Below are 57,671 nucleotides of genomic sequence, written 5' to 3' on the forward strand. Positions count from 1 at the left end.
GACCTTATATTCCTTGATATTAATATAAGAGGGGTGGAAAGGGAAAACATTACCCGGCTGATACAGAAAGACTGTTACTTTATTATAGTTACTGCGTACCCGTTGTCCTTTATTGAGGATATCAGACTAAACACGGAACACGGTTATCTTAGCAAACCTGCCAGTTTCACCCTTTTTCTCAATGAAGTTCAACGGGTTACGAAAGAACGCCAGCGCTGAGCTGCCAGATCCGGAAGTTTGTGATTCCATTCATTTCGTCGTAAGATCAGTCATTTTTGTCGAAAAGAATTTCCCTCCCGGCCGTTTTTGGAAATATTGCAGGTAAATTTCAAAACCAATAAAAACGAACAAGATGTTTACAGGATTATTCAGGCGTAAAGAGATTACGCACAGCAATACGGATCTCCTTTCATCAGAAGAGTTCAAAGCGTATAATGAATATGAGCTGTCTAATGTATTGGGCGGAGGCGAAGAGAACCGCCCCTACGTACCGGCTTACCATTTTATGGACCAGGCGCAGGATGAAACCAATATGGCCGACAATATGTAATTTGTTCACACGCAGTAGCAGGAGTACGGTGAGCGGGATGGTTTCACCTGGAGGCGGTAATGGCAGCCAACAGGCACAGCGGAAAATGACATGAAGGAACTTGATTTGCAAAACTTACCGTACCATGAAGCATTTATTACCATTTGACTTCTACTTATTAAGGATACCGCTTTTACCCTATAGCCAGATCCTGCAGCTTCACCGGCAGTGTAAGGACGAATATGCGCTGATCCGGGAAATAAAGGCCTTGTTTGGGAACCCACTGTTACAGGAAGCCATTTACCTGGCCACACCAGAGCTTTATGCGGAGATGATGAAATGGCTGGCGGACGATGAGCCGCAGTATACGCCCAGGCAGCGCAAGCTGGCGCTCTCGCTCTATAAATACCTGCTCCGGATGAGCACGCGCTGTACTCCCTATGGCCTGTTTGCCGGCTGCGCGGTGGGTTATGTACACAAAGCCGGCACCCAGCTAAGCGCCGCCCATGAGTGGCAAAAAATAGCCCGCCTGGATATGAATTATCTCACCGCCATATCCAACGAGCTCATAAAACGGGCCGATATCAGCGCCCATATAAAATTCTACCCCAATACCAGCCTTTACATGATAGGCGATACCTGGCGCTATTTCGAATACCAGGTAAAGGATACCCGGCGGCATTATTACCTGAGCACTTTCTCCGATAGCCCCTATATCAACAGGATCATTACTGCGGCGGCAGCCGGCGCCGGTATCCATGAATTGGTACATACGCTTACCTCCGCAGACATACCGGAGGATAATGCCATTATCTTTATCCATACCCTTATACAGAACCAGATCCTCATATCTGCCCTGCACCCTACCATCACAGGGCCAGACACGCTGGGCGCCATCATAGACCAACTAGAACAACATCATATTAATAACGACCTGACCGCCGCAATGGCCGGGATCCGTGACCTGCTGGCCATGCAGGACAGCGGCGTTAAAGGCTACATGTCCGTGCAGGACATCATCAAAACACATTTTCCGGAGGTATCCGGAAAAGACCTGATACAGGTAGACCTGTTCTTTAATGCCAGCGCCAACTATATTAGCCGCGACACCATCGAAAAGCTCGCCCGCCAGGTACAACGCCTGGCCGTGCTGGGTATAAAGCCTGAAAATGCAGATCTCCAGGAGTTCAAACGAAGGTTCCATCATAAATACGAAGAACAGGAAATTCCACTAATGGTGGCGCTAGACAGTGAAACCGGCATAGGCTATGGCATTGTTTCCGGTGAGAATACCAGCTTTACCCCGCTGATAGATGACCTGGTCCTGCCTGGCAGTAAAAAGAACGCACAGACAGAATGGACCCCTTATAAAAAACTGGTGCTGGAAAAATTTATTGCCGCACAACAGGACAATACCTATACCATAGCATTAACGGATGCGGACCTGGACAAGCTGAATACGGCCACCGGCGCGCCGGACCTGCCGGCTACCCTGTTCCTCATGGGTAGCTTTATTGCCTCTTCGTCAGAAGCCCTGGATAAAGGCGATTTTAACCTTGCCCTGAAAGCCTGCGGCGGGCCAAGCGCCCTGATCCTGCTGGGAAGGTTTGCCGCCGGTAACCCGCAACTGGAAGCCGCCCTAAAGGATTGCGCCCTGTATGAGCAGGAAATGCATAAGGATAAGATCATCGCAGAAATAGTGCACCTGCCGGAAGGCCGCACAGGCAACGTGCTGTTAAGACCGCAGCTCTATAGTTATGAGATCCCTTTCCTGGGCAATGCTTCCGTACCGGAGATCTTCCAGATACCGGTAAGCGACCTGTATGTAACGGTGACGAATAACCGGGTGGTATTACGTTCTAAACGGCTCAATAAAGAGATAGTGCCCCGCCTTACCAGCGCCCATGATTTTACCCGGGGCCTGCCGGCCTACAAGTTCCTCTGCGATCTGCAAAGCCAATACCATACCTGGGCTATCCAGTGGGAATGGGATTTTCTGCAGGAGCAGCCCTTTCTTCCCCGGATCACCTATCAACAGCTGATACTGATGCGGGCCCGCTGGTTCATTACAAAAGCGGAATTTGATACCATTACAGATACCACTGATGCAAACGCCTGGATAGACGCCCTGCGGCAAAAATACCGCCTGCCTGACAAAGTAGTATTATCCGAAGGGGATAATGAACTACTGGTAGATCTTAGCTGCCAGTTTGCGCACCAGCTGATAACCGATAAACTCCGTAAAGAAGACATCATCCTGTATGAATACCTGTTTGATGATGATAGCCAGCTTATCTCCGGTAACAATGGGTTGTACACCAACGAGGTGATCATCCCTATCCGTAATACGGGCTTTCAGTCCAGGTTACCCGCCGTTCCGGCCCAACGGCGCAGCGGCACGGTTAAAAGGGCCTTCCCACCCGGCAGCGAATGGCTGTATGTAAAGATCTACTGTGGCACCAAATGGGTCGATAAGCTGCTGACCAAAGTACTGCTTCCACTGGTGACCTCCCTGCTGGAAGAACAGGTGATCGAACAATGGTTCTTTATCCGCTACCAGGACCCGGACAATCATATCCGCATCCGTTTTTACAACGGGCATGATCCGCATTTCAGCGAAGAGATCACCACCCGGATAAAAGATCTTTTTGCCTATTACCTGGAACACGGCATTGTTCAAAAAATACAATACGATACCTATATACGCGAAATTGAGCGCTACCAGGAGCCAACTATACTGACCAGCGAAGCGCTTTTTTTCTACGACAGCAACGCCGTTATTCATCTCCTGCAACTGGCCCACACCGGCAATGCGGAATACCAGCGCTGGCTGTTTGCTATAAAAGGGGTAGACTGCCTGCTGGATGATTTTGGTTACACGCTGGCGGAAAAACTGGCCTTCCTTACCCGGGAACAGGCTTTGTATTTCCATGAGTTCAATGGCAATGCCGCCCTTACCGTACAACTGAACAACAAATTCCGCGACAGCAGCAAGATCATCGCCTCTGTGCTGGAAACCTCCCTGGAAACACTGCCGGTATCTGCAGCCGCTACGGATATCTTTAATACAAGATCTGCCGCCAACCGGCAGTTATATCAGCAGATCATGCAGCTTGCCGCACAAGGCGTGGCAGGGCCGGATATAACGGAGCAACTACTGCCCAGTTATATCCATATGTTCCTTAACAGGATCTTCGTGGCTAACCAACGCGTGCATGAACTGGTCATACATCATTACTTAATGAAATACTATGCATCCTGTATTGCCAGGCAAAGAGCCCGTGCAACCGCCGGATCATATCTAAATAAAGACGTTATATGATACAGAAAAGCGCTTATCAACATTCCTTTGAAGTACAGGAGATCATAGGAAAAACGCCCGGCTGGATGGTGAGATGGGGCATCACCGCCTTATTCAGCACCTTATTTATGCTCTTATTAGCCAGCGCATTTATAAGTTACCCTGTGGTGATCACCCCTGATGTACAACTGGTACTGACCCCGCCATTGTTCTATGTACAACGGGAAGCTGGTGAAACGGTCACCCTGCAAAAAACTAATGGCCCGGTAAATGCACAGGCCGTGCTGGCCGTTGTTGCAGACACCAGCGGTAACAGCCGGTCCATTATTGCGCCCTATGCCGGCGTGGTGGAGCCTTTTGGCGCTTTCCAGGGCAATGATACGCTGGCTGTTGTTATCCCGGGACAGGCCCATTACGAGTTCAGGGGAACATTGCCTGCCATGTATGCCAAACAAAACATAAAAGGCGCCAGGGTGAATGTGATCATTGCGAAGAACCGCATTTCCGGTGAACGGGTGGTCTTGCAAGGCACTATCCATGATATATCACCGGTGGCAGTTAGCGGGCATTGTCCTTTCTGGGGCAGTTTGGATCCCGTGTCTGATAAAAAGCTGGGACAAGCGGCGGTGTTGTCTGGTGTTTGTGATGGCGTGATAGAGATCACGATATCTGAAAGATCAGTGTTGAAAAGGATTATATCGGGGGCGATAATTTAACACTCAATCCATATATGGATCCATGATATTTACCGCCTGATGACCTTCCTTTCTCCATAACTGGCCCGGGTTAATGCTCCCCTCAAAAACATTGCTGTATATCACAATGTCATCATCGTCACGCCCTAATTTGTAGGCAAGCGACATGCGGAGCTTCGCCTTTATGCTCCCTATATAAACAGGGCATTGCAGCTGCCAGTATTTTTTGGATCCCAACTCAACTTTATAGTAGCTGTTTCCGCACCAGCTCGACGGTATGTATTCAATATCTTTCCATTCGCTATTAATGCAAGCCTGCATTTTCAAGTACAGCCCGTTATCCTGCGTATCAAACAGGATACTGGTGTCCGTATTATTATAGATGGAAACGCTATACCCACTATACCTGTTTTCGAAAGTATCCCGTGAGCTGGTCTGTACCTGCAGACAAAGACTACCAGCTGGCATGTTCGTTCCAGCGCTGATCTTCCGGGGAAGTGACCATCCTTCATTATAAGTTTTATAGACAGCCGTTTCACCCATTTCCTGTGCAACATAGCCATACGCACGTTGCATGTAGTCAATATCAAGCAAGCGCAGCCCCATATCTGCTTTTTCCTGCCACACGACTTTACCGGTCCGGTCAATATAGGCGATGCTGTTATCTAACACACAGCGCAGCAACCCGTTTCTAAATCCGGCCACATCATAGTTCTCAAGGCAAGGCTGTAATATAACTTTGCCACTGCTGTCCGCAAAGCCAAAAGTGGATTTGCCGGTGCGGGTTGGCAATCCTTTAAAGAAAAAGACACCACCTACAAGCCCCGGCTTCATTATTTCATTAAATTTTGGCTGAATAATATAGTTAGCATTGGTATCGATCACGCCCCATTTAGAGTTCGTCTCAACAAAAGCCCTATTATTTACAAACCCATCATTCAGCAGCCTGTCGAAGCCTGCCGTTAGTATTTTGCCGTCCCCCGTAATAACATAGTGAGCATATCTCCTGCGGATAAATGATCTATTCCCCCGGAATGGTAATATGGATTCAAAGGTGCTGTCAGCATAGATCACGTTACCTGCTTTATCCATTATACCATAGATAGCTTTATGACCAGATATGTACTCCTCGAATGTTAGCTTTCCTGAAGACATTTCCATATTAAAATATGTCTGGCTATCCCCTTTCCGGAATAACTCCCTGCCGGCGGGATCCAGTAAGGCACTTATTTCTTTATGATGGACTGTATCCAGTACAGCGGCCTGCAGATATCCCTCACCAATCTCTTTTATTCCGCGATACTTTCCCACGGGAACAATTACAGCACCTTTTCTATTAACAATGTACGCACTATCATAAGATGGCGAAATGATAAAAGAACCTCCCTTAACCGGGGTAATATCCGTATAGAGGGTATCAATGATAAAATGACCACTGGTGTCAATTACACCGTATTTTTTGTTCCGGGATTCTATCATGGCGTTACCATCCAAAAACGCGCCCGCTTCGGCGCAATCGATCTCTAAAATAACCGTTCCGTCACGGCGGATGTAATTTGCTTTTGCTCCTTTATAGACTACCGCTATGCCTTCAGAAAAAGGCTGTGCATAGTCATATACCGGTTGTATCACCCACTCCCCTTTCGGGTTTATGTATCCATAATAACCACCTTCCCTTACACTCGCTACCCCCTCGGAAAATTCTTCCACAGCATTAAACCGGGCAGGTATGATCACCTTTCCCTGGTTATCAATATATCCAAATTTGTTATTCTCCCAATATGGGAATAGTGGAGCATGCGGCTCTATTCTACAGCCGAAAACCGACAGCAATAATGCCCAGCCGGCCATTAAAAAGTTTTTCATAGTACAGGGATCTATATATTAATCAGCTACTAAAACGTCTCATTCAAATTCAGGAAAAACCCTTTCGTCCCATACCTGCCCCATGCATAATCCAAACACAGGTTAGTACGCGTTGCTTTATTAAACAGCACACGCAAACCTAAACCGGCAGCCGGTTGCCATACCTCAAACAACCTGGTGCCTGATTTATCATTCGCAGATTCAATATTTACAAAAGTCACACCGCTGAAAAGCTTATTCCTGGTTATAGGAAAACGGTATTCCGTTTCTGAATAAAAGAACTGGGTACTTTTAAAATAACCGCCGGTATAACCGCGGCCGCTACGAAAACTGGGATCCCTGGTGGTACCTGGCAGTTCCAGGTAGGGCACTGCGCCGGCTACTACGCCGGAGCCCCAGCTCCAGAATGCGATCACATGTTCCGGTGTACGGGCTGATAAGCTAAAATATTTCCGGAAATCATAGGTAAACTGTAATGAGTTCTTTGAGCTGCCTACCCAGGTTTGATTCACACGGAAACCTCCGTCTATATACACCCCTTTATAGGCACGGTTTGGATTGTCACGCGTTGTATACTGCACATTGAACAGGAAACCGCTGGCCACATAGTGGTCCTGCGGAAACCCATACCGTTCATTGTAGATCTCAAACGGTGTTAGTATAGAGTCATATTTGGGATTGTTGAGATGCCTTCTCATTTCAAATTCTACCCCTGCGCCCAGGAAAAGGTTATGCCCGATCTCTTTATATACCTTTTCGAAGAACTTATAGTATTCTGAATGCCATACATAAGGTTTCCGCTCCGGGTTAGTCAGTATATAATCTTCCGGGCTTTTATTGGAGGCCTGCCCTATGCCCAGCCCAAAATCCGGCGTAACGGATTTGGAGGCAACAATGCTACCCTGCAGGTTCCATTTATTGCCTGGCGTAAAGATGTTATGAAGAAAATAAAAGTAAAGAATGCCTTTGGTGGTAATGGAAGCAGATGTGGCGGCCGTGGACATATAGGTGTGGGGCACATTCCCCAATACCTTACCTGCAACTGCCTTTATGCCTATCTGGAACCCGATGGTGGGGTTGGCGGCTATATTAGGCACTACGGTGATAGCAGACCTTTTTCGCGTAGAGTCAGCTTTCCGTTTTGGCCGGAGGATATCGTTCAACATATCTCCGAAATCGTATTGCTTGCTAAGATCGGCGCGGGTATCCACCGGCTTTTCCTGCTTACGGATCATACCTTCCTGCGAGGTATCGGCAGGCGTTTTTACCTGCGCGTAAGCATGGGCGCCAAATGCTACAGACAGTAACATTAACAAAAGCCTGTATACCGGAAAAGAACGTTGCTTTATATTCTCTGATTGCATGGTAACTGATCTACAAAAACCGGGCGCGAAGATACAACATTTGTCAATTGCGCATGGCTGTGACCGATCTTTCCCGGAGGTAACCAGCTTTTACCGGCTCCCCTAAAACGGGCATATGCCTACGGGTTATTTGCAACAAGGTGTTGAAAATCAGTAAAAAAGCCCGTAAGCACATACCAACGCAGCGCTTACGGGCATTATTATTCTTTAAGCATTAAGGCGCCACTGCTGCTGCGGGCTTTGCCTGCTTTTTGGCCTCCGTTTTGTTTAAAAGATGGGGCAGCATGATCTCTGCCGTCTGGAGGGCGCCTTCCACCCATCCCTGGGCGTCTGAGTAGGCTTCGCCACAAATATACAGGAGACAATCGTCCATTGGATGTACGATCTTATCCCTTACCTCTGCGCTCTTTACCCCAATGTTCCAGCTATTCCATCCGCCACCATAGGGATCTTCGCCCCAATCGCGGAAAGCGGCGTCTTTTACCGCCGGGCAATAATCCAGGTTGTGCATCTGCTGTAACTGACGGGCAACTTCCTCCACCATACGCCTGGGGGCCTCGTACATGTCCCAGGTCTGGTTGAGGCCATCCTTTACCCCATTGCCGGATTTGGCGCCTTGCTCCCCTTCTCCAATGAAAGGATCAGCGAGTTTTGGACGGCCCCCGCCTTTTGACCAGGCCTCACTACGCCTGGGCCTTAAGCCGTCCCAGAAACCAGTATTGTTACCGTCATCATAACTGGCCAGCAACATAGACCTTCCGCCGGTGGCCGGGGTACCATCGCTCTTGGGCCAGTAATAGGTTTGCCGCAACGGCAGATCCGTAACAGAACGGCCGGATTCCAATGGCACAAACTTGCCTTCTGCATTGGTATATCCGGCAATACGCCACCACGGGCTCATATAGGTAGTGAAAAGCTTAAATAAGGGGCGTGGGGTAACGCTGCTGATAAGGGATTTGATCTGCTCCAACCTTGGGCTTTCTGGCATCAGCAGGTCCAGCGCGCGGCGCGGCATAGCCAGGATTAGCTTGCCCGCGTTGATGACCTCTCCGTCACTAAAAGTCAGTTCAAACGGGCCACCTTCAAATTTGAATTTCGCCAACTGCCGGTTCAGGCGTATATCGCCACCGCCGGCCTTGAACAGATCGGCCAGTGTAATAGGCACCTGCTGAAATCCATTCTTAAACCCTTTATATTTTGGGTTAATACCAAAATCAGATAAGTACCAGGGAATAGCGTCTGCCGCATTCCAGTTCACCAACGTGGAATCATACCCGCCGGCATCCATGCTGAACTGGTATGCCTCGCTGCTGATAACGCGGTACAGCAGGTTCCAGAATCCCCATTCATTCAGCGGAATGTCGTCAAACTTGGCATTTTTTGCCATTTCCCGGCGTTCTTCTTCGGTATGGCCGGGATCTGTAATGCCGGGCACTATCTGCTCAATGGCATTTACGATGATGGTACCAGGTCCGTTCCCATTTTCCAGGAAGGAAAGGTTATAAGGCACTTCATCTGGCTTTTTGGTAAAATCCGCCAAACGGAGGTATATGCCCCGCAGGAATGCAATGTTCTGGTCCTTATCAACCGGGAAATCATAGGTGTCTATCGTTGGCTTACCCGCCTCCTTTAATATTACATTCAGGTCTGCAATGAGCTTTACAACCAGGTGCTGGGTGTTCTCCAGTATACGCATACCGCCCAGTTCCGCCACCATATCCGGGATATTGGGTGGTCTTACGGAGAGCAGACGGCCGCCTATATGGTCGCTTCCTTCGAATACGACGATCTTTTGACCGGGAAATTCTTTTTGCAGCTTCCAGGCGCTGTACACCCCGGAAACGCCGCCGCCTACGATGGCGATGTCGATTTGTTCGTTTGACATGATAATGGTTTTTAAAAGATTGAGGGAATATTAGACGGCATTACCCCATTGCCGGATTCCATAAAATAAGCCTTCAAAGCCTTTTTATGAAAGACGTCCAGTACGGGCTGATTAATATAATGCCGGGTTGTTGCTGCTGTTTTTGCCGTGGTGGGCGGCGTTACCGGTGTATTAGCCGCGATGCGCATATCCAGCACATAGGAAGATGCGTTGCTGAGCACATGATCAATCGCTTTTTCTATGGCTGCTTTTACGGCGCCCGGCGTTTCCACCACTTCGCCCTGCACCCCGCCAAAGGCATTGGCCAGGCCCACAAAATCCAGTTTGGGTCTTTCCAGGCGCAGATAGTCAGGGTCCATTGTTTTAGGCCTCCAGTCATAACCAGGGGCATGGCCATAAGCGCCTACCACCTGCTGCAGCCCCAGCTGCAGGGTATGGTATTCCTGGTTATTGGTGATGATATAAAGGATGGGAAGCTGCTCATGCGCGGCAGTCCACCAGGTTTGCGGGTAAAACAGGGAGGAGCCATCCCCTACGGCATTGATCACGAGCCGGGTGCCTATACCCTGCGCGGTCTCCTTTTCCAGCTTAATACCCAGGGAGGCCGGCATTGACCAGCCCAGGGAGCCGCCGGCTACGCAATAATAGCTGATGGGTTTTGCGCCGCCATCGCCAAAGGGCAGATAGTATTGGAAAGGTGCGCCATCAGATACCGCTTCGTGTACATACACAAAATCATCTTCCAGGCCACGTGCTTCAATACCATCTTTTAAGGCTTTGGCGATCACCACGGCCCAGATATCCTCCTGCTGCATGGCTTCTTCCAGGTAGTTATCCCATTCCGCCGCACGCTCTGCCGCCATAGCTTTCATATGATCATTCCGGGCGGGCGCGCCTGCTGGCCGCTGCGGCTTAATGTAGTTATTTAACACAGGTAGGGTGGTCTTAATGTCGCCAAAGATAGCCGCTTCTCCGTAATAATTCTTGGCAATATCCCAGGTGTTATTGGTCAGGTAGATCTGTTTTACGGACGGTGGGAACAAAGGGCCATCGGAGTATTTATACACCGCCAGCTGGGCCTGTGCGCCAAAGCCAACCAGGAACGCTACATCGTGTTGCTGGAACACGGCCTGTACGCCTTCCTGTGAGCCCGGCAGCTCTCCCTGCCAGTGATAGTCATTATTGGGAAAATTAGCCACACTGCTAAAGGTCTGTAACACTACCGGCGCGCCTATCAGTTCTGCCAGCTCCTGCAGTTCCGGCCAGGCGTCTGCATAACCCACCGCATCCCCCGCTACTATCACGGGGCTGTTGGCGGCGGCCAGCATGTCAGCGGCCTGTTTAATGGTGGCGTAATCTCCAATAAAATGCGGTGAGATCCGGGTCACCCCTTTCAGCTTATCCGTGTCTTCGATGGCCACCATGGTAAAATCCCAGGGAATGGAAACAAACACCGGGCCGTTGGGTGGCGCCATAGCCTCCTTAAAGGCCCGTTGTAATACCAGGGGGATCTCATCCGGCGTGCGCACTTCATGCGCCCATTTAGTGTATTGCCGGGCAATATCCACCAGGTTAGAGGCCAGTAAAGGCTCCTGAGTTACCAATTCATTCTGCTGCTGGCAACACAGGATCACCAGCGGCATCTCTGACCGGTAAGCATTAAAGAGATTACCAACACTGTGCGCAATACCGGGTGTTACGTGCACTACCAATACGCCGGGGTTACCCGTCATGCGGGCAGAGCCCATGGCTGCGCCAATGGCAATATTCTCATGGAGGCATTCAATGTACCGTACCCCGTTTTCCGGGTAGGAAGTGCCGTCGATGATCGGGATCTCATTGGTACCGGGCACGCCAAAAATGTAGTGGATGCCAAGGTCCTTTAGCGCGTCAAACACGTAATCACGTGTCCAGCGGGCGGGTGTGGAGGTCGATAGCGGTTTCATAGTAGTGGTTTTCTTTTTCTTTATATGGTTATTTGTGGATCGTGTGGCGATGTTACAATGATCTGATATTAATATGGTCAGTGTATAGAATAACAAAGTTTCCCACCGGTGGTTCTGTCATTAACAAAATTTTCTTGCTATATAAAAAGACCCGGCCGCGCCTGCAATCGATAGCTACGCGGCCGGATCATCATTGAACCAATGTCTCCTCAAAAAATAACGTGTAAACTTAGTGCTTCACTGATACCTGTCCCCTGATCTCACCTCCGGGATAGAGTTTAGTGTGGATGTTAACATAATACCTGCCGGCCAGCAGGTCATCTTCCTGGTCTTCTGTTAATGTGTCCTTTGCAGATAAGGAGCCGGTAGCGTTCATCGGGAACCCGGTGATGGGTATCTCCACGGGCGCATTCTGGCCTGGAGTAGCGGGGCCATGGAAGTGCATGGCAATCGGAGGACCAGTTATCTTTTCCCAGCTAAGATCATAATCGATCACATTGGTCTTGCAATTGTAGGTGCCTTTTAATTTTGCTGTTCCGGGGCTGTTGTTGGGGGGAACTTCCTGTGAGCCGCTTAACGAAGCGCGTACTTTCATTTCTTTTCTGAAATCATCATGCTTCTTACAAGCACTCAGACCGGTAATGCACGCAATAGCAGTGCCTAACGCCAGTACTCGTACATGGCGGATCGAAAGTGTGGAATAGGTAAGCATAACAGTACATTTACTATTATTACGCACAGAAATGTAAAAGGTTTTCAACTTTTAGTAATTTCTTTTTTGCAGCAATCTCTACTATTGGCGGGCCTTTGCACCAAATACACCTTATTTTATCTTAACATTGCACTGTGTATCAATCAGATTATGGCAGCAAGTAACGATCAATTCTATTCCAGGCTACCTGTTAACCGCATAACACTCCGTGATCTGCTGGAGGAGGAACACCTGTTCTACAAGATACCGGATGACTGGCATGTGATCATCACGGACATAAAAGGCTCCACCTCCGCAGTACAGAACGGGCAGCATGAAACCGTAAATTATATTGCCACCGGCAGTATTGTAGCGGTTTTAAATATCACTTTCAAGACCAATACCACTATTCCTTTTTTCTTTGGCGGCGATGGCGCTACCTTTCTTATACCTGCCAGTGTTAAAGAGGTGGCGTTATCCGCCCTCCAGATCCATAGCCAGCAAACACAGGCGCAGTTTGGCCTTACCTTACGGGTGGGCAGCGTAGCCATCAAAGATATTTATGCCGCCGGCCATACCCTTACCGTCAGCAAGTTCTGCAGCGCTGGTAATTTTACCATTCCTATTGTATTGGGTGATGGCCTGTATTATGCGGAGCAACTGATAAAAGGGCCCGATTACCTGCTTACGGCGCCACCAGCCGAAGGAGAAGAGCTGGATCTTAGCGGTATGCAATGCCGCTGGGACCAGGTACCACCTCCCCTGCTGCACTATGAAGTGGTGACCTTAATTGCTGTGGCAACCGCCGGCGCTCAACAAGCGGCCGCCTACGGTAAGGTGATTGCCTATATCGACGATATCTACGGAGCGCCGGAACAGCGGCAACCTATCTCTGTTTCAAAACTTAAACTTACCAGCTCTTTCCAGCAACTGGGTATGGAGATGCGTACCCGCTTTGGCAGCATGAAGCTGTTGCAGCTGTTATATGCCTGGTGTAAGAACAGGTTGGGATACTTTTACTTTAAAACCAAAACCGGCAAGACCTACCTGAGCCGCCTGGTAGAGATGTCTGACACGCTGGTGATAGATGGTAAGATAAACACAGTGATCACCGGCACCGCGGAACAACGGCTGCAATTGCAGCATGCCCTGAGTGCAATGGAGGATGCCGGGGAGATCGTATACGGTTATTGCGTAAGTAAAGCGTCTGTTATGTCATGTTATGTACGCGACCTGAAAGATGACCATATCCATTTCGTGGACGGCGCAGAAGGCGGATATACAAAAGCTGCCGGGGTATTAAAGCTAAAAGCTATTGAGAACAAACAACACTGAATTAATTACCTGCTTTTAACCCCACAATACCGGCTACTATCAATGCCAGGTAAAAGAATTGCATGGGATGCCACGCCTCCTTAAAGATGCTGATATCAACCGCCTTCACACCTACCAGCGCAACACCCATCCAAATGGCCAATGCGGTAGATGTGGCAATCTGTTTGGTGGCCAGCGAAAAAAAGAACACATTGGCTATCCCAAACAGTATATAACCTATTAAGGGCGCCAACACCAGCAGGTGCTCCCGGTTAGTGAAGTATGCCTGCCAGCGTATGGCGCCTATTTTTTTAAAGTCCAGGAATTTGAGGGAGAAGGTCCAGGCAATTTCAAAAACCGCCGCAATAAAAAGATATACCCATGCCATAGCACTTATTTTCCTTGTGTAACCGGTTCTACGTTTGCGTTGGGTTTCAGCAGCTCCTGCTGCTGCCTGCCCAGCCATTTCATGATGTTGGGCCGCAGATGATAGTATTTATTGAACCACTTGTATCTCAGCAGATCATCTTCCGATATCCGCTTTACTGAAAACACATGCTGCACAAAATAATCTTTAGGATACACATACGGTAAACCAAACACCTCCGGTTTTTTATCGGGCAGGTAAGCGGTTCCAAATAACCAGTCCCACACGGCAAACTTAGTGGAGAAATTAGCGTAGAACACTTCCTGGTAGTCAGCGTGATGCCATTGGTGCATTTCCGGTCCATTGATAAAATACTGGAGCTTGCCGGATTTCACATTTATATTGGAATGGATATACATACCCCATACCGCATCTATCAACGCCTTAATGGGCACTACCAGGGGATTGGCCCCCAACAGGATAATAGGCGCAAATTCAATGGTCTGGTTGATAATGATCTCCACAACATGTGAGCGGGAACCTGCCAGCCAGTCCACTTCAGTAACGGAGTGATGCGCTTCATGCGTGCGCCATAGTATTTTTGAATGGTGTTGCCAGCGGTGAAACCAATAGATATACAGGTCATGCGTTACCAGGAAGAATAACACCTGCGTCCATAAAGGCCAGTTGGCGACCAGCTGCAGGGATGACAAGTGCCAGGTACGGTCAACCGGTTGTATGATGTAATCGAAGATCAGGATCTTCAGGAAATAGCTTTGAATAATGGTATACCATACCAGGTCTATCCAAAATCCCTTTCTGAAAAAAGGAAGTCCCTTGGTGTAAGGAAACTTCCTTTCCAGGATCACCAGCACCACTACCGTTAATAGCAGGATGCTGGTGGTATAATAAACTATATTGTCCATGTAAGTAGCTTTACTTTGCGGTCTCTGCGTCCGGGGTGATCACGCGGCGTAATCTTTTCAATGCACCCATTTCACTTTCGTATACACGTTTGATACCATCGCCCATAGCCATTTCAGCGTCGCGGATATCGCGTACCAGCTTATGCATTCCCTGCGGCTCTACAGAAGCGGCATGATCAGAGCCCCACATAGCGCGGTCCAGGGTAAAATGCCTTTCTACAAAGGTGGCGCCCATGATCACAGCTGCCAGTGTGGTAGCCAGGCCGGTCTCATGGCCGGAGTAGCCGATAGGTGTATTAGGATACAGCTGTTGCAGGGTGTTGATCATTTTCAGGTTCAGCTCTGCAGGCGGACAGGGATAAGCGGAAGTAGAATGCGCGATCATCATATTGTCCGTGCCAAACTTCTCTACCGTTGTCTCGATCTCGTTCATGGTAGACATGCCGGTGGATAAGATAAAGGGCTTACCGGTGGCTTTCACCTTTTCGATCAGGGCGTGATCGGTCAGGGATGCGGAAGCGAATTTGTATACACCGGGATTAAATTGTTCGATAAAATCAACGGAGGGCTCATCCCAGCAGGATACGAACCAATCGATGCCACGATCTTTACAATGTTTGTCAATAGCAGCGTATTCGTCATAACCCAGTTCTACCTTGTGGCGGTAGTTAATATAGGTCATGCGGCCCCAGGGGGTATCGCGTTGCAGATGCCACTGGTCCCTTGGGGTACAAACCTCGGGCGTGCGTTTCTGGAATTTCACCGCATCGCAACCTGCGGCTGCGGCTTCGTCAATAAGTTTCCTGGCAATTTCAAGGGAACCGTTGTGGTTTATGCCAATTTCAGCTATGATGTAAACAGGCTGTCCCTCGCCGATAGATTTCCGGTTGCTCACCGCAATTGTGTTCATAAGATATAAGTTTTTTTGGTAGGTTACTACGTTCGGCAAGCGATCAACCATTCTGCAAACTCACGGAATGCACCATAACCGCCTTTTTGCTGGCAATGGAAGCTAACCAGCTCCGCTACCTGCGGCATGGCGTCGCCCGGACAGGCAGAAAGGCCCACCAGCTGGATAATGCCAATGTCGTTCACGTCGTCGCCAATAAAGGCAATCTCTTCTGGCAGCAGCCCGTTGCGTTCCAGGATCACGGCCAGTAAACCGGCTTTGTCCTTTATGCCCAGGTGCAGCTCAGTAATGTGCAGTTTCTCTGCCCGTTTTGCTACGGAGCCGGAGGTTTCGCCGGTTACAATGCCTGTTTCAATGTTACAGCACTTGCGTAACCGCTCTACACCCATACCGTCGCGGATGGAGAAACGTTTCATCACTTCGCCTGCTTCGGAATAATACACGCCGTTGTCAGTCAGTACGCCGTCTACATCTGTGAGCAGCAGTTTGATCTTTTTCGCTTTTTCGATTAATGTTTCATTCATGTTGTTGAGATTTTAGATGGCAGTCCACCCACCGTCCACTACCAGGTTGGCGCCGGTCATGTAAGCGGATGCATTGCTCGCTAAAAATACAACAGCTCCTTTATAATCTGCCGCTGCAGCCATTTTACCCAATAAGGTCTTAGCGGCATAATTCTGTATAAAAAAAGTATCCTGGTTGTTTTCTACGCCACCGGGCGAGAGCGCGTTGACCCGTACATTCCGGTTGCCCCAGTAAGCAGCCAGGTAACGGGTAAAGCCCAGCACCGCGGCTTTGGTTACCGGGTAGGCAGGCGACTTATAAAAAGTCTGCTCGCCTGCGGCATTGCGGTAAATGCTTTGGTCCGGCGCTACGATACCGTAGGTAGATGCAATGTTGATGATGCTGCCACTCCCCTGCGCGGCCATCACGGCGCCCATTACCTGGGAGCAAAGGAACATGCCGCTTACGTTCACATTCCAGGAGCGGTTCCATTGCTCCAGCGGGTAATGCTCAAACATGGATTGCTCCTTTGCCATCAAAGGATTTTCGAACATGTCGTTAATGGCGGCGTTATTCACCAATACATCCAGGCGGCCGTACTTTTCCAGTATGCGGTCCCGGGCGGTCCACAGGGAGGCCTGGCTGGTAACATCCAGTGATATGGCCAGGTGCTCCGTTCCCAGTTCATTTACCAGCGCCTGACAGGCGTTTTCATCCAGGTCTGCAGCCACTACCCTGGCGCCGGCTTCTGCCAGCGCTTTACAGTGCTGTATACCCAGTAAGCCGCAGGCCCCGGTTACCAATGCTATTTTGTCTGTTAAAGAAAAAAGCTCCATGCTGCGTAACTATGCTTTTACTACCGGTTTAGTATTAAAATTGCTCACCTTACGGAATACAGCTTCCACGGGTTTGCCCTTCAGCAGGTCGCCTACGTTATTATCTGCGATGGCCTGTTTCAGCAAGGGCAGCACGTCTTTGTAGGCGGCCAGCGTATGCTCAATATCTTCGCTGGTATGGGTAAAACTCATGTTATGGAAACCGGACCACAAGATGCCGCGTTTAAACAGCTCCTGCTGCACAAAGGATTTCAGCAGCAGTGTATCCTGACCCGGTGCATTAAATGTTACCATAGAGCGGCAATCGTAACCAGTGCAGGAGGTGCATTCTGCAACGCCTATTTCCGCTGCCAGCTGGTTATAACCGTCTTTCAACAGTTTGCCTTTCTGCGCCAGCACGGCCGGCACATTCTTTTCTATCATTTCGTTGATGGTAGCCACGGCTGCTGCCAGGGATAAAGCTTCGCCGCCAAAAGTGGTAAAGAAGAATACCTCTTCATTAAACAGCTGCATAATTTCTTTACGGCCGGTCAGCAGGGAGATGGGCATGCCGTTGGCAAAAGCTTTGGAATAACAGGCCAGGTCTGCCTTTACATTAAAGTACTCCTGTGCGCCGCCTACTGCTATGCGGAAACCGGTCCACATCTCATCAAAGATGAGCAGGGTGCCGTTGGCTTCGCATACCTCTTTCAGCTGCTGCAGGAAATTATCTTTAGGCTCCGCAAATACAAACGGTTCCAGTATCACGCAGGCGGTATCTTCATCCAGCGCCTGTTTTACAGACTCAATATCATTGTAGTCAATAGTAGAAGTCAGCGCTGCTATCTCTTCAGGGATACCGCTGTTACGGCTGGTAACGGAGATATACCAGTCATGCCAGCCATGATATCCGCAGCACAACACTTTTTTACGACCGGTAAAGGCGCGTGCCACGCGTATAGCCGCACTGGTCACATCCGCGCCGGTTTTGCTGATACGGAGCGCTTCCGCGTTGGGGATAACACGGTGTACCAATTCCGCCAGCGTTACTTCCAGCTCATGCATCATGGAGAAAGTAATGCCGTCTTTCAGCTGGGCAGCAATGGCGGCATCCACGCGGGGATAACAATAGCCCAGGGATAAAGGGCCAATGCCCATGTTATAATCTATATACTCATTGCCATCCACATCCCACACATGCGCATCTTTGCCTCTTTTCAGGTATTTAGGCGCTACGCCGGTAACATACTGCCCGGGGCCTTTGGCCAATGTTTGGGTAACAGGCGTCATAATATTTACGGCGCGTGCATATAATTTATCTGATGCTGTAATTACAGGATACTGCTCGTTAAAGGAGATGGTGTTAGGCATGTTGTTTGTTTTTTGCATGAATAAGCTGCAGCTGCGCGGAAACAGCAGTTGCAATACCAGTTGGCGTAAAACCTTCGAAGGCCAGCACTTCGCCCAGGAGGCCGGGTTTAAACCAGCGTTCTTTGAGGGCCAGCGGGAATATGGTAGTATTATGCGGTTGGTTGATCAGTGTTTCTGCTACAATGGAGTACAGGCCACCCGTCTGGAAATGATCTTCTACGGTCACCAGCAGTTTACTGTTGGCGGCGCAACGCCGTATACAGGCTTCGTCCACCGGTTTCAGGGAGCGCATATTCACCAGTCCTACACTTAGTCCTTCTTTTTCCAGCAGCGCTTTTGCCTCCAGGGCATTGCCGAATAAAAAGCCGTAAGTAAGCAGGGTCACATCTGTGCCTTCGCTGATCACTTCCGCTTTTCCTGGTTCAAAATCCATATGCTGATAAGTGCCCTGTTTATGGTTAATACGTACATAGGACGGTGCGGGCGATTGCCAGATGGCTGGCAGCATACGTACCAGGTCATCCTCATCCGCAGGACAGAATACCTCCATACCAGGAATGCCGCGCATGAGCGCTACATCTTCAATAGCCTGGTGAGTGGGCCCATTACCATCTGATAAGAAGCCGGGGATATAACCGCTCAGCTTTACCGGCAGGTTGGCAATACCAACATCCGTGCGGATAAATTCAAAGGCGCGCATGGTAAGGAAAGGCGCCAGCGCATGTACCACAGGTATGCGGCCACGCAGGGCCAGGCCTGCAGCCATGCCTATCATTGTTTGTTCAGTGATACCGGTATCAATAAAACGGTTGCCTAACAGGCGGGGCGCACTGCGCACCAGGGCCCTGTTCTCGGCCGTCATTACTATAAAGCGCTCATCCGCGGTGGCGGTCTGTACCAATAGTTCTTCGTAGTTCATTTAGCGTACTGTTAAGCTTTCCGATTCAATAATTGCGGCGGCGTGGCCATGCAGCTCTTCAAACAGCTGCTGTATCTCGTTATCATTAAAGGCGCAGAACCAGCGGTCGGCTCGGGCTTCAATGCTGGGCAGCCCCTTCCCGCGTACGGTATTGGCAATGATCACATTCACTTTATTATCGCTGAAAGGCACGCCTTTAAAGGCCTCTTCCAGTTGTGTATAGTCATGCCCGTCTACTACCTTTACTGCGCAACCAAATGCGGTAAACTTATCTGCCAATGGCTCCAGGGGGATCAGCTCTTCTGTGCGGATGTTAGCCTGGAACTGGTTACGGTCTACGATAATGGTCAGGTTGTTCAGCTGGTAAGCATTGGCGACCAGCAAGGTTTCCCATACGGAACCTTCATTCAGCTCCCCGTCTCCGGTAATGGCAAATACCTGGTTAGCCTCTCCTTTCAGCTTACAATCCAGCGCTACGCCTGCAGCCACAGCCGGCAGGTGGCCCAGTGAACCGGAGTGGAACTCTACACCGGGGATGGCCCTGTTAGGATGCCAGTAAATGCTGTCTGTAGATTTCAGGTGCTGGGTAAGCCTGTCCGGCGAAATAAATCCCAGCTCTGCCAGCGTACCGTACATGGCCGGCACATCATGCCCCTTGGAAAGAAAGAGATAGTCGCGTGCAGGATTGTCTAAATTATCTGCATCTACATTCAGTAGCTCGGAGTACAGGAATACCATTAGCTCCACGCAGGACAAAGAGGCGCCTATAAAGCAGCCGCCCCCGGCTGTCATACGTATAATGTGCTCCCTTACCTTTAAGGAACGGGCGGTGAGCTCCGACAGTTTGTCTTTTGTCATATTTCGGTTGTCAGAATTTTTGTTTGTTGTGGCGTGATGGTCTTTAGCTCGTCAAGATGGTGCCGGTACCAGTTTACGCCGGCCCATTGCCGGTTAATGGCGTACATCTCTTCCCTTTCTGCCAGCAACACCAGGATATCTGTCACGGTAAACTGCGGGTTAGTTTCGTACAGCGCTTCGTATACCGCTTTAATGAACAGGTAGTCTTCCTGGTAGTCGATGGTAAAACGGAAATCCATGGAATAGTCAGGGTGGCCCTCCATTACTACATTACCAATACGGAACCTTTCCGGGTGCTCCCATATATAAGGTGTGGTGTGTTCCCGTTCCAGCTGTTTATCCGCCTGTTTCCAGGTCTCTTCCAGCGCGGCAAAGGACATCACTTCCACATCATTACCATCCGGGTAACTGGCCGGGTGCAGATTGCTTACATAATCGTACTGTGCTTTATTGTCGAGATAAAAACCGATCACTTTATCTATTACAGCAGGGTCTATGAGCGGGCAGTCGCTGGGGATCTTGATCACCACATCGGCTGCGTGTTGCAGGCCAACCTGGTAGTGCCTGTCCAGCAAGTCTGCCACATCACCGCGGTAGCATAAGATGCCTTCTTGTTCGCAGGTGGCCGCAATAATATCATCCGCAGGATCAACGGTAGCCGCTACTACGATAGTGCCGGTTAAACTGGCTGCACGTACCCGTTCCACCTGCCGTACAAACAGCGGGCGGTCCAGGATGGGCATCATCACCTTACCGGGAAGGCGGCTGGATCCCATGCGGGTTTGTATTACCGTAACAATTTTCAAATGGCGCTCAGCTGCATTAGGCATATTGCAATTCCGGTTGTTTGTATGTTTTCAGAAAATCTGCCCGGGTACCTTTGTACTCTATATAACTGCGGCAGATGGCTGCTATGTTGTAAGCGGAGGCGCCGCCATTCTGTATGGGGGCCAGGCGCTTTAACTGGGTCACGTCAAAATAGGAATGCACTTTTTTATTGAGGGCAATGCCCATATATACAACGGTGGAGTATTGCGTGATCAATTCTTCACAGTTGGCGATCATATGGCCGGTATTACCCTCGGTAAACACCATGGCGTCTGGCGCCTGCCGTTTTATTTCCGCAATGGCCCTTTCTTTATCCTCATTAGGATGCAGCTTAAAGAAAAGCGGACGGCCGGCGGCGATCTTTATACAATTGGCGATGGTGGCATCACGGTCTTCCCGTCCATGCAGCTCGCGTATATCAGAAGTAGCTACCAGCACATAACCATGATAAGGGAAATCGTTATTATTATGCAGGGCTACATGGTCATAGTTAGGTATGCCGGTCACAAATATGCGGGCCGCATCCGTGCCATATTGCGCAAATTGTTGCTTATACCCTTCAGATGCCGCACAATAGATATCGCATATATTGCCGCTGCCATTAAAAGCGGTATTCATGGCTAATACATGCGGCAACCGAAGGCGGTGCACGATCCTGGCCCAGGGCGTTACCGGATCTGTCATGCCTTCCTGCACAAACACTGTCTTTATCTTCCGGAGGCTTTTAGCTACCTGCAGATCCGTGCAGCAAACTACCAGGTCATAATTATTATTATATACAGCGGTTGCGTAGTCATTGCGCAAACCGTTATCGGAGAGGTATTGATCAGAGCGTTGCTTAAAATTGCCACCACCTAAAATGGTATGATCGAGCCACCCCTTTTTAACCGCCCATTTTATCAACACATCATCACTGTAGACCTGGCTGAAGTAACAATCATATTCCGGCAGCTCACTGGCGATCTGGTGCATTTGGGTGGCCTGGTTCAACGATCCAACCAGGAAAAGGATCTTCCTTTTTGACATATCAGGTTCTGTTTAACCATGTTATTCAATGAATAACAGGTCAGCTACTTGTTCCGGTTACGAACAATGTTCAAACGTAGGAATTCTTAAAACAGGCTGTTAGTGGTATAAGGGAAAGTTACAATAAGATAATATTGGCGTAACAGAGATTACACAAACATAATATTGCATTAATGATTACATAACATATGTTATGTATATGTGCTACCTTGTACTGCCGGCTTTGATTAATTTTACGTACAAATAATAACTATGGCAGCACAGTTACAGGAACATATTGCAAAGACCGTTTCGTTAACGAATGAGCAGTTTGCGTATGTGCTTTCTCATTTCACCCCCAGGTCTTTTAAAAAAGGACAGGTGATCATCAGCGAAGGCAGCCGCGTGGAAGAGGAATACTTTGTATTATCCGGCTGCACAAAGGCCTTTTATATCAATGATGAAACAAAGATGTACATCCTGCAGTTTGCAATGCCCACCTGGTGGACTTCTGATTACCACGCGCTGTATAGCCATGATAAGGCCACCATCAATATAGATTGTATCACAGATGCGGAAGTGCTGGCACTGTCCAATGACAACCGGGAAAAGCTCTGTGCGGAAATGCATGTGATGGAACGTTTCTTCCGCCTCCGCACCAATAAGGGATATGTAGCATCCCAGCGGCGGTTGTTATCGTTAATGAATAATGATACGCGTAAAAGGTATGAAGAGCTAATGGATCAGTACCCCGCTTTATATAATATGGTGCCCAAACACCTGATTGCCGCCTACCTGGGCGTTTCCCGGGAAACCCTGAGCCGGTTATACAACGGATCCAAATAGTGATGTACGTCACGTAACCGGCAACCCGTCCCTTCGTTACTTTGTGCTGTAAAAACAAAACATCACTTTTAAAACCAAACAAAATGTCAGCTAAAAATTTTGCTATCGTAAGCACACAAAGTAATATTGAATGGGTAGGCCGTAAGGTAACCGGCGCCCACAACGGCACTATCGCTATTAAAGAAGGCAGCCTTACGCTCCATGACCAGCAGATCGCCGGTGGCGCCTTTACCATAGACACGACCTCCATCCGCATACTGGATGTTACCGATCCGGCTACCAATGCACAGTTTGCAGGACACCTGGCCTCTGATGACTTCTTCTCCTCAGAGAAGTATCCTACCGCTAATTTCGAGATCACGGCCGCTACGCCTGTTAACGGCACATTATACCGGATAGAAGGCCAGCTGACCATCAAAGGCATTACCCATCCCATTGCTTTTGACGCCAACGTGCAGCAACAGGGCGATACCCTGCAGGCTACCGGCAAACTGGTGGTAGACCGTACCAAATACGAAATGAAATTCCGTTCCGGCAACTTCTTCCAGAACCTGGGCGATACGCTTATCTATAATGATTTTGACCTGGATGTACATATTACCGCCAAAGTTGCATAAGTAAACCGCTAAAAATTAATAGTTATGCCGTACATTAAAATAGAGCTCACCAAAGAAGGCGTTACCCGCCAGCAGAAACAGGCGCTTATCAAGGGCGTGACTGACCTCATGACCAATGTGCTGAATAAAGATCCGCAACTCACGCATGTAGTGATCCAGGAAGTAGAACTGGACGACTGGGGATTTGGCGGCGAGCAGGTATCTGTGTTACGTGAACAAGGTATCACAGCGGATAAAAAGTAAACCATCAAAACAAGCTATTATGTGGTACAATACCAGGGTTACAAAAATGCTGGGCGTGCAGTATCCTATTTTCCAGGGGCCGTTTGGCGGTAATTTCTCCACTATTGAGCTAACAGCCACGGTATCCAATGCAGGCGGTGTAGGCGGTTATGGCGCCTACACCCTCTCGCCGGATGAGATAGCCGCGGCAGATAAAGGGCTGAAACAGGCCACGGATAAACCGTATAATATCAACCTATGGGTAGGCGATACAGACGCCGATGGCGGCGCCGTGGCTGCTACGGCCATGCAACAGGCCCAGGCCCTGTTAATGCCTTATTTTGAAGAGCTGGGCATCCAGCCGCCAGACAAGCCCTTATCCTTTTCCTCCCGGTTTGCCAACCAGGTAAATGTTATCCTGGACGTGCGGCCGCCCGTTTTCAGCTTTGTATTTGGTATTCCCTCCGCAGATATATTGGAACAATGCCGTAAACTGGGCATCATCACCGCCGGTGGCGCCACCACGCTGGATGAGGCCATCGCACTGGAAGCAGCAGGGGTAGATGTGATCGTAGCCTCCGGTTTCGAAGGCGGCGGGCACCGCCCTTCTTTCCTTGCCCCGGCAGAGCAGTCGCTTGTTGGCACCTTTGTGCTGATACAACAGATCCGGGAAAAAGTACGTACGCCCATAATTGCTGCCGGTGGTATTGCCAATGGCAGGGGGATTGCGGCGGCACTGGCCCTGGGGGCCGATGGCGTACAGGTAGGCACTGCTTTCCTGGCTTGTGAAGAATCCAATGCGCTGAATATTCACCGGGAGATGTTGTTCTCCGATGTTTCCCGTCACAGCGTGCTCACGCGGGCATTTACCGGCCGGCTTGGCCGCGGCCTGCGCAGCCGGATCTCTGAAGAGATCCGCGGAAAAGAACAGGACCTCCTGCCCTTTCCACTACAGGGCCAGTTAATGTCTTCCCTGCGGCAGGCGGCTATCAAACAGCAGCAATGGGAATTGATACTTTTCTGGAGCGGACAGATAGCGCCGGTACTAAAACACCGGAAAGCAAAGGAATTGATGGAAGCGATGGTAGCGGAAACGACGGCGTATTTTGATGAGGCCAAACAGTTGAGCTAATAACAGCGTTCCCTTACGAAAAATAGGAATAACAATAAAATAACAGGTTATCTTGTAACCGGCTGCATAAATTCGCTTCTAATACGGAACCCATAAGCAGAACATGAAACCTGGCATTCCTCTAAAAACAAAGATCGGCGCTCAATTGCTGAAGATCAGCCCCTTTAAGGAGGTGATCAAACCTACCCTGCCGCATAAGCACCCGGACTACTTTGAGCTGATCGTGCTAAGTGACGGAGCCGGCACGCACCTGATCGACGATCACACCTACACGGTTACCCCTCCGGCCATTTTCTTCCTAAAACCAGGCCAGACGCATTGCTGGGACTTTACCCGCATACCCAAAGGTTATGTACTGCTGTTTAAGGAAGAGCTGTTAAGCGCTGATCTGCTGGCAATCGTTTACGGGTTGAATACCATGATCAGATTATCACATGATGACACGTATTTACCACTCCTGGCCCTGTTCTATGAAGAATATAAAAAAGCAGAATCTGATCTGAAAGTGTTGACGGGTTATTTACAGCTATTGCTACAGAAGACAGCCATGTTGGCATTGCAGGTTTCCCAATCACCCGCAAACGTACTTTACTACCAGTTCAAAAGCCTGGTACATGCCACAGAACCGGGCTCCAAAAGAGTGCAGGACTATGCGGCGCAACTGAATGTGTCCACCCAGCAGCTCAACGCCGCCTGCCGCGAAGGCGCCGGTAAAACGCCTTCCATGGTGATCAATGAACGGCTGCTGCTCGAAGCTAAGACCCTGCTATCAGCAACTGATCTGTCTATAAAAGAAATTGCGCTCGTACTGCATTTCAGTGACACCTCGCATTTTGTCAAATTCTTCAAAGGCGCTGCGAACCTGACCCCTGGCGCTTACCGCGAGCTGCTGGCCGGGAAGTCAAATATACCGCACAAAACAGCAATCATACCGTAGGAAGCCATAATGCCCGCTTAATTTTGAGCTTTTGCTTTACCAATGAGAAGGGTCTTTTGTTTAACACTGATATTATTTAAATGTTATTTTGTTCTTGCGCAGACTGCCGCTATCAAGGGCCGTATCATAGACGGACAAACCCATCAGCCTATTGAGTATGCCAGCGCAGCAATTTTCAAAACTGCTGATTCCAGTCTGATCGCAGGTACAGTGAGTAAGACTAATGGCAATGTTGAGCTCAACAAACTTCCAGCAGGGCATTACCGCCTGAAAATTGTCTTTATTGGCTACCGGAATTTTATCAAAACTGACCTGCAGCTCTCTGAAGGGCAACTGCTGGATCTTGGCGATATTATCTTGCAGCCCTCCGATCAGCTGCTTAAAGAGGTGAGCGTAAAAGGCCAGCAGGCTGACGCCGTAACCAGGATTGATAAACAGGTTTACCGGGCAGGCCAGTTTGAAGCCGCCAAAGGCGGTTCGGCCATTGATGTGATCAAAAACTTGCCATCGGTATCCGTCAACGGGGAAGGGAATATAAATATGCGCGGCTCGGATCGCTTTATGGTCCTCATTAACGGCAAACCGGTCATTACGGATGCGCAAACAGTATTATCGCAAATGCCGGCCAACGTGGTCGAGAACATCGAGGTGGTAACCTCCCCTTCCGCCAAATATGACCCGGATGGCAGGGGCGGTATCCTCAATATCATTACCAAAAAGGGCGCAGTAGACGGCATGACCCTGGCACTGAACGCGCAGGGAGGCCTGCCCAGCATAGATGATCATGGTAATTCACGTAAGCCCTTACGTTTTGGTGGCGATGCCACGCTGAATTATCGTAAGGGTAAATGGGACCTTTCCGTCAGCGGTAATTATAACCGTAACGACAATGCAGGTTACCGGGAAGGTGATGTGTATACTAAAAACCTGCCAGAAGGCACAATCACCCGCTTCCCATCAACCGGTGAACGCAGCTTTAAAAAATACAATTATGCCGGGCGTGCCACCGCTAATTTTACGGCAAATGCCGCCAACAGCTTTTCCGGTAGCCTGTTCCTCGGTCAACGCTACCAGGACAGGATAGCCGACCTGTTATATCATAACACGACCTCCGGTCTTAACAGCAATGATCTGGTCAGAAGCACCACCTATTTTAATTCCAATCTGCAAACCAAAGAGGGTAGCTTTACACTGTCAAGCGTTGACTACACGCACACCTTTGATAATAAATCAACATTGACCGTAAACCTGGTGTATGAGCACGCCGGTCTTCATGGCAGCACCCGCAACCGTAACCTGCAGTATCCAAATACCGCCGATACGTTACAATATGTGTATAATCCATATAAACGGCCGATCAGTGGCTATCGCTTTAAATTAGATCACAGCCTGCCACTGGGCAACGGGAAATTGGAAAGCGGTTACCAATTACGCTATGACACCCAGGACGGACAGTTCGATTATCTGGTGACACCGCCCACCTCACAGCCGGACGCCAATAAATTTCAGGGAAGTTTCCATGCTCAGAACATGATCAACTCGGTCTACAGTCAGTATTCCGGCAAAAGCGGCAAATGGGAGTATAATGGCGGTCTGCGTTACGAATATGCCACCAGGACAGTCGATCTTTCTTATGATCCCAACCGGCATCAGCTTGATCTTTCTAATTTATTTCCCTCCGCCTTGCTGCAATACAGTATCAGCGGGAACTGGAAGATAAAAGCGGACTACGGTAAACGTATTAACAGAACTACTAATCTGGAACTGAACCCAATTCCAGAGCGGGAGCATTCGGAAACGCTGGAGGAAGGCGACCCTGATCTTCTACCGGAGTTTATTGACCAGGTGGAGTTAGGCATTAACCACACGTTCAGCACCGGTAGCTTTTTTGCAACGGCTTATTATCAGCATGTCAAAAACCCGATCCAGCGTCTGAACAGCGTCTATACAGACACTATTCTGAACCGTATATATACGAATGCAGGAACGGCCAGACAGATCGGCTTTGAAGCCGGCACTAACCTGCAGCTGACAAGCTGGTGGTCATTTTATGCGGGGGCTAATGTTTTTAATTATCATATTAGCGGGGACATTCATATACTGGGCGAGCCGGTAGCCGTTAACAATCAGCGCTGGGCTTATACTTTTAACGCCAATACTACCTTTCAATTAGCGAAAACCTGGAGCGTACAGGCCAATGTCAATTACTTGTCCAAACGGCCAACAGCCCAGGGTGAGGATGCGGCTTACTTCATACCCAATACATCAGTGAGGAAAACCTTTATGAACGGACGCTTCGCCACCACCCTACAGTGGCAGAACATAGGCATCTTCAATGCTGCCCAACAACGGATCACTACCTCCGGTACAGCATTTTATACGACCACGAATTATATCTACGAAACTAATATCCTGCTCATCAATATGAGTTTTAATCTGAACAGGTTTGCCAGTAAGCTTAAACTACCCAGCAGTGAGTTGAACGACAGGGAATTCTAACCTTCGTGATCCGGCAGATAAGGATAGTAATTGCGCCTGTACCTAATTAGCAGGCGCTGTTTCTGCCTGTGGCTCCGGTTGGGGCTTTTTCTCTTCCTCGTTCTTTTCCACCATCCAACGGGTAAGCTTATACTTAGGCAATTGCTGATCCACCTTCTTCTTGAGCCATTTGGATACCAGCTCAAATACGATAAAACCTATGACAATGGAAACGGTCCATTCCAGTTTGGTATAGGTGCTTTTGGTAACGGCTGTTTTATGCCCAAAAGTGCCCCATAGATTCCAGATGCTCCGTTTAGTGAAGAAATGAGCTACCAGGCGGGTGGATGCAGTGCCCACTACAAAACCCAGGAAATTGCCCACATAATTACCGTAAACATATTCTACAAACTTTCTAAGTACCTTATTTTTCATAGGAGGGATATTCGCACACTAAACTAGTATTTAATCTGAGAAATACCAGGCAGGGCAAAAAAATTAATGGTATTGAAAAGGGATACCTCCCCTCTCAATACCATTACTATTTAGATAAGCTTCCCTATACTAACGCCTTATTTACCGGAGCTGGCTGCAAAACATCCACCCATTCAAAGCTGGGCCCCAGGTTAAATCCTGGTTTACCAGGAAAGGCAGTGCCGCACAATTTTTCTGCTGCCAGCCTCAGGTCAAACATCACCCCAATGGTGGCCGGCAAATAACCGGGGTGGCCATTGAATGTGCGGTGCAATCCGTTCAGCAGTGAAACATAACTGCCGTTAAACTCATCCAGCCGCCTTCTTTCTTCCGTACCTGGTGCTACCATGTTTGCTTTGGTATTGGGAAAAATAGGCCATACATCCGCCGGGTTAAAGGGGATCTCCGGCCCGGTAAAGGAATACCCATGGGGTGCATCAGGATCTTTTACCAGCTGGCGGCCTTTATACAGTTCCTGGAACTTATAGTAGTGGGCAATTTCCCCGTCAAAATCCGCCGGAGAGGTGGTAGTGCCTTCTCCCTGTTCTACAATAATGTTGATGGCCTTTATCGCATCTGTTTTTGTGAGGATGGGATAAAGCAGGTCTTTGGAAAAGAAGCTGGAAGTTACCTGTTTGGCAGGATCGCCGGGTAAATGTTCCGGGGCCAGCTCTGCCAGTTTTTCCTGTAAGGCCTGGTAAAACTCGCCAATGGTTTTATAGGTATCCGTTTCCACCGCCCGGCTTTTTAGTTCCAGCGGGTGCTCCGGTTCTTCGATCTCCATGAATACTTTGTGCACCAGTTCCCGCGAATATCTTTCCAGTCCTACTTCCAGCTCTCCGCCAATACCCATAGGCAGGTGGCATTTATAATCCGGTATAAAATCCTTTTTGTTGATATCTGGCGAGCCGCCAATAGCATTCAGGATATTACCGGCAATGGTCATATGCAGCATCTCTTCTATCACCACGGAATGGATCACCGTTCTGATATAATCACCGGTACCTGGCTTAAAGGAAAACATAGCCGTCAGGTAGGGCGGTATAGTAGAATGTTCCAGCTCAATAGCATTTTGAAAAAGCGGGAAAAGCTCAGGTAATTTACTTGCCTGCTTTGCGCGATGTATGAATTGAGGATTTATTTTAAGCATATAAGTGTCGTTAATTAGTCATTGAATATTTTATCAATATTAAAAGGCACAAAACCGGCGCCGTTCTTGGCCCTTACGGCATTCTTAAGCCGTTCCTGGTTAATGGTGGGCGCGGCATCCGGTTCTGCGGGGGAAGCCAGCAGTTCTCCCGGTAATATCAAACCGGCTTTTTCCTGTTTGGTGGCTACCACCGGGTTTTCCAGCCATTTAAGGATAGTGAGCCGCTTATTCTCTGACAGATCACGTGTAACCGGCATATAGATAGGATCATGGATATTCTGGCTAAAGGCAAATTTCAGGATATCTCTTTTGGTGGCCATCGCTACAGGATCTGCCAGGTTCACCAGGTATTTGCTCATAATGGGATAGAGGTTAGCGAACTGGGTCATAGTAGTGGCTATATCCGACCATTGAGGCTCCGCGGGTATTTCAAAATAATCACGCAGGTGAATGAAGATATTATCATTGGCCAGCGGGCCCATAGCGGGGTCCTGCGGCTGGGTATCCAGCTGATAATCCAGTATATAGATCTGCCCGTCTATATACAACCGCGGGTTGTCAATGCGGTTGCCGGTTAGTGGCAACACAGCGCGGCCGTATTTATCTGTTTTTACGGTGGTGTTAAAGCTAATGCCGTTGGCAGGGTAATTGTTACCAGGCAGTTCACAAATGGGATTGGTAGGGCCTACGGGTGTAATGGCCGTAGGTTTTTCCAGGGTAACTGTCAGGGCTACATTCTTCATTGGCTGGCCCCACTGATAAGCGTACAAGTGTAGCTGGTTAGTTTGATTATAATCCAGCCGGTTCACAAAATTATCACATCTTACCACTACGCCATTTATAGCCTCCCTTGCAATAATGGTATATTGTCCCAGGCCAGACGGGCGTAACAGCACAAGTTGATGGTTTTCCAGCAATGCTGCCGCCTCATTGTTAATATTGTTGAGCGTTACAATGCCGCCGGTATTATTTAACCAATCCGGTCCGCTTTCATAGGGTACCTCTCCTATTATCACCACGCTATTACTATTGGTAGTGACCGGCGTAGTGCTGAAGGAGTCTGTCACCGCTACTTTACTTACCGCCAGGTACAATTTTTCTTTGAGCACAATGCCTCCCATGGAATCTGCAATAGGGAAAGAGCTGCCAAAATCTACCGATACGCTTTTTCGCGCCGCATCAAATGCGAAATTAGTGTTGCTGAAAAAGATGATAGGCAACCCATTATTTACCTTAGTTACATAGATACCATACAAACGCCTGCAGGCGGCAAAAGTATCCGGCTCCTCTTCTTCCCAGGGCGCTATTGTTCCCAGTATACGCCCCATGGAAAAACGGCCGTCTGCGGCATGGGCATAATAATACCCGTATGCATTCAGGTTAATGCTGATCCTGTTCTGCTGAGTCGTAGCCTTTAGCTCCGCCAGGAAAGGAGATCTTTCCGCCAGCGGTCCCCAGGTGATGTTTTCCACCACAGAGGTCCAGGTGCCGCCAAAAGGCTGCCCGTTTACCTGACCGCCGGTTTGCTGCCGTGTTTGCAGGTCGCGGAAACCGGTGGGTCTGATATCCCCTTCCAACAGCGTTTCATTGTTAACCGATACCAGCCGGAACTTTACGCCCCATAATTCCGAGGAGCCTTGTTCCTGCGGATCAAGGTCTACCATTTTACCGGTATTACGGCCTTCCGCGCCGCGGATCAGTTTGCCAATTACAATATCTGCAGCTGGCTCCGTAAGCGTTTGTCCATTTTTGAGGGACACTTTTTTAACGGTGCAGTTCTGGAACTGGAAAGTAGCGCCGCCTTCCGGGTTCCACCAACCATTGCTGGCGCCTTGTCCAAACTCCTGGAAAGAAGGCTGAAAAGTAGCATTATTGTAATGGGCCGGATCATTGTTTACAGTGGACACATCTGACAGGAAATCGCCGGAGAACACCAGATGGGTTGCATTCAAATAGGACATGTTAGATGATTATTGAGGGTTTTTGAAAACGGTAAAGTAATACAAACAATCTCCGCCGCCAAAATGTTGAAGCAAGGCAAAGATTTTTTATAAGCATAATGCCGCTTGAACCAGCAGTTCAAGCGGCATTATTCCTTTAAGAACCGGTATCTTATTTCTTTTCTTTTATTAATTTCTTTGCTACATCCGGGTAGTTGGTGATCACACCATCCACGCCCAGGCCTACGATATTTGCAATATCTTCTTTCTTGTCGATGGTCCAGGGAATGAGGTTCATACCCAGACCATGCACCTGCTCAACCGTAGCGGCTGTTACCATCGGGAATTCCGGGCTGTATACATCCGGTACAAAACCTAAGCGGTTTATATTATCCTGTACGCTGCCGGTATTCTTTACGCCTACCAGGTAAGAGGTGCGGAAGGCGGGATAATGTGCATGCAGGTACTGCAGCGCGCGGATATCGAAAGACTGGATCACTACCCTGTTCACAATATCCTTGTCGTTGATCACTTTTACTACCAGGTCTGTGAACGGACCAGGGGCGGGATGGTATACATTATCACCACGCAGGGATTTTACTTCGATATTGTACTTCACCGGTTGCAGCCCGTGTGCCTTTACATAACTTTCAACAGAGTCTATCACTTCCGCCAGCAGGGGTTTATAGGTTTTCTGCTTACGCTGCTTCGGGAAATAGGGATTAGCCCTGGAGCCCGCATCGTATTTACGTACGCTGTCATACGGCATGGTGTAGATGTTGTATTGCAGCTGGTTCTCTTTGGTGATATCATCTTTCCCCTGCGGTGTGCGCATAGTAAAGTCCATGAACTGGTCATGGGAGATCAGCACCTGGTTATCTTTAGAGATCACCGCATCCATTTCCAGGGTATTTACGCCCAGCTTTACCGCATTAATAAATGCGGTGATGGTGTTACAGGGGCATAAACCGCAGCCCCCCTGATGGGCTTCCAGATCTACCTGTCCTTTTTTCACAAACGGCTCGCGCGGGCCGGCGGGAGCTACGGCTGCAACGGCAGGCTCAGTGGCAACTACTGCTTTTGTGCCGATGGCGTCCTGCAGGCTGGCAGCCGGAACGTTTATTTTAATACCGGTAACGGCGGTACCTTTTGCGCGCAGGAAGACGATCTGCCCGCCATAATCGTCTACTGAAAAGGAGTCTGCCTGCAGCAGGGTAAGGGTGGCAGATCCCAGGTTGGAGCTTACCAGCAGCTTATTACCCTGCATTTCTACCAGGGCTTCAGTAATGGAGCTGCCATCCTGGAAAGTGTATTTGCCTAAATACTCGCTTAACGGCGCCTGTACCACTGCTTTGGTGCCTACTACATCCTGCAGGCTGGCAGCGGGTATATTCACTTTAATACCGGTAACGGCGCCGCCTTTTGCGCGCAGGAAGATGATCTGCCCGCCGTAATCGTCTACGGAAAAAGTGTCTGGCTTTTGCTGGGTAAGCGTAGCGGATCCCAGGTTGGAGCTAATTTGCAGCTTGTTACCCTGCAGTTCTACCAGGGATTCAGAGGCGGAGCTGCCGTCCTGGAAAGCGTACTTACCTAAATACTCACTTAAAGAGGCCTGTTGCGCGTGTGTTGTTAACGCTACAAACAGCCCGATAAATAAAAAAACGTACTTCATGTTCCTGTCTGTTTATACTTGACGCGGGGAAATTACCGCAGTAACGGCTGAGCCACAACAAACTGTAATGAAATTATTGTTATCGTTTTTGTAAACGCGCCAGATAACCGCCACCGGGAGCCATCCGGATCGTCAGGGTGCTATCCCGGTTTACCGTAAGGGTATCTATCCGGTAATCTGACGGGTAACGGTCTGCATTTACGCCATCTCCACAGCGGGTAAGGGTATAGCTGCCTGGTTCCAGGAAATGCAAGGGTATCTCCAGGGTACGGGGCGACCAATCCGTCATAGCGCCAATATACCAATCCGTGCCGCTTTTCCGGGCCGTTACTATATAGTCTCCCAGCCTGGCGTCTGCAATGACCGTGGTATCCCAAACCGTAGGTATACTGCCCAGCAGCTCCATATAGGCCGGTTCCAGCAGGCCTTGTGAGGGATTACCGGAAAACAGCTGTATGGGGCTGTCATACACCACAAACATAGCGCCCTGGTGGCAGCGGGTCCCCATAGACATGACCTTATCCCCTATGGGCCGGAACGTTTTCTCCGTGGCGTTATCCATAATACCCGGCTCGTAATCCATGGGACCGGATACCATACGGATAAAGGGCAGCAGCAGGTCATGTTCCGGGGTTACCTTATTGCTCCAGATATTATACTCAGATCCCAGCACGCCCTCGCGAGTAACCGCATTGGGCCAGGTACGGTTAAAACCGGCCGGCTTAAAAGCGCCGTGAAACATGATCATGAGCTGATGTCTGGCACAGGCGGCGGCTATACGGTGATAAAAGTTCACCGTTTTCTGATCGTCCCGGTCCATAAAATCCGTCATGATAAAATCAACGCCCCATTTATTGAACTGCGCCAAAGCAGGCTCCAGTTGCCGGTCAAGGGTCATGGCCAGGGTCCACATGCTTAGGCTAATGCCTTTTGCTTTGGCATAGGCCGCAATCTCGTCCATATTAATGGCGGGATTGATCTTAAAAAGGTCTTTATAATCACTCCAGCCGGCATCCATCATAATCCGGTTAAAGCCAAAACGTTTGGCAAAATCGATGTAATATTTGTAGGTACTGGTATTAACGCCTGTTTTAAACGGCACATTAAACAGATTGATACCGATGATCCATTCATCGGTTCCCTTCCCGGGCTTGATCCAGGATACATCCTGCAGGCGGGATGGCGCCGCCAGGCGGTATACCAGGTCATTGGCCGGCAGCTCCTTGTCCGTGGCCGCTATCACTAGTACCCGCCAGGGAAAGGCCCTTGTGCCGTTTGTGCTGGCCAGGAACGGCGCACGCGCTGTAACGATCAATTGCGGGAACTCCCCTTCTGTTACGCCTTCCTGTAAGGGATACGGCGCAAATTTACCCCGCAAGGCAGCGCCGCCTGTGCCGGTCAGGAACATACCGGGATAATCTTCCAGGTCTGATTCTGTGATCAGCACCCTGGGCCCGTTAGCCGGGGCTACCAGCAACGGGGAGAAACAGAGATTAGCAGCCGTAAGGCTATCCATGGGCTTCAGTTGGTACAACTCTTCAAAACTGGTATGAAAACTGTCTACATTTTCCCTTTTTACCACTTCCGGGTAATACATCTTATGTGGCTGCGGAAAATTAAACTGGGCTGTTTCCTGGTTAACGGTAATGGAGTCTTTTATATGGGTCACAAACCGGTACGCCACACCATCATCATACACCCGGAAAATAAGACTGATGGGCTGCCGGAAACGGATAGTGAGCTCATTGTAATGATCTGGGATCTGCCGGCGTTTTTCCGGTACCGGAGAAAGGATATTTGCCTGTACAGCGCGGGTACTTACCCCGCGTACAGACCAGTTAACCGGCAGGTCGCTGATCTCCAGTCCAATATGGGAAGGTGTGAGCAATGGCTGTCCTTCATAAGAAACCGCGTAACTAAGTCCATTGCCGGCCTCAATATGCACCCTGATCTTTTTATCGGGGGAGAGCAGATCCGGGATGGTCACGCAGCGCGCGCTTACATGCAGGATTAAAAGGCCAATAGCCAGGTAAACCGTTTTCATGTAAATGATTTGCTTATGAATGTAAGCAATCTCCGGGGTTTAGCGGTCAAAATAGCGCAACTCCACACGGTAAACCCCATCCTCGTATTTACGGGTATAAGTGCCATAGATATGCTGATAGGCGCCCGATCCGCCAGTGATAGGAAAATCATGGTCAGGGGCGATCGTATCACCAGGCGTAAGGTTAAACACGCCTGCGGCGGTGATAATACCATCAGAGAATTTGAAGGTGGTAGTAGTTACGCAATCATATTGACCGGTGGTAAAGTTCAGGTACATGCTGGAAGACACATCCTGTACAGCCATGGTATCTGCAGGCGTTTTATCGCTGTGGCAGTTAGCCAGGGCCTGTTCCAGCAAACCGTTATATACACCCGCCTGCGTTTGCTGATGATTGTATAAAGTATCGAATTGTAACTGTATGTCGTGGTGGGTATAATTAAGCGAGATCAGGACCGGTTCCGGCCGCTGTGACTGCCTGCAGGCGGCAAGGCCCAGCAGCAGTACCACCGTGGTAGTAAAGGTTCTCATAGTAGTGTGTATTGTAAATTACGGACAGTAAAATAGCATATTTGGCGGTATCTTTACTGTATGACACTTCTGAAAGCAATCACAATAGCCACGGAAGCCCATAAAGGGCAATTGGACAAATACGGCGCGCCTTACCTGGGGCATGTAATGCGGGTCATGAGTATGGGCAGAACAGAAGAAGAAAAGATCTGCGGGGTATTGCACGATGTGGTGGAAGATACAGACTGGACCTTTGAACAACTGGCGGCAGAAGGTTTTGGAACAGAAATATTGGAAGCCCTGCGCTGTGTGACCAAACTATCAGACGATGAAGATTATGATCATTTCGTTGCCCGTATACTGCCCAACCGCCTGGCTTGCCTGGTGAAACTGAATGACCTCACAGATAATATGGACATACGCCGTATGCCTGCTGTAACAGAAAAAGACATAGCACGCCTTAACAAATATATCAAAGCCTACCGCCAGGTAAGCGATGCTATCCGGCAGTAGCCGCCTGTGTTTTTTTCACCTTTACATTCCTGATAAAGACAAATGCCATCAGCGCGCCCAGGAAACCCAGCAGCGCAGATATGCGCATGATCTTTCCATAGGCGGATATAAAGCTGTTATGGTAAGCAGTGGTTACCCGTTGCTGCTCCTCTTTATTTAAAGATGCCGGCGGCTTTGCATTTCCCAGCTCCACAGCCTGCGCCAATACCTCCTGTTGTGCGTTATTACTAAGCGGCACCGCCTTTATCTCCTGTTTTAACGCGCCGGAAAAGAACAGCACTGCCACCGCGCCAAAGATAGCATTGGCAAATACGCCGGCTATACGCGATAAGGCATTGTTCACCCCGGAGGCTGTGCCGGAATATTGATCGCTTACCGCGCCCATTACTGCAGCCGTTAACGGCGCAACAGTAAGGGACATACCCAGGCCAAAGATCAATACGCCCGGAAAGAAAGTCGTAAAATAAGCGGACGGACCAGCGGTTTGTTTTACAAAAGATAAGATCAGCAGTCCCACGCCTGCCAGGGCCGGTCCAGTGATCAGCAGGAACCGGGGGCCGTATTTATCTGCCAGGTTACCGGCAAAACGGGCAATACCTACCATCAATATCGTAAAGGGTAAAAAAGTAAGACCGGATTGTAGCTGGTCATAGCCCTGCACCTGCACAAAATTTAACGACATAAACAACATAGCCGCTCCCAGCCCTGCATACAGGAAAAACGTAAGCAGGTTGGCCCCGGTAAAAGTAAGATTGGTAAACAGGGTAAGCGGCATCATGGGGTGTTTGCTTTTACGCTCTATGAGCATAAAAACTACCATTAACACTCCTCCTGCCACCAGGGCGCTGATCACCTGCCAATGCTGCCAGCCAAGCGCCGGCACCCGCAAAAAGCCAAACGTAAACAGGCCCAACCCCAGCATAATAGCCAACGCGCCGGAAAAATCCAGGTTATGATCCAGGTTTTCATCACTGCTCTCCTTTACCTTCCACCAGAGGAAACACAATGCTGCCAGGCCGATAGGCACATTGATAAAGAAGATATACCGCCAGTACCCTGCATCTGCCAGGGCGCCGCCCAATACCGGCCCGCCAATGGTAACCACCGTGGTAAAAGCAGACCAGGTGCCTATGGCCTTGCCCCGCTCCTTTTCGTGGATAGAGGAAGAGATAAGGGAAAGACTGCCGGGTATCATCAACGAGCCGCCAATGCCCTGTATCACCCGGAATATGATCAGCTGCAATACATCCGCAGATATGCCACAGGCAGCAGAGCCCCCAATAAAAATGAGAATGCCGGTCATAAAGATCTTTTTCCTGCCCAGCTTATCCCCCAGGGAGCCGCCAATAAGTATCAGCGCCGCCAGCATCAGCAGGTAGGCATTCAGGATCCAAAACAGGTCTGTAGCGTTGGCGTGCAGGCTTTGCTGTATGGAGGGTAATACCACATTCAGCGCGGTGGCATCAATAAAAGCCATTGCAGAAGCCATGATAGCCGATACCATGATCCATTTTCCCGAAGCGCTTGAAAGTGACACTGTGGCCATATGTATGATTTAAGTCGTAAAAGTATACTACTTTTATGTTACTGACGTTGACATATACTACATCTTAAAATAAATTTAAAAAATGGAATTTTCGAAGGATTACACGGTTAAAGATGAGCACATAGACGTGCAGGGGATCATGGATGGTTTGTATTACCCGTTCTATATGGAATGGTGCAGGCACGATTTTATCCGTGAGGTATTGGGCTTTGACCTGGAGGAGCAGGCACATAAAGGGGTATTTATGGTATTGTCACAATACACTATCAAATACCTGCGGTCACTGAAAAAAGGCGATCAGTTTACGGTAACCTGCACCCTGTACGGTGATAAGGCCGGACAGCCCAGGCTGCATTTTAAACAAACTATAATCATGAACGGGAAGGTAATGACCTCAGCGGTTTTTACCGGCACCTGCATACCTGCTGCCGGCGGCAGGCCCTATCTGCCGGAGGCTATCAGCAGCCTGATCGCAGAAGCGCCTAAACTGGAGTTTGAGGGTATTAAATAAATGCCCTGCAGTGAACATGATCAAATTATCAAGGGGACCTTCCGGGGTCCTCTTTTTATTACCGCTTATTCGTTGGATGGATCGGCAGCTTTCCACATCATATCGTAGCGGTCCAGGCCATCATCATAAAAACCCCTGGTAATATTGATCACCACAAAACCCAGCTTTTCAAAAAAGGAATAGGAATGTTGCGTGGTATCCAGCACAATCCGGCATTCCGGACATACTTTCCGGATAGCGGCAAAACGGTGCAGGAACAACGCTTTACCAACACCCTGCCGGTGCATGCTGTTAGTCACCAGCCCCCATGCCATGGTAGCTTCCTGTTTATGCCGGTCTACGGCATAACCGCCACAGCCGATCACGTTATTGTCCTGTATCGCCACAAAATACTGTTCCAATTCACTGATCTCCCCGGCGGTGACATGCGCCTCCAGCTCATCCAGCCAGTCTTCATAGTCCGGCAGCTCCGCAGCGGCAAAGAAGCGGGGCATATTGCTTTTGAAAGCATCTATACAGCCTTGTTTATCGGAAGGTCTATAAACTCTGATGATCATACTGTAAAGCTACAATAATCAGGCTTCTGTTGGGGGCGCGACTATTTTCAGGGGGATGGTAATGGAGGTCCAGATATTATCCGGCAGTTTGAGGGTCGCGGCACGGCTGTCAAAAGAGACAACACCACGTTTTATAATTGCTTTATATTCCAGCCCTTCCTGTTTAAATGCGGCCCAGTTAACCGGCGTATTTGATATGAATATTTTCACATAATCATAGATTTCAGTAATGCCTCTTTCTCTTACTTCCGGATCGATGGCAACCCTGATTGTGTGATCAGTTGCTTTCTGGCCGGGAAAAGACATCCATACGCCCCCATCTCCTTTAGTTAAATGATCCATGCCACCGGATATAAATTCCGGATGGATGCCAAAGGTACTATCAAGATATGCCACGGCGATGTAGCACTTTTCTATTGCAGTAGCAGTATTGAGAGATATCCGGCATCTGAAAGCAGGCTGCAGCCCCTGCTTATAACTAAGCGTGAGCATATCGGGATTGTGGTACTCAGTGCCTTTTACCTCAACTTCCTTGTTTACTGATAATTTCACACCTTCAAAGACCTCTACTTCTACATTCAGATCTTCTTTGGATATGCCGCTATGGCTATTATTAAATTCCAGCACGCCCTGCCATTTGGCAATATACTCCATCTGTTTAATGAACTCATATTCCGACGGCTGGTAATCAAATACAGGTTGCCGGGCGGCCCTGTCATTCATCGATGATGTGTTTCTGACAAGATAAAAAGTTCCTGCCATGTGCCTGATGATAAATTTAGACTGCTGCACGTCATCCACTATATCAATATAGTAAATATCGTGCTCTTTGATGGCGCGGTTTAAATACAACCGCATAGCCGGATCAATATCCTTATCGTACGCGATCTTTACTTTAGGCAACGCATTTTGCACCAAATGCCCCTGGAATACCCTGGTTGTATTATCTTCCGCCATATCAGCTATCAGCGAATAAGTGGGATATACTTCCGATATGGATACTTCCCGGTTATCATCCAAACGGAGCCACGTTCTCATAAAGTGGAGGGAGGGCCGGATGCCATGCAGGGCTCCAGCGCTTATCCTCCAGTTGTTTTCTTCCGGATCAAAACTAACCAGATAACCCGTTTCCTTGTCCTTACGGCTACTCAGCAGCGTATAACCCAGCGCCCGTCTGGGTTGTGCATATGTCCATGGCACACCACGTTCCGGCGTTTGGGACAAACGTAGGCGGAGGCGATCGAACAAATCCTGGTAGGCGATTGAAGTGCCGCTATCCGCCAATATGTCTTTGAGCGACTCAAAAAAATAATTATTGTCCGTAGGCTCACCATCATCAGACCCTGTCCGGAGCGGCCCTTGCAACACAACCAATGAACTTTCCTGTTCAGGATGCAGCCCGAAGCTTTCGTCCAGATCACCGGTGGCGGTGCGGTATTGATGAAAGTCCATGATCACCAGCAGGTGTATCTTTTTCCCCTCGGCTATCCTGTTCAATTTGCGCCACACCGTATCAGCATTGTCCTTCTGGGAATTGGCGCTGCGCTCAAATACCTCATCAGTATCATTCTCAAAAACACAATCCGCGAATGCGGGATATCTTGACCGGTTTATAAACCCAATGCCTGAATAAAAGAACACACATATGTCCCCATCTTTTGCCTGGCTAAAGCTTTCCAGCATTCCCATTGCCGTTGCCCTTGCGGTAAACATTGCCTGGGGGGTCGTCTTCAACGGTACGCTTGTGGCATCGCTATACCGCTGCAACCACTCCTCGAAATCCTGCGCATTCTTCCTGCAAAAACGGAGCCCCTGGTCTGGCTCCAACCGGCTATCGTCAATCCCCATTATCACCGCATATATCCGTTTCCCTTTCACCTCCGGCGGTTTTTTAACCGCCTCCTTTTGCTCTCGTACTTCTTCCTGCTCCCATTGCCAGGGTAACGGCGCATCTTCCCGCTGCCAGGGCGCTGTATACAGCCGGAACTTATCCCGCTCCTCATCCTCCGAGATATTCTGCGACCAGCCCGCCAGCGGATCATACTGTATCAACCGCCCTTTTTCTATGATCGCCTCAAACAGTTGCACGCCAAAATCAGCGCCAAACCTGTCCGTTACCAGCCTTTCTGAGCCAATGGCCATACGCGCGCCCAGCTGGGCAGCCCGTTCCGCAAAGTATTTGGAGCGGCAGGTATTGGCAATGAGCAGGTGTATACGCTCCTGGTATTCCATCAAAGGCGCAAAATCAAAGATGGTCATTACCCCACCATCTGCCAGCACCATATCGCCCTCCCTATCCAAACCGGAATAGTAGAACAATTCTATACGGTTGCGATACTCAATATCCATCATCACCGCGGAGAGTGCCGCTATATCCGGGTCTTCCAGCACCACTACTTCAATACCGGCTTGCTCTGCCCGTTCCTGCAACACAGCGTCAATACGCGCCTTCTCCTCGTTGAGGTATTTCAGCCGTTTAAGCTGATCGGAAAACACCAACAGAAAAACTGGTCTGCGTTGTTTGGCCCGTTCCTGCTTTTCCAGCGCACGGATCAGCGCACGGGCGCCCATATCGTCCGGCAGGTCAAACTCGCTTTTAAACGCGTCTATGGCCGTTGTTAACGCCTCGTCCGCGCTGTCTGAATAATACCCCAGCCCCCGTAATAATGATTCCAGCCGCGCCGGTATCCTGTCCTCTGGTATCAGGCCGGCATTCAGCGCCAGCGGCGATGCGTATAACTGCGGGCGGTGAAACTCCCGGATATCATCTTTATAATAGGTCCGCAACCGCGGCGTATTCTCGAAACCATTTATGGTAAGCCGCATCCAGTCCCGGAGGCTTACCCGGCCTTTCTGTTTTTTCAGCTGCCTTACCAACTCAAAGGTGAAGAACGAATAATGCTGTTTTTGTTCAACGAGGACCTGCTCGTTCAAATGGGGCGACTGATCCTGTGTACAGCTGGCTATAATGGCATGCTCACAGTCTGCTACAATATCCATCCATTGCGGCGATCCGGAAAAAGGTGTTTCCAGTATGAGTACCTGTTGTTTTGCACGTATCTTTTTGGCGGCTTCCCGGAACTCTGCCTGTGAAATGCCACCGCCCAGGTCATCTGCCTCCGTATCTGCGCAGCGCAGGTAACACACTTCCTCATGTTTAACCGCATTGCAGGAAAAATAATACAGCACGCTATCCTGCTCCCTGGCGCTTTGGGCTATCTGTGACAGGGCCTGCAGCACCTGCTGCTGCGTAGCGCTTTCGCCCTCCAGTACCTGCAGCAGCGCCTCATCATACAGATGCTTTATACAGTCCGCCATCAAATGTGCATCGTTGCTCCTCATTATCCGGTTTGCTTCCGTCAAACCTGCATAACGGTTCTCTGTACCTACGATCAGCCCCCATAATACCGGCGGCGGGCTTTTGGTTTCCAGCTGTTCCATTACATTGCCGGCCACTGTTACCGGCAGGCCCTGGGTGCTGTCTTCGCTTAATACCTGGTCCATTTCATCCAGGTTCTCCAACACGGACAGGAAACCTTCCGTATGTTGCTGTATAAGCGCCCGGCCGGCTTCCAGCCATTTGTTCTGCTTATCGTAGATGGCCAGCAGGGAGGTATCTCCCTGCCGGATGCGCTTCAGCCGGTCAAATGTCCTGGAAAATGCGTCGATAGTGCGCAGCAGATCGGTCTCCCGTTGTTCCTTTGCGGCGTGGTACATTTTATACTTCAGCGCATCCGCTACTTTTGCCGGCTCTGAGTAAGACAGTGCCTCCAGCTGCTGTGTTTCCGTATATTGTTCGCCCCATAGCTGGCCGCCGGGGTTAGGTTGCTGATAGTATTCCTGCAGAAAATCCGCTACCTGCGTAATGGGGCTAAAGCCCCTGTCTGCGCCGCCGCTGTCTGCTGTTTCTATATGCAGCCATTCCAGGAAAGCCAGGCGTATCTCATGGTGCATTTCATACAGCTCAAAACCTACTTCCCGGCATAAGGGGGACAGCAGTACGTCCGCCACGGCAATACGGTGTATCGTCACCGGTTTCCCGTTCCAGTAATATCCGTTAAAATTCTGCCATAGCTTATACAGCAGATCCGGCGTAAGCAGGCCTGGTACAGCGGCATAGGCGGCCATCAGGAAATGGCCATAGTAATAATCGCTGTAATAGTCTTCCACATAACGGTCATAGAACCATTCCACCTTTTGCAGGTCTGTTGGCGACAACTGTTTTATGGGGAAGCTGGAAGGTAACATGTTTACATATTTTGCTTAAAGATGGTACGCAGGGTGTCCTGGAAATTATATACCTCCTGTTCAAAAACAGAGGCCATCTGTAATACCTCATTCTGTATACTGTCTGCCGCCGTTTGCGCCCAGCGGTGTTTGGGCACCGGGTTTAGCCAGATCACATGCGCACAGTTGCTGTACAGGAAGTCCAGGAAATGTTTTGTTTGCTGGCTACGCTCCGCTACCCGCGTGGGATTGGTATTACCCCTGGCTGCGCCGGCATCGCTGATCACAATGGCGATGGTCACATTACGGTTCGCCTTGACCAGCGCCTCCTTGATCTTTACCGGCTCTGCCAGGTTGGGCTTGCGGTATACATAACCCAGCGGACAGTTCTGGAAATAATATACCGGGGCCCTTGGATGCCCACCTTCATGGCGGGCCGTATAAATAAGGCGGTTGGTGAGCTCATGGAACGGCGTCATAGAGCCCCTTACATCCGCCAGTATGATAAGGGCATCCTCACGGTTACGTACGCCCGGCCGGTACACCGGCTCCAGGAACAGCCCTTCCTGCGCTATCTTAAATGTGGTAGCCGGCACGTCTATCTCCTGGGTAGATACGCTGTTCTCCTTATTACGCAGGAACTGCCAGCCTTTTACCATGGTACGCCGGGTAATGGAAAAATACTCGTCTGTATGCAGGAAGGTGGTAGCGGCAAAACGTTTTTCATCGTGCACAGCTTCAATACCGTTATACAACAGGGGCGTTTTATAATACCAGGTCTTAGGCTCCGGTGGCGCGGCGCCCTCCTCTTTCAGCAGATCATCCATCAAATCATCGTCTATATCCGGGGCGGGGGGCGGCGCTTCCTCGTCTTCTTCCTCCGGTGGCGCCGGTGGTCCTGGCAGCTGGCTATCCCGGGGCGCCGCTGCCGGTTTTTGTACGGGCCTGGCAGCGATCAATGCCTGTTTCAGCAGGTTTTGCTCCTTTTCCACCGCCAGATCCAGCAGCTGGTTAAACCGGGCCTCATCCCGTATATCCTGCAGGTACAGGATACGGCAGAACTGTTTGAACGCGCGCAGCTCTTCATCATAAGGTATATATCCCCTCTCCAGCGTTTGCAGGAACAGCCGGTATTTATCTATTCCGCGCTCATAACTGAGCGTGCGGTCTATCACCTGGAAAAAATGCCAGAAAAGGAGGTGGTTATTTTTCATGCCAGGGCCAGTTTGTCTTCCTGTTCTTTTTTCTGTTTATCTTCTAATTCCTTCTCCCGTTGTACCACGGAAGCATAGGTTTTTAACAGGGCCTGGTAATACAACGGCAGCACTTCAATATCTTTTTCCAGGTCCATGTCCGGCTTGTCCTTCAATTCATAATTATAAGCCCGTAGCCAGTCCAGCAGCTCGCTGGTGGATACGCGTTTATTGTCTGATGGGTTATTCCTGATCTTATCCCGCAGGTCATTAAATGTTTTGATGGCCTTGGCCACAAAACTGCCCTGTTTTTCTACCAGGCCAGGTATGTGCGCCTGTATGATCCGGGTTACCTGCTCCTCGCTGGGGAATTTGATGTACATAAACAGGCATCTGCGCAGAAAGGCTTCCGGCAGCTCCCGTTCATCGTTACTGGTAATAAAGATCAGGGGCGGATAACGCGCTTCAATGGTCTCACCGGTCTCTGATGCGGGGATGGTAAAACGTCTTTCATCCAGCTCCAGCAACAGGTCATTGGGAAAGTCAATATCCGCCTTGTCTATTTCATCGATCAGCAGGATAGAAGGTTTGTCTGCGGTAGAGGTCAGGAAAGCTTTTGCCAGCGGGCCAAAGCTGCGGTATTGCTGCAGATCTTCCTTGTCTTCACCGTTGCCGTTCTTTGCCAGCTGGGAATTACGCAGGCGCGCCACATGGTCAAAATGATACAGGCCTTCTACGGCCTTGGAGGTAGATTTCACCTGCCATTCAAAGAAATGGTTCTGGTACTCGGGCCCATACCAGTCAAATGCTACAGATTTGGCCAGCTGTGTTTTGCCGCTGCCCGGCTCCCCTTTTAGCAGCACAGGGCGTTGCAGGATCTGCACCAATCGCACCAGCTCTTTCAGGTTCTCATCCGGGATATAAGGGGCGATAGGTTTGCTTTTTATGATCAGGGGTTTTCCCAGCCCATCCTTGCGGGGAATGAAATTGCCCGTACCGGTAAACGCATCGTAGGCAAAATCGCATACAGGGCATTCTGGTTCCGCCGGCATGATAATATGCCTCCCATCGCTGTCTTTTGTCACAAACCATTTTGATACGCCCGGTAAAACCGGGTCCTCATTCGGATACGCCCTTATCTTGATCTGATTATCTGACATACACAAGGATATTATTGATTTAAAAATGCCATAGTTTTTTTGTAAGCTCCATTTCGTTTACACCCAGCTGGCGGCTGATCTCCAGGATAAAGGTCTCAATGTCGCAGGACTTCTTACCGCCAAAATAATCGTCCAGGTTCAGCTTCTGGAAATTCCGGGATTTGATCCCTTCGCCGGCAGCACAGGCGTCCTTGTGCCATCTGTTGGCAAAACCTTTTTGCAGGTCGCCCACCGGCCGGGAGATGATCACTTTGGGCTCTTCTCCCATGATAGATACAAAATCGGGACGAGAAAAGAATTGGTTGTTGCCACTACGCGTGTCCCCTATCACCAGGAACAGGCTATTAAAGCTGGACTGTCTGTACTCTACCCTAGCTTTTGCTTTATTCAGCTCGTCCTGCAGCTCTTTACAGAACTGTATGATCATACTGCTTAAATTGCCGGACTGAAAATTATATCCCAGGTAAATGATCAGGGGCTGAGCGGTTTCCTCATCCAGCAGCAGGCGGTCACAGATATAGATAGCGCATTGCTGCCGGATATCATGTTCCGGCGGTATCTGCAAAGTGTTTGACAAGGCTGTCCAGGTATCGTTGCCGGTTTTATCCGGTTCAACAACAATAGGCGAAGAAAATACAAAGTTAAAGCCTTGCTGCACCTTCAGCTCTTCAAAAAGCACCTTGCCCTGCAGCTTATGGATATTAAAGTTCTTGCACACGGTGGTGATGATGATAAGATCTTTCTTTCCACCTTCATCATAATGTGTGGCAAGGTCTATTCTCTGCTCAAAGAAATTCAGGTATTTGATAAAGGTTTCAGATAGCTGATCCACCGGCGGCACATCCGGGTCCTTTAGCCGGAACATAAACTGGCTGTCTCCACATTCCTTCAGGGGCTGATACCTGATTTTCTGTACATGTTGTATGGGGCCGGATTTATACTCATTGGACAATATCTCCAGCTGTTTATCAAACTCCTTTTGCAGTTTTTCTTCCTGTATAAAAAAACCGGGCTCCGTATTTTTCTTTAAGATGTTATACAGCGCATTTGCAAACGGGCTTCCTTTTTTCCCGTCCAGCGCCTGCTGGTGCATGGAGGCGGAGGCCAGGGCATAACGGGAGAAAGTGGTGGCGTTATCAGAGATCTTCATACCGTGGGTAACCACGCCTGCACAGCAACAGTCCAGTATCAGCAGCAGATCGCGGCATTTTTTCTTTGCCAGGAAATTGTTAAACTGCTCAAACAGGTTCTCGCACCGCAGCCAGGTTTTCTTTTTCCCGGTATCCGCGTCAAAAGGCATCAGGTACCCTATCGCGTTATTATCAACATTATCGCCATGTCCGGCAAAATAGACCAGCAGGTTATCATTCTCTGTTAGTCCGTTGTCACCTGCCAGCAGATCCAGGTGGGCATATATTTCGTCCAGGTTTGCTTTTTCATTATACAGGCATTTCAGTTCAGGGGTATCATAAGGGATCACCTCGTCTTCTTCATAACCGTCCAGGAAAGGCGGCGCCGTTTCCGGGCGGGTAAAGCTGTATTTATCCAGTAATACCTTTACAATGTTGTTAGCATCCTTAACGGGATTCTGTAAGGCACGCAACCCATTTGCCGGTTGGTAACTATCCACCGCAATCACAAACAGGAAATACCTGCCCGGCGGCGCAGCTGCGCCGGTATTGCCTTTTCCCAGGCCTAATGCACGTGTGGTCAGTTCGTCCATCCCTGCTGTGTTTATGCCACCATGGTCTCTTTAAGGTAAGGGGAGGCATAGGGCGACTGCAATACTTTTTGCCGGAAAGCGGCATCCTCTACCAGGGCCTTTATGCCTGCTTCATTACCCAGGTCAATGGTAGAAACAAGGCCGTAGAACTGCGGGTCTGTATATAACAGGTCCAGTAGCTCATGCGCCAGCGCCTCCGGTTCCGGTTTAGGCCCATTGGCCCGGAACAGCTGGCGGTTGGCAAAGAAGGAGCTAACGAGCTGTGTAATGCCCCATATGCTGGATTCTGCCTCCGGCGCTTTTTTAAGCTCCTGCTCATCCGGTACGCCTACCTGCAACGCATCATACGCTCTTAAAATACCGTTGCCATAATACTTGCGCCATTCCGGGAAAGCGGCCTCCTTTGCGGCGGATCTATACAGCGCATAACGCACGGCCTCTACTTTTTTCCATTGCTGCCCTTTTTTATAGTATCCTTTTGCTTCCATAGCATCACGATGGTGGGCTATCCAGATGGCTGCCGCCGCTGCTACCTGTGGCGTAGCAGAGGAGGTGCCGCCGCCGCTGCGCACAAAGGGATGTACCGTAGAGGCCCAGGGCGTATTGGGCGTATAAGCGGCCAATGCCCGCGTCATGCGCGAGGCAGGCCCCCAGGAGCCCTGCATATATTTGGTGGTGATATTAAAACGGCTTTGCTGCAGAAAGTTCACATCATAAGGCTGGTGGTTATACATGGCGCCCGTGGCAGCTATCACCCGCTCAAATGCCGCGGGGAACATCACACATTTGGGTAGCAGCGCCCCAGGGCCTTTATACCAGCAATTGCTGGCGGCGGTGACCATCACAATACCGGATTCATATGCCCGGTTAATAGCCCTCGCCATACGTTTGCTGGGTTTACCCGCCATGGACATTGAGATCACTTCGCATTCCTGTTCTATGGCATAATCCACCGCCTCACAGAAGTTGTTGGAGTTAAAGATCACTACAGACTCTGACACGCGCATGGGGATCACTTCCGCAAAAGGCACGCCGCCTATATAACCTTCAAACTCGCCAAAAGTGGCGGCTTTATCTGTTTTATAACCGGCCAGCAGGGTAATAGTGCCTAAACCATGCCCATCCTGTCCGGATTCTATCAGGTCTATAGCGGGGTTCTCATCTTCCCCGTTTATGAAGCTGCGGGCCGCCTCCCGGTTCAGGTATACCGGCAGGCAGGTATGTTGTATATAACCGGTATCAATATGCCCTACACGTACATGCGCTTCCGCATTTTGCGCCAGTACAAAATCGCGGGCCTTTGTCAGTTGCGAGTGCGCATCATCCAGGTGCCAGCCTATGCCCACCTTGCCCTGCAATAAGGAAGGGGGCCATTCCTGTATATAATCCGGGTTATTGGCGTCGCCCTCGCGGCTGGTCTTTTCCCGTTGTGCGGGGTTCACGGTGATCAGGGGCTCTACGCTTACAGTATAGTGCAGGGCGGCCAGCTGTGTTTGCAGGGCATGCGCAGCGCTCCAGCCCAATTCCGCGGGCATGGAAAGCACTTCCAGCGTAAGCGCGGTACCAGTAGGCGTTTTTTTATGGCTAAGGATATTGACATCTGTACCGCCTGCAAAATCGCCTTTAAGGTCCCCTTCTATTTCCGTTAATAATACCGCGGGCGTTTGCAGGGCCAGGGTATCCCATTGTTCCGGCGCGGCTACCGTACGGGTGGCCGGCTCAAACAGTATAGGATCGCGGTGACCGGTAACGGTGGCCGCATTGGGAATATCTATCGCAAACGGAAAGCCGTAGTCAAAAGCGTCAATAATACCGCCATACTGGAAAAAATTAGGCACGGGGAACTGATAACGGTTGCGCACGGCTGCCATCAGCATCTCACAATTGGCGGTGGCATAGGCCGGGTCTGGCAGTATGCTCATAAACGCTTCTGTGAAGATGCCGTTATTGGCGCCATCCAGTGTTTCCTGATCATCCTGGCAAGCAGCCAGCAGCTTTACGGCTGCTTTTACGCCGGCTGCCTGTTTTTTAACGCGGTATTTATCCTGTATGGCTTTATAGGCGTCTTCGTTCTTTTCCAGCGTGCGTTCCTGTACTTCGTCTGATAGCTGGCGGGATAGGATGCCCCTGGCGCCGGCAGCAGCGGCCATGCCCTTACCCAGCAGGCGGCTCAGGTCTGTATCCGCTACGCGGGTAATCGTACCGGAATGGCAACTGTCTGAGATCACGAGGATCCGGGCGCCTTCCGGAAAAGCCTCAAAGGCTTCGTAGAGCTCATCATCCAGCAACTGGCGATCATACAGGCACCAGGTCTGGTCATTACGCTCATTATCAAAACCAGCCGGTTTATCATTGGGCATTACGCCGCCATGACCGGCATAGGTAAGCAGCAGTATATCGCCCGGCTGCATTTGCCCGGCACAGCCGGCCAGGGCCTGCAGTACGGCATCTGCACGGGCTTCGCCATCATGCAGGGATAACGCTTTGTATCCCTGTTGCTCCGCATAACTGCGCCAGAAAACGGCGTCGTTCACGGCTGCCCTTAGCGTGGGCACGCCGGGATAATGTTGTTCGTCAAGATGATTAAGGCCAATATGGATGGAATAACCCGTCATAATGCAATTTTTTTTGGGGTAGATGGTGTAAGGTTAGATGAGACCCCGGTGATCCGGATATGATTGGTAAATATTGTCCAGTTTACATCATTGTCCACGGCCACGCTTTTCTTTGCAAAGCCTATTCCCCTGGTGAGGGGCGTTTCCAATGGCAGCTCTTCCTGCTCAAAACTGGAGAGCTGCAACGGTTGGGTAGATACAAAGATCTTCAGCAGGTCTGTTATTTCGTTAATCCCGTAGGTGTAGTATAACTCGTCCATATTCACGGGGATGGTATGCTGCTCTTTTCCCGTATCGGGGTTAATGAATTGCAGGGTAATGGGCGCCCCTCCCTTTACCAGGCGGGAAGCGCTGGCATCTATCAACCCCTCAGCTATGCCGTATTTGCTGCCCAGGTATAATACGCCTATAAAACATTCCGTTAGTGTAGCGTTATCTGCCAGGGCTACACTCAGGCGGAAACCCGGCGCTTTTTCATGCCTGTAACGCAGGCGTATCTCTTCATCCGGCCGCAGGGGAATAGGAGTACCGGGCAACTCATCTGCGTTTGCAGCGCCCAGGTCCTCCCCTTCTATGATCTCCAGGGTAAATACAAAATCCGTATCCTTTATGGTAGTATCCACATTACGCATTTCTGCCACGCTGCACCAGCGGCCTATCTGCTCTGCATCCCCCAGGAACTGCGCTGCGTCTTCCGTACGGGCAAATAAAGGCACATCGCTATCACTGGCGGTAAATAAGTATGCTTTTTCTGCTGTCAGCCGGATCAGGTAGTCATGCACTTCCCGCTGCCCATGGAAATCAAGATCCAGGTAAAACGGGGCCGCTTTTTCATAAGCAGCCTGCAGCGCCGCCATCATCCCGGCATCTGCCTGCAGGGATTGGGCCAGGCCTATATTCAGCCGGGCGCCGGCCATCTGTACGATCACCGCTTTATAATCTTCCCGGCTGTTATCAAAAGCAGCCATGCCGGCTTTGTCCAGCACCGATGTAGTAGCGCCGGTTTGCGTTATTTTAATGGTTTGATCAACACCCATGATCTTTACAAGGGTATCCGCGCCGCCGGTGGAAGGGGTAATGCCATGCATAGCGCCGCCATGGAGTATCCAGTTCTCTTTGCTAAAGTCGTAACGTACCTCGTAGCTGGCCTGGTAAGGGATCAGATCTGCGCCCAGGAACTGCAGGTCCTCATCTTCCTTCCGGGTAGCGGATATTACGGGATGCTGCTGTGCATAGCGGCCTGTCACCGTAACGGCCAGGTTCTGTATAATGCTGCGGTAGCTGCGGGCCGTGCCCCCTGCGCGCAGGAAAGGGATGAGCCGGGAGGTGAACAATCCGCCCGCGCGCGTTTCTGCCGCTTTCTCAAAATCCTGTGCGGAAGATAGCTGCACATAACGGGCTATTTTAATGGAGGCCTTGCCATTCTTTGGCTCGTAGAAATTACGCGGGTCATTAAAACCCAGGTATTGGTCCAGCGGCGCCTGTACGGCAGAGGGGGCTTCCATGCGGTAGCGCAGCTCCTCATCTTCCGTTGCTATGGCGCGCATATTATTGCCGGAGTGGCAGCAGTCCATGATCACCAGGCAATGCACATCCTTTCCTTCCAGCGCATCCCAGATAAGATAGGCCAGCTCTTTATCGATGAGATCGCGGCTCTGACTGGCCGGATCGCGGCTGTCTACACATACCAGCGTTTCGTTCTGTCCGTCTGATTTAAGATGGCTGAATTCGGCAGGCGCCTTTATCTGGGAGCCATGGCCGCTATAAAAAAGCACACAGATATCGCCGGGCTGCGCCTGTTTTAAATGACTGAAAGCCTTTTGTGTAATATGCGCAAACGTAGGCGCTTCATACTGGATGGGAACCGGCAGTTTGCTGATCCGTTCTTCATCTGCCTGGTTGGGGGCCAGCAGGTATAAAGGCGTATATTCAAGCGGGGATTGCTGCTGTGCGCAGATCTCGCGCAATAAAGCGTCTATTTCCAGCACATCTTTTACGCATCCCCTTAACGCATTGCTCATGTAATTATTGATCCCGATAAGGGTCGCAAATAGTTTTCGCGTGCTCATGAAAGGAATAATTAACGGGGTTCAAGCTTTGAGGTACAACATCCAACCATACATCCCTATTAGCCATAGGTATACATACAAACAACACTACATAAAGTAAAGCTATTTTTAGCAGAATACGTTCATATGAGCAAAATTAGATATGGGGGAGAGCGCGCTACAGGGGGGATGAAGGAAAGCGCGTTAACGCTTTCCTCCGGATGTATAGGGCCCAAACACTTGCTTCACCTGCTGTCCCTTCTTAAAGGAATCCAGCACAATAATATTGTACGAGGCGCCGTCCGGGGCCACCCGTACTACAATATGGCCTGAAATGCTTTTGTACGAGTTTTCCAGCGCAGGGCCTATCACCAGTTTGTTGGCCTCCAGCATATTGGTGGCAAACAGATCATGGGGGTAAGGATTGGTAGCGCGGGAGGTAAGCCGTATCAGCACTTCATGACCGGGATGGTCGCTGGACCATACCTGCTCTATCCATACGCGGGGGCGTAATGTCTGGATATAGTGTATGTTCAGCGAATTCCGGTTGCCATGGTGGCTCATGGTCGCAATATCCACCTGCCCTACTGCCGGGGCCACCGCGCTTAATTGTAGTCCGGGTAGCCGCGGTCTACCAGCTGGTGAATGGGAATACGGTCCCCCACCCCGGTAATACCCGTGAGGTAGTATTGCCCGGAGGCAGCCGCTTTTGCGCCTTTGTACATGCCGCCAAAATGATCGTCATGGAAATGCGTGATCATGGCGTAATCGATCCAGGCAGATGGATTAACGGCCTTGATATAGTCCGCTGCTGATATATTGCCCCGTATTTTGCATTTACTGCAGGTAGGATTAGGTACCGCAATATTAAGCAGGAGTAACGGGAGCATATATTACTAAATTGTTAAGGGGATTTTTCACCCCAGGGAGCTATATGACAATTATCATAGTCTGTACGGCCCGCACCCGGTACCTTTGAACTACTATCAATCCCTACTATATGACACATGCCGAGATCCTCAAAAAAGTGCAGTGGAAGGACCTGAAGCAGCTTTCTGTAAAAGAGATGCTGATCGAGAACAACCTTACCATCCCCTGGCTCCTGGCTTCCTGGATACTGGCTTATTATGGTTATTATATTGCGGCCCTGCCCTTCTCCGCTTTCTTTTTCCTTACCGGGTTAAGACAGGTGCATAATGGTTTCCATCAATCGCTGGGCACCAATAAATTCCTTACCTGGTTATCCCTGTACCTGAACAGCATATTAATGATGACGTCTATACACGCTGTTAAATTCAATCATATCCGGCATCATAAATATTGTCTTTCTGAAGAGGATTATGAGGGCAAATCCGCTGGTATGAGCTGGTACGGTGCTATCCTGTATGGCCCGGTGCATATGTTCCTGATCCATAAAGTAACCTTACAGCTGGGTAACCGGAATTATGTAAGGAATGTGCTGATAGAACTGTTATCCATTGCCCTGGTAGCTTTTGGCGTGTTTTATTTCCAGATCCATTTTCTCATGTATCATATTATCGTGATGGTGTTTGGCGAATTCCTGATGGCCTTTTTTGCGGTATGGACAGTGCATCATGATACGGAGCACAACCCAGCCTTAGCCAGAACACAGCGCAGCGGCTGGAAGAATAAGATCACTTTTAGCATGTTCTATCACCTGGAGCATCACCTGTTCCCCGCGGTGCCTACCATCAAACTGCCGGAGCTAGCTAAACGTATAGATGAAGCCATGCCGGAACTGGAAAAGAAAAATACTTTCTGATAAGGGAATGCTTATAATAAAAATGGGCTGGCCAATTACGATTGACCGGCCCATTCCTGTCTATAAGGTTTACTGCTTTACAAAAACCACTTTAGGCAACATGGCGTGTACGCCTACATTGCCATCCACCAGTTGCGTAATATTCACATCCACCGCTACGCTGCAAAGCATATAAGCATCTGCCTGGGACAAATGTTTTTCCTCCATCAGGTAGCGGATCATTTCCCGTACGGCTATATGGGTAGCGGCATTGAGGTCGCGGTCGCAACCCATGGTAATGATATGGGTAGCAGTTTCCGCGCGGGGCCAGCCTATCTTTTTGCCTTTATGTACAATGAACTGCAGTTTGCCCCTTAAGGAGGTTTCAATAGCGGTAATATCTACCTCTCCATTCCCCTGGGCAGCATGGCCATCGCCAATCTCAAACAGCGCGCCTTTTATATGCACGGGTATAAAAAGGGAAGAACCAGCCACCAGCTCCTTATTATCCAGGTTGCCGGCGTGTACCCACGGTGGCGCACTGTTCCAGCGGCCGGCCTCCTTGGGCGGGGCTACGCCTGCGCTGCCAAAAAAGGGACGTAACGGCACAGCTATACCATCTGCAAAATGGCCCAGCATTTTTTCCTTATCCAGGGGGATGATCTTCATTTTGCGGTCAAAGATCTCATCTGACAGGAAACCTGCTTGTCCAATAGCATTATAACCATAGGGAATGGCCAGTTCGATGGTCTCAAAACGCACTTCCAGCACATCGCCGGGTTCCGCGCCGTCTATATAGATAGGGCCGGTGAGGATATGGCCGCCGGGGCCTTTATCTTTTACGACCTGTACATCGCGCAGCTCCTTCTCCACTTGCGCGGCAGGCAGGCCGGCGGCTTCCAGCCTTTCCGGCGAGGAAGTGATGAGCGTGTGTACCTGCACGTAGTCTCCGGATTTTACGCGCAGCGCCGGCGGCATCTCTGACCAGTAATGGCCCCAGGCTACTGTGGTGGGCGTGGGCTCCAGTATATAAGGGCTGGCGGAAGTGCCCTGTTGTGCGGCTGCGGCTAATGGCAACATGGCTAAAAAGAGGGCGGTCAGGCGCGACCGGGATAGCGGGAACATGTGTCTTTGATTTTGGTTAAAACAAATATAGCTTTTCCGCTATACAGAAGCAAGGAACGGCAAAGGCTTGCCTGGTATATACCGGACAAGCCTTTGTCTTTGATCTTACCTGATCTAAGCTTTCTTAATATCTTCCCACAGGCCCAGCAGGTTGCCCTCACTATCTGTAACATAGGCATAGTAACCTGTGCCTTCAATTTCCTGTTTGGGTTTTAACACCTGGCCGCCGGCGGCTTTTACCTTCTCTGCATATTCATCAATAGAAGGCACATTTACCGTTACCTGCGGCGTTTTTACCACCTCGTCACGTTTTACGATGGCGCCGTTAATAGCGCCCGGCTCCTTGGGTATAAAGGTGGTCTCATCCACCTCCACCGTTCTGGCGCCTGTGTATACAGACCCGTCCTGTAAAGGCCAGTCCTGTATTCGCCAGCCGAAAATATCGCTGTAAAATTTCCTGGCCCGCTCAATATCATCCGCGGGGATCTCGAAATGAACTACTTTTTGCATGGCAGATAGATTTTAAGCTAATTTAGATAAAAGCGGCGGGATACAAGCCGCAGCGGTTTCTGCGGCTGCAGCCCTGCGGTTTGGCCAGCGCTGGATAACCGGCGTCAGCTAAAGGTAAAAGGATTGCCAGACGTTATATGGGTTACCTTTATACCCTGCAGTTTAGGCTGCAGCCAATCTACCAGCCATTCCATACCCGGCTCTTCGCTTTGCGAATGACCCAGTACGATCAGCGCTGTTTTAGCGCCCAGTTGCCGGCTATCACGTATGTATTCCGCGGTTTCCCATTCGTGCACTTCGCCTACGATCAGCACATCCGGTTTTTCTTTTTCTACGATGGCGATCTGCCGCTGGCCGCCAGCTGCGCCAGGCATCAGGGCAATCCGCTGGCAAACCTGGGCGGGGTCGCCAATAGTACGCAGCTGAGTGATATCTAAAGAACTTTTAAGCGTGGTGATGATGTCCGCAAGCGGTGTGGCTGGCAACTGCAGGATCATCTGGCCCGGCTTATAATACTGCAGCCAGCCGGTTTTGCGTAGTACGCCATAACCAATACCATCCGGCCGGTAAGCATGCCAGTAGTCATGGAAACGCCATACAGTAATGTTATGTTTTTTGAGCAATGCCTGTTTTTGTTTTACCACTTCATTGCCTGGCACCCAGTTCACATCATCCTGGTGATTATAGAACGTAGGTTCATGTGCGATGATGAAATTGGCATTGCGTTTGGCAGCTTCTTCTATTACCTGTACCGTGGCAAACATGGTGGTTACGATACCCGTTACCTGCTGGCTTGCGCCGCCGCTTTTTAACGTATCCACTGTTTCTTTAAAGGGCGCACCGGGGATCTCTTTCAGTATGAGGCCGATGATATCCTGTACGGTATAAGGCTTTTGCAGCAGGCTGTTTTGCGCCGCCATGGCTACGCCTGGTATGGTCAATAACGCGGAAGCGCCGGCGGCTTTTAGTGCGTTGGCAATAAAGGCCCTTCTGGCCGGCAATTGAGGAAGATCCATGAAGCAAAGTTTTACTTTGCTAAAATAATGATTAAACGCAAAGGGCGGTATAATAAAAAAGCTCCGCTGCGCACAGCGGAGCAATCCTAATACGTAAGGGGCTATCAGGGCTTAGGATGACAATCACATTTTGTGTAATCTGAGTAACATTCCTGTACAGTAAGGCAGGTACGGTCCGTACCACCGGTACCAGGATAATTGCAATCATCCGCATAAGATTGCGGGCAAGGAAGGGTGGCAGTACCTTCTTCGCACCTGCAGAAAGAGCAGGGAAGCGTGCCGGAGCCGGCGCCATACAGATTAGACTGACGGGATTTACTTAATGAGGCAACCACGATCTTGCCAAGATGGAGTTTTTTCTGGGTCTGTTTTTTCATTTGTTTTGAATTTTAGTTAACTGTGAGATAAAGCATGGTCAATCCAGCATAATACGGGCAACTACAGCAAGTATAGGTTTTGCTGCCGTAACGGTACAGTACATATTAAAGGCATTATCATCCCTCCCGGGTTGGGTTAATTTTCCTTTAGCTGAATTGATGATTGAAATTTTCCTATATGATTCCTTTTGGGTGTTAAACTTATTTTGGGGCTCATTTCAATTATGCGGACGTGAAGGTAAATACTTTCTTTTGTCTGAAGAAAAATATTTGTTGTCCGGTTTAGTAAAACCAGCCTCTCCTACCCTCTTATCATTCCTTTTAGCTTTTCCCTTATAAGTATAAGACACAACCGATTGCAGGACTAGACCCAGCCTATTCCAGGCGGATCCCTACTTATAGATAACCGGTATATAACCCGTATCTAACCCGTATGTAACCCGTATATAAGCCGTCCCTTTATAGATACGGGTTATCTACCGGTTAACTACGGATCAGCTACTGATCAGTTAGGGGATATCTATCACTGCATCATGTCAAAGGTATTAACCGGAATTTCCTTACCTTCAGTTACAGCAAGCTGCCCTGTTTAACCCGATACCCCGGATCAATTAAAGTCCACAGGATATGAAAAGCGTTATCGTATGCCTATTGTTATGTGTAATGCAGGGC

General features: G+C 49.7%; 50 protein-coding genes (2 of these 50 only partly in view). 15 read left to right on the plus strand and 35 right to left on the minus strand.

Annotated elements, in window-relative coordinates; all coding sequences use genetic code 11:
- The 4 genes from F0L74_RS13605 to F0L74_RS13620 all read left to right on the plus strand — a co-directional run.
- Positions 1-219 carry the 3' portion of a LytR/AlgR family response regulator transcription factor gene (locus tag F0L74_RS13605; protein WP_188315995.1) on the plus strand. Its footprint begins 147 nt before the window's first position, so the window shows 219 of its 366 coding nt (coding positions 148-366); its start codon lies beyond the left edge, outside the window; its stop codon occupies positions 217-219.
- A gap of 133 nt (positions 220-352) precedes the next feature.
- Positions 353-550: a hypothetical protein gene (locus tag F0L74_RS13610; RefSeq protein WP_149838398.1), complete on the plus strand. Its 198-nt coding sequence runs from the start codon at positions 353-355 to the stop codon at positions 548-550.
- Positions 551-674: 124 nt separating this feature from the next.
- Positions 675-3,851 carry a lantibiotic dehydratase gene (locus tag F0L74_RS13615; RefSeq protein WP_149838399.1) on the plus strand — a complete coding sequence of 1,059 codons (3,177 nt, stop codon included), beginning with the start codon at positions 675-677 and terminating at the stop codon, positions 3,849-3,851.
- A complete protein-coding gene (locus F0L74_RS13620; protein WP_149838400.1) occupies positions 3,848-4,546 on the plus strand; it encodes a hypothetical protein in 699 nt (232 codons plus the stop codon). Before F0L74_RS13615 ends, F0L74_RS13620 begins: the two co-directional genes overlap by 4 nt.
- A 3-nt stretch (positions 4,547-4,549) precedes the next feature.
- On the opposite strand, the gene F0L74_RS13625 is transcribed toward F0L74_RS13620, so the two are convergent.
- From F0L74_RS13625 to F0L74_RS13645, 5 genes are all read right to left on the minus strand, one after another.
- Positions 4,550-6,391: a WG repeat-containing protein gene (locus F0L74_RS13625; RefSeq protein ID WP_149838401.1), complete on the minus strand. Its 1,842-nt coding sequence runs from the start codon at positions 6,389-6,391 to the stop codon at positions 4,550-4,552.
- A gap of 29 nt (positions 6,392-6,420) precedes the next feature.
- Positions 6,421-7,701, minus strand: a complete 1,281-nt coding sequence (locus F0L74_RS13630) for a BamA/TamA family outer membrane protein (protein ID WP_149838402.1) — start codon at positions 7,699-7,701, stop codon at positions 6,421-6,423.
- Between the two features lie 268 nt (positions 7,702-7,969).
- On the minus strand, positions 7,970-9,640 hold the full coding sequence (locus tag F0L74_RS13635; RefSeq protein ID WP_149838403.1) for a flavin monoamine oxidase family protein: 1,671 nt from the start codon (positions 9,638-9,640) through the stop codon (positions 7,970-7,972).
- A gap of 11 nt (positions 9,641-9,651) precedes the next feature.
- Entirely contained in the window at positions 9,652-11,586 is a 1,935-nt protein-coding gene (locus F0L74_RS13640; RefSeq protein ID WP_149838404.1) for a thiamine pyrophosphate-binding protein, read from the minus strand.
- Positions 11,587-11,815: 229 nt separating this feature from the next.
- Positions 11,816-12,298, minus strand: coding sequence for a CHRD domain-containing protein (locus F0L74_RS13645; RefSeq protein WP_149838405.1), 483 nt, complete (start codon positions 12,296-12,298; stop codon positions 11,816-11,818).
- Between the two features lie 150 nt (positions 12,299-12,448).
- On the opposite strand from F0L74_RS13645, the gene F0L74_RS13650 reads away from it, so the two are divergent.
- Entirely contained in the window at positions 12,449-13,612 is a 1,164-nt protein-coding gene (locus tag F0L74_RS13650) for a DUF3095 domain-containing protein (RefSeq protein ID WP_149838406.1), read from the plus strand.
- Between the two features lies 1 nt (position 13,613).
- Here the strand turns inward: F0L74_RS13650 and F0L74_RS13655 are convergent, their stop codons facing one another.
- Genes F0L74_RS13655 through F0L74_RS13700 form a run of 10 tightly spaced genes read right to left on the minus strand, consistent with a single transcriptional unit; the run spans position 13,614 to position 22,115 of the window.
- On the minus strand, positions 13,614-13,979 hold the full coding sequence (locus F0L74_RS13655; RefSeq protein ID WP_188315996.1) for a DMT family transporter: 366 nt from the start codon (positions 13,977-13,979) through the stop codon (positions 13,614-13,616).
- A 5-nt stretch (positions 13,980-13,984) separates the two neighbouring features.
- Positions 13,985-14,884, minus strand: a complete 900-nt coding sequence (locus tag F0L74_RS13660; protein ID WP_149838408.1) for a sterol desaturase family protein — start codon at positions 14,882-14,884, stop codon at positions 13,985-13,987.
- 10 nt (positions 14,885-14,894) lie between these two features.
- On the minus strand, positions 14,895-15,794 hold the full coding sequence (locus tag F0L74_RS13665; protein ID WP_149838409.1) for an N-acetylneuraminate synthase family protein: 900 nt from the start codon (positions 15,792-15,794) through the stop codon (positions 14,895-14,897).
- A 26-nt stretch (positions 15,795-15,820) separates the two neighbouring features.
- Entirely contained in the window at positions 15,821-16,318 is a 498-nt protein-coding gene (locus F0L74_RS13670) for a KdsC family phosphatase (protein ID WP_149838410.1), read from the minus strand.
- Positions 16,319-16,330: 12 nt separating this feature from the next.
- Complete coding sequence (locus tag F0L74_RS13675; RefSeq protein WP_149838411.1) at positions 16,331-17,134, minus strand: SDR family oxidoreductase; 804 nt, start codon at positions 17,132-17,134, stop codon at positions 16,331-16,333.
- A 9-nt stretch (positions 17,135-17,143) separates the two neighbouring features.
- Positions 17,144-18,484: an aminotransferase class III-fold pyridoxal phosphate-dependent enzyme gene (locus tag F0L74_RS13680; RefSeq protein WP_149838412.1), complete on the minus strand. Its 1,341-nt coding sequence runs from the start codon at positions 18,482-18,484 to the stop codon at positions 17,144-17,146.
- Complete coding sequence (locus tag F0L74_RS13685) at positions 18,477-19,403, minus strand: transketolase family protein (RefSeq protein ID WP_149838413.1); 927 nt, start codon at positions 19,401-19,403, stop codon at positions 18,477-18,479. The genes F0L74_RS13680 and F0L74_RS13685 overlap by 8 nt, the downstream gene beginning before the upstream one ends.
- Positions 19,404-20,261, minus strand: a complete 858-nt coding sequence (locus F0L74_RS13690; RefSeq protein WP_149838414.1) for a transketolase — start codon at positions 20,259-20,261, stop codon at positions 19,404-19,406.
- Positions 20,258-21,091: a cytidylyltransferase domain-containing protein gene (locus tag F0L74_RS13695; protein ID WP_149838415.1), complete on the minus strand. Its 834-nt coding sequence runs from the start codon at positions 21,089-21,091 to the stop codon at positions 20,258-20,260. Before F0L74_RS13695 ends, F0L74_RS13690 begins: the two co-directional genes overlap by 4 nt.
- Complete coding sequence (locus F0L74_RS13700) at positions 21,084-22,115, minus strand: hypothetical protein (RefSeq protein ID WP_149838416.1); 1,032 nt, start codon at positions 22,113-22,115, stop codon at positions 21,084-21,086. Before F0L74_RS13700 ends, F0L74_RS13695 begins: the two co-directional genes overlap by 8 nt.
- Before the next feature lie 252 nt (positions 22,116-22,367).
- Here F0L74_RS13700 and F0L74_RS13705 point away from each other — a divergent pair, with 252 nt between their 5' ends.
- From F0L74_RS13705 to F0L74_RS13730, 6 genes are all read left to right on the plus strand, one after another.
- The gene (locus F0L74_RS13705; RefSeq protein WP_149838417.1) at positions 22,368-22,940 is read left to right on the plus strand and encodes a Crp/Fnr family transcriptional regulator; all 573 of its coding nucleotides are present in this window, start codon (positions 22,368-22,370) and stop codon (positions 22,938-22,940) included.
- A gap of 83 nt (positions 22,941-23,023) precedes the next feature.
- Positions 23,024-23,557, plus strand: a complete 534-nt coding sequence (locus F0L74_RS13710) for a YceI family protein (protein WP_149838418.1) — start codon at positions 23,024-23,026, stop codon at positions 23,555-23,557.
- 24 nt (positions 23,558-23,581) lie between these two features.
- Positions 23,582-23,800: a tautomerase family protein gene (locus tag F0L74_RS13715; RefSeq protein ID WP_149838419.1), complete on the plus strand. Its 219-nt coding sequence runs from the start codon at positions 23,582-23,584 to the stop codon at positions 23,798-23,800.
- Between the two features lie 19 nt (positions 23,801-23,819).
- Complete coding sequence (locus F0L74_RS13720; protein ID WP_149838420.1) at positions 23,820-24,911, plus strand: NAD(P)H-dependent flavin oxidoreductase; 1,092 nt, start codon at positions 23,820-23,822, stop codon at positions 24,909-24,911.
- 103 nt (positions 24,912-25,014) lie between these two features.
- The gene (locus F0L74_RS13725; RefSeq protein ID WP_149838421.1) at positions 25,015-25,848 is read left to right on the plus strand and encodes a helix-turn-helix domain-containing protein; all 834 of its coding nucleotides are present in this window, start codon (positions 25,015-25,017) and stop codon (positions 25,846-25,848) included.
- 42 nt (positions 25,849-25,890) lie between these two features.
- Positions 25,891-28,347 carry a TonB-dependent receptor gene (locus F0L74_RS13730; RefSeq protein WP_149838422.1) on the plus strand — a complete coding sequence of 819 codons (2,457 nt, stop codon included), beginning with the start codon at positions 25,891-25,893 and terminating at the stop codon, positions 28,345-28,347.
- A gap of 42 nt (positions 28,348-28,389) precedes the next feature.
- Here F0L74_RS13730 and F0L74_RS13735 read toward each other — a convergent pair whose 3' ends face one another.
- The 6 genes from F0L74_RS13735 to F0L74_RS13760 form a co-directional block, all read right to left on the minus strand.
- Entirely contained in the window at positions 28,390-28,761 is a 372-nt protein-coding gene (locus F0L74_RS13735; protein ID WP_149838423.1) for a hypothetical protein, read from the minus strand.
- 124 nt (positions 28,762-28,885) lie between these two features.
- Positions 28,886-29,950: a ferritin-like domain-containing protein gene (locus F0L74_RS13740; protein ID WP_149838424.1), complete on the minus strand. Its 1,065-nt coding sequence runs from the start codon at positions 29,948-29,950 to the stop codon at positions 28,886-28,888.
- 14 nt (positions 29,951-29,964) lie between these two features.
- Positions 29,965-31,902: a hypothetical protein gene (locus F0L74_RS13745; RefSeq protein ID WP_213086958.1), complete on the minus strand. Its 1,938-nt coding sequence runs from the start codon at positions 31,900-31,902 to the stop codon at positions 29,965-29,967.
- Between the two features lie 160 nt (positions 31,903-32,062).
- A complete protein-coding gene (locus tag F0L74_RS13750; RefSeq protein ID WP_213086959.1) occupies positions 32,063-33,562 on the minus strand; it encodes a glycerophosphodiester phosphodiesterase family protein in 1,500 nt (499 codons plus the stop codon).
- A 79-nt stretch (positions 33,563-33,641) separates the two neighbouring features.
- Positions 33,642-35,606 (minus strand): glycoside hydrolase family 97 protein, encoded by a 1,965-nt coding sequence (locus F0L74_RS13755; protein WP_149838426.1) that lies wholly within the window; start codon positions 35,604-35,606, stop codon positions 33,642-33,644.
- A gap of 39 nt (positions 35,607-35,645) precedes the next feature.
- Entirely contained in the window at positions 35,646-36,137 is a 492-nt protein-coding gene (locus F0L74_RS13760; RefSeq protein ID WP_149838427.1) for a hypothetical protein, read from the minus strand.
- A gap of 60 nt (positions 36,138-36,197) precedes the next feature.
- Between F0L74_RS13760 and F0L74_RS13765 the strand changes: the two genes are divergently transcribed.
- Positions 36,198-36,629, plus strand: coding sequence for an HD domain-containing protein (locus F0L74_RS13765; protein ID WP_149838428.1), 432 nt, complete (start codon positions 36,198-36,200; stop codon positions 36,627-36,629).
- On the opposite strand, the gene F0L74_RS13770 is transcribed toward F0L74_RS13765, so the two are convergent.
- Positions 36,616-38,175: an MFS transporter gene (locus tag F0L74_RS13770; RefSeq protein ID WP_149838429.1), complete on the minus strand. Its 1,560-nt coding sequence runs from the start codon at positions 38,173-38,175 to the stop codon at positions 36,616-36,618. The genes F0L74_RS13765 and F0L74_RS13770 overlap by 14 nt on opposite strands.
- 82 nt (positions 38,176-38,257) lie before the next feature.
- On the opposite strand from F0L74_RS13770, the gene F0L74_RS13775 reads away from it, so the two are divergent.
- The gene (locus F0L74_RS13775; RefSeq protein WP_149838430.1) at positions 38,258-38,686 is read left to right on the plus strand and encodes an acyl-CoA thioesterase; all 429 of its coding nucleotides are present in this window, start codon (positions 38,258-38,260) and stop codon (positions 38,684-38,686) included.
- Between the two features lie 65 nt (positions 38,687-38,751).
- Here the strand turns inward: F0L74_RS13775 and F0L74_RS13780 are convergent, their stop codons facing one another.
- The 9 genes from F0L74_RS13780 to F0L74_RS13820 form a co-directional block, all read right to left on the minus strand.
- Complete coding sequence (locus tag F0L74_RS13780) at positions 38,752-39,243, minus strand: GNAT family N-acetyltransferase (RefSeq protein WP_149838431.1); 492 nt, start codon at positions 39,241-39,243, stop codon at positions 38,752-38,754.
- 18 nt (positions 39,244-39,261) lie between these two features.
- Positions 39,262-43,491 carry a caspase family protein gene (locus F0L74_RS13785; RefSeq protein ID WP_149838432.1) on the minus strand — a complete coding sequence of 1,410 codons (4,230 nt, stop codon included), beginning with the start codon at positions 43,489-43,491 and terminating at the stop codon, positions 39,262-39,264.
- A 2-nt stretch (positions 43,492-43,493) separates the two neighbouring features.
- Positions 43,494-44,684, minus strand: a complete 1,191-nt coding sequence (locus F0L74_RS13790) for a hypothetical protein (RefSeq protein WP_149838433.1) — start codon at positions 44,682-44,684, stop codon at positions 43,494-43,496.
- Positions 44,681-45,823: an AAA family ATPase gene (locus F0L74_RS13795; RefSeq protein ID WP_149838434.1), complete on the minus strand. Its 1,143-nt coding sequence runs from the start codon at positions 45,821-45,823 to the stop codon at positions 44,681-44,683. Before F0L74_RS13795 ends, F0L74_RS13790 begins: the two co-directional genes overlap by 4 nt.
- A 19-nt stretch (positions 45,824-45,842) precedes the next feature.
- Positions 45,843-47,546 carry a caspase family protein gene (locus tag F0L74_RS13800; protein WP_149838435.1) on the minus strand — a complete coding sequence of 568 codons (1,704 nt, stop codon included), beginning with the start codon at positions 47,544-47,546 and terminating at the stop codon, positions 45,843-45,845.
- Positions 47,547-47,557: 11 nt separating this feature from the next.
- A complete protein-coding gene (locus tag F0L74_RS13805; RefSeq protein ID WP_149838436.1) occupies positions 47,558-50,161 on the minus strand; it encodes a S8 family serine peptidase in 2,604 nt (867 codons plus the stop codon).
- The gene (locus F0L74_RS13810) at positions 50,158-52,230 is read right to left on the minus strand and encodes a caspase family protein (protein ID WP_149838437.1); all 2,073 of its coding nucleotides are present in this window, start codon (positions 52,228-52,230) and stop codon (positions 50,158-50,160) included. Before F0L74_RS13810 ends, F0L74_RS13805 begins: the two co-directional genes overlap by 4 nt.
- A 183-nt stretch (positions 52,231-52,413) precedes the next feature.
- On the minus strand, positions 52,414-52,809 hold the full coding sequence (locus F0L74_RS13815) for a ComEC/Rec2 family competence protein (protein ID WP_149838438.1): 396 nt from the start codon (positions 52,807-52,809) through the stop codon (positions 52,414-52,416).
- A 5-nt stretch (positions 52,810-52,814) separates the two neighbouring features.
- Positions 52,815-53,099, minus strand: a complete 285-nt coding sequence (locus tag F0L74_RS13820) for a hypothetical protein (protein ID WP_149838439.1) — start codon at positions 53,097-53,099, stop codon at positions 52,815-52,817.
- Positions 53,100-53,209: 110 nt separating this feature from the next.
- Here F0L74_RS13820 and F0L74_RS13825 point away from each other — a divergent pair, with 110 nt between their 5' ends.
- Positions 53,210-53,992, plus strand: coding sequence for a fatty acid desaturase family protein (locus F0L74_RS13825; protein WP_149838440.1), 783 nt, complete (start codon positions 53,210-53,212; stop codon positions 53,990-53,992).
- Positions 53,993-54,061: 69 nt separating this feature from the next.
- Here the strand turns inward: F0L74_RS13825 and F0L74_RS13830 are convergent, their stop codons facing one another.
- From F0L74_RS13830 to F0L74_RS13845, 4 genes are all read right to left on the minus strand, one after another.
- Positions 54,062-55,096 (minus strand): acetamidase/formamidase family protein, encoded by a 1,035-nt coding sequence (locus F0L74_RS13830; protein ID WP_213086960.1) that lies wholly within the window; start codon positions 55,094-55,096, stop codon positions 54,062-54,064.
- Between the two features lie 114 nt (positions 55,097-55,210).
- Positions 55,211-55,606 carry a VOC family protein gene (locus F0L74_RS13835; RefSeq protein WP_149838441.1) on the minus strand — a complete coding sequence of 132 codons (396 nt, stop codon included), beginning with the start codon at positions 55,604-55,606 and terminating at the stop codon, positions 55,211-55,213.
- A 104-nt stretch (positions 55,607-55,710) separates the two neighbouring features.
- Complete coding sequence (locus F0L74_RS13840; RefSeq protein ID WP_149838442.1) at positions 55,711-56,622, minus strand: Nif3-like dinuclear metal center hexameric protein; 912 nt, start codon at positions 56,620-56,622, stop codon at positions 55,711-55,713.
- A 104-nt stretch (positions 56,623-56,726) separates the two neighbouring features.
- Positions 56,727-56,999 carry a hypothetical protein gene (locus F0L74_RS13845; protein WP_149838443.1) on the minus strand — a complete coding sequence of 91 codons (273 nt, stop codon included), beginning with the start codon at positions 56,997-56,999 and terminating at the stop codon, positions 56,727-56,729.
- A gap of 627 nt (positions 57,000-57,626) precedes the next feature.
- On the opposite strand from F0L74_RS13845, the gene F0L74_RS13850 reads away from it, so the two are divergent.
- On the plus strand, positions 57,627-57,671 hold the start of the coding sequence (locus tag F0L74_RS13850; RefSeq protein ID WP_149838444.1) for a hypothetical protein. It continues 423 nt past the right edge of the window; only the first 45 of its 468 coding nucleotides appear in the window; it begins with the start codon at positions 57,627-57,629; its stop codon lies beyond the right edge, outside the window.

It is taken from the genome of Chitinophaga agrisoli (assembly GCF_008386695.1).
Classification (GTDB): domain Bacteria; phylum Bacteroidota; class Bacteroidia; order Chitinophagales; family Chitinophagaceae; genus Chitinophaga; species Chitinophaga agrisoli.

Excerpts from the sequence above, each read along its gene's own strand:
- F0L74_RS13610 (WP_149838398.1), top strand. The coding sequence starts at position 353 with ATGTTTACAGGATTATTCAGGCGTAAAGAGATTACGCACAGCAATACG.
- F0L74_RS13615 (WP_149838399.1), top strand. The coding sequence starts at position 675 with ATGAAGCATTTATTACCATTTGACTTCTACTTATTAAGGATACCGCTT.
- F0L74_RS13620 (WP_149838400.1), top strand. The coding sequence starts at position 3,848 with ATGATACAGAAAAGCGCTTATCAACATTCCTTTGAAGTACAGGAGATC.
- F0L74_RS13625 (WP_149838401.1), bottom strand. The coding sequence starts at position 6,391 with ATGAAAAACTTTTTAATGGCCGGCTGGGCATTATTGCTGTCGGTTTTC.
- F0L74_RS13630 (WP_149838402.1), bottom strand. The coding sequence starts at position 7,701 with ATGTTACTGTCTGTAGCATTTGGCGCCCATGCTTACGCGCAGGTAAAA.
- F0L74_RS13635 (WP_149838403.1), bottom strand. The coding sequence starts at position 9,640 with ATGTCAAACGAACAAATCGACATCGCCATCGTAGGCGGCGGCGTTTCC.
- F0L74_RS13640 (WP_149838404.1), bottom strand. The coding sequence starts at position 11,586 with ATGAAACCGCTATCGACCTCCACACCCGCCCGCTGGACACGTGATTAC.
- F0L74_RS13645 (WP_149838405.1), bottom strand. The coding sequence starts at position 12,298 with ATGCTTACCTATTCCACACTTTCGATCCGCCATGTACGAGTACTGGCG.
- F0L74_RS13650 (WP_149838406.1), top strand. The coding sequence starts at position 12,449 with ATGGCAGCAAGTAACGATCAATTCTATTCCAGGCTACCTGTTAACCGC.
- F0L74_RS13655 (WP_188315996.1), bottom strand. The coding sequence starts at position 13,979 with ATGGCATGGGTATATCTTTTTATTGCGGCGGTTTTTGAAATTGCCTGG.
- F0L74_RS13660 (WP_149838408.1), bottom strand. The coding sequence starts at position 14,884 with ATGGACAATATAGTTTATTATACCACCAGCATCCTGCTATTAACGGTA.
- F0L74_RS13665 (WP_149838409.1), bottom strand. The coding sequence starts at position 15,794 with ATGAACACAATTGCGGTGAGCAACCGGAAATCTATCGGCGAGGGACAG.
- F0L74_RS13670 (WP_149838410.1), bottom strand. The coding sequence starts at position 16,318 with ATGAATGAAACATTAATCGAAAAAGCGAAAAAGATCAAACTGCTGCTC.
- F0L74_RS13675 (WP_149838411.1), bottom strand. The coding sequence starts at position 17,134 with ATGGAGCTTTTTTCTTTAACAGACAAAATAGCATTGGTAACCGGGGCC.
- F0L74_RS13680 (WP_149838412.1), bottom strand. The coding sequence starts at position 18,484 with ATGCCTAACACCATCTCCTTTAACGAGCAGTATCCTGTAATTACAGCA.
- F0L74_RS13685 (WP_149838413.1), bottom strand. The coding sequence starts at position 19,403 with ATGAACTACGAAGAACTATTGGTACAGACCGCCACCGCGGATGAGCGC.
- F0L74_RS13690 (WP_149838414.1), bottom strand. The coding sequence starts at position 20,261 with ATGACAAAAGACAAACTGTCGGAGCTCACCGCCCGTTCCTTAAAGGTA.
- F0L74_RS13695 (WP_149838415.1), bottom strand. The coding sequence starts at position 21,091 with ATGCCTAATGCAGCTGAGCGCCATTTGAAAATTGTTACGGTAATACAA.
- F0L74_RS13700 (WP_149838416.1), bottom strand. The coding sequence starts at position 22,115 with ATGTCAAAAAGGAAGATCCTTTTCCTGGTTGGATCGTTGAACCAGGCC.
- F0L74_RS13705 (WP_149838417.1), top strand. The coding sequence starts at position 22,368 with ATGGCAGCACAGTTACAGGAACATATTGCAAAGACCGTTTCGTTAACG.
- F0L74_RS13710 (WP_149838418.1), top strand. The coding sequence starts at position 23,024 with ATGTCAGCTAAAAATTTTGCTATCGTAAGCACACAAAGTAATATTGAA.
- F0L74_RS13715 (WP_149838419.1), top strand. The coding sequence starts at position 23,582 with ATGCCGTACATTAAAATAGAGCTCACCAAAGAAGGCGTTACCCGCCAG.
- F0L74_RS13720 (WP_149838420.1), top strand. The coding sequence starts at position 23,820 with ATGTGGTACAATACCAGGGTTACAAAAATGCTGGGCGTGCAGTATCCT.
- F0L74_RS13725 (WP_149838421.1), top strand. The coding sequence starts at position 25,015 with ATGAAACCTGGCATTCCTCTAAAAACAAAGATCGGCGCTCAATTGCTG.
- F0L74_RS13730 (WP_149838422.1), top strand. The coding sequence starts at position 25,891 with ATGAGAAGGGTCTTTTGTTTAACACTGATATTATTTAAATGTTATTTT.
- F0L74_RS13735 (WP_149838423.1), bottom strand. The coding sequence starts at position 28,761 with ATGAAAAATAAGGTACTTAGAAAGTTTGTAGAATATGTTTACGGTAAT.
- F0L74_RS13740 (WP_149838424.1), bottom strand. The coding sequence starts at position 29,950 with ATGCTTAAAATAAATCCTCAATTCATACATCGCGCAAAGCAGGCAAGT.
- F0L74_RS13750 (WP_213086959.1), bottom strand. The coding sequence starts at position 33,562 with ATGAAGTACGTTTTTTTATTTATCGGGCTGTTTGTAGCGTTAACAACA.
- F0L74_RS13755 (WP_149838426.1), bottom strand. The coding sequence starts at position 35,606 with ATGAAAACGGTTTACCTGGCTATTGGCCTTTTAATCCTGCATGTAAGC.
- F0L74_RS13760 (WP_149838427.1), bottom strand. The coding sequence starts at position 36,137 with ATGAGAACCTTTACTACCACGGTGGTACTGCTGCTGGGCCTTGCCGCC.
- F0L74_RS13765 (WP_149838428.1), top strand. The coding sequence starts at position 36,198 with ATGACACTTCTGAAAGCAATCACAATAGCCACGGAAGCCCATAAAGGG.
- F0L74_RS13770 (WP_149838429.1), bottom strand. The coding sequence starts at position 38,175 with ATGGCCACAGTGTCACTTTCAAGCGCTTCGGGAAAATGGATCATGGTA.
- F0L74_RS13775 (WP_149838430.1), top strand. The coding sequence starts at position 38,258 with ATGGAATTTTCGAAGGATTACACGGTTAAAGATGAGCACATAGACGTG.
- F0L74_RS13780 (WP_149838431.1), bottom strand. The coding sequence starts at position 39,243 with ATGATCATCAGAGTTTATAGACCTTCCGATAAACAAGGCTGTATAGAT.
- F0L74_RS13785 (WP_149838432.1), bottom strand. The coding sequence starts at position 43,491 with ATGTTACCTTCCAGCTTCCCCATAAAACAGTTGTCGCCAACAGACCTG.
- F0L74_RS13790 (WP_149838433.1), bottom strand. The coding sequence starts at position 44,684 with ATGAAAAATAACCACCTCCTTTTCTGGCATTTTTTCCAGGTGATAGAC.
- F0L74_RS13795 (WP_149838434.1), bottom strand. The coding sequence starts at position 45,823 with ATGTCAGATAATCAGATCAAGATAAGGGCGTATCCGAATGAGGACCCG.
- F0L74_RS13800 (WP_149838435.1), bottom strand. The coding sequence starts at position 47,546 with ATGGACGAACTGACCACACGTGCATTAGGCCTGGGAAAAGGCAATACC.
- F0L74_RS13805 (WP_149838436.1), bottom strand. The coding sequence starts at position 50,161 with ATGACGGGTTATTCCATCCATATTGGCCTTAATCATCTTGACGAACAA.
- F0L74_RS13810 (WP_149838437.1), bottom strand. The coding sequence starts at position 52,230 with ATGAGCACGCGAAAACTATTTGCGACCCTTATCGGGATCAATAATTAC.
- F0L74_RS13820 (WP_149838439.1), bottom strand. The coding sequence starts at position 53,099 with ATGCTCCCGTTACTCCTGCTTAATATTGCGGTACCTAATCCTACCTGC.
- F0L74_RS13825 (WP_149838440.1), top strand. The coding sequence starts at position 53,210 with ATGACACATGCCGAGATCCTCAAAAAAGTGCAGTGGAAGGACCTGAAG.
- F0L74_RS13830 (WP_213086960.1), bottom strand. The coding sequence starts at position 55,096 with ATGTTCCCGCTATCCCGGTCGCGCCTGACCGCCCTCTTTTTAGCCATG.
- F0L74_RS13835 (WP_149838441.1), bottom strand. The coding sequence starts at position 55,606 with ATGCAAAAAGTAGTTCATTTCGAGATCCCCGCGGATGATATTGAGCGG.
- F0L74_RS13840 (WP_149838442.1), bottom strand. The coding sequence starts at position 56,622 with ATGGATCTTCCTCAATTGCCGGCCAGAAGGGCCTTTATTGCCAACGCA.
- F0L74_RS13845 (WP_149838443.1), bottom strand. The coding sequence starts at position 56,999 with ATGAAAAAACAGACCCAGAAAAAACTCCATCTTGGCAAGATCGTGGTT.